At 52.5% G+C, this 57671-nt stretch carries 41 protein-coding genes (2 of these 41 cut by a window edge); 24 read left to right on the top strand and 17 right to left on the bottom strand.

What is annotated here, in order from left to right; genetic code table 11:
* Together ctaD and coxB are read right to left on the bottom strand one after the other, a co-directional pair.
* A protein-coding gene (ctaD, locus tag JOD20_RS02255) for a cytochrome c oxidase subunit I (RefSeq protein WP_204753717.1) crosses the window boundary here: on the bottom strand, positions 1 to 449 show its beginning. Its footprint begins 1399 nt before the window's first position; only the first 449 of its 1848 coding nucleotides appear in the window; it begins with the start codon at positions 447 to 449; its stop codon lies beyond the left edge, outside the window.
* Positions 450 to 458: 9 nt separating this feature from the next.
* Positions 459 to 1538, bottom strand: coding sequence for a cytochrome c oxidase subunit II (gene coxB / locus JOD20_RS02250; RefSeq protein ID WP_204753716.1), 1080 nt, complete (start codon positions 1536 to 1538; stop codon positions 459 to 461).
* Positions 1539 to 2379: 841 nt separating this feature from the next.
* On the opposite strand from coxB, the gene JOD20_RS02245 reads away from it, so the two are divergent.
* The 7 genes from JOD20_RS02245 (at position 2380) to gatB (ending at position 13261) form a co-directional block, all read left to right on the top strand.
* Positions 2380 to 6009, top strand: a complete 3630-nt coding sequence (locus JOD20_RS02245) for a WD40 domain-containing protein (RefSeq protein ID WP_204753715.1) — start codon at positions 2380 to 2382, stop codon at positions 6007 to 6009.
* Between the two features lie 275 nt (positions 6010 to 6284).
* Positions 6285 to 6521, top strand: a complete 237-nt coding sequence (locus JOD20_RS02240) for a hypothetical protein (protein WP_204753714.1) — start codon at positions 6285 to 6287, stop codon at positions 6519 to 6521.
* A 170-nt stretch (positions 6522 to 6691) separates the two neighbouring features.
* Complete coding sequence (locus tag JOD20_RS02235) at positions 6692 to 7237, top strand: helix-hairpin-helix domain-containing protein (RefSeq protein WP_204753713.1); 546 nt, start codon at positions 6692 to 6694, stop codon at positions 7235 to 7237.
* Positions 7238 to 7245: 8 nt separating this feature from the next.
* On the top strand, positions 7246 to 8571 hold the full coding sequence (locus JOD20_RS02230; RefSeq protein ID WP_204753712.1) for a DEAD/DEAH box helicase: 1326 nt from the start codon (positions 7246 to 7248) through the stop codon (positions 8569 to 8571).
* A 455-nt stretch (positions 8572 to 9026) separates the two neighbouring features.
* Positions 9027 to 10529 (top strand): DUF790 family protein, encoded by a 1503-nt coding sequence (locus JOD20_RS02225; protein WP_204753711.1) that lies wholly within the window; start codon positions 9027 to 9029, stop codon positions 10527 to 10529.
* Positions 10530 to 10770: 241 nt separating this feature from the next.
* Positions 10771 to 11742 (top strand): BtrH N-terminal domain-containing protein, encoded by a 972-nt coding sequence (locus JOD20_RS02220; protein WP_204753710.1) that lies wholly within the window; start codon positions 10771 to 10773, stop codon positions 11740 to 11742.
* 67 nt (positions 11743 to 11809) lie between these two features.
* Complete coding sequence (gene gatB / locus JOD20_RS02215) at positions 11810 to 13261, top strand: Asp-tRNA(Asn)/Glu-tRNA(Gln) amidotransferase subunit GatB (protein WP_204753709.1); 1452 nt, start codon at positions 11810 to 11812, stop codon at positions 13259 to 13261.
* A 71-nt stretch (positions 13262 to 13332) separates the two neighbouring features.
* Here the strand turns inward: gatB and pulA are convergent, their stop codons facing one another.
* Both pulA and JOD20_RS02205 read right to left on the bottom strand, forming a co-directional pair.
* Positions 13333 to 16008, bottom strand: coding sequence for a pullulanase-type alpha-1,6-glucosidase (gene pulA, locus JOD20_RS02210; RefSeq protein WP_204753708.1), 2676 nt, complete (start codon positions 16006 to 16008; stop codon positions 13333 to 13335).
* 73 nt (positions 16009 to 16081) lie between these two features.
* Positions 16082 to 16828 (bottom strand): response regulator transcription factor, encoded by a 747-nt coding sequence (locus tag JOD20_RS02205; RefSeq protein WP_054536699.1) that lies wholly within the window; start codon positions 16826 to 16828, stop codon positions 16082 to 16084.
* A 252-nt stretch (positions 16829 to 17080) separates the two neighbouring features.
* On the opposite strand from JOD20_RS02205, the gene JOD20_RS02200 reads away from it, so the two are divergent.
* On the top strand, positions 17081 to 18109 hold the full coding sequence (locus JOD20_RS02200; RefSeq protein ID WP_204753707.1) for an N-acetylmuramoyl-L-alanine amidase: 1029 nt from the start codon (positions 17081 to 17083) through the stop codon (positions 18107 to 18109).
* 210 nt (positions 18110 to 18319) lie between these two features.
* Here JOD20_RS02200 and JOD20_RS02195 read toward each other — a convergent pair whose 3' ends face one another.
* From JOD20_RS02195 to JOD20_RS02180, 4 genes are all read right to left on the bottom strand, one after another.
* Entirely contained in the window at positions 18320 to 18874 is a 555-nt protein-coding gene (locus JOD20_RS02195; protein WP_204753706.1) for a hypothetical protein, read from the bottom strand.
* A 56-nt stretch (positions 18875 to 18930) separates the two neighbouring features.
* A complete protein-coding gene (locus JOD20_RS02190; protein WP_204753705.1) occupies positions 18931 to 19572 on the bottom strand; it encodes a cyclase family protein in 642 nt (213 codons plus the stop codon).
* A 132-nt stretch (positions 19573 to 19704) separates the two neighbouring features.
* A complete protein-coding gene (gene carB, locus JOD20_RS02185; RefSeq protein ID WP_204753704.1) occupies positions 19705 to 22902 on the bottom strand; it encodes a carbamoyl-phosphate synthase large subunit in 3198 nt (1065 codons plus the stop codon).
* Positions 22903 to 23180: 278 nt separating this feature from the next.
* A complete protein-coding gene (locus JOD20_RS02180; protein ID WP_204753703.1) occupies positions 23181 to 24929 on the bottom strand; it encodes a golvesin C-terminal-like domain-containing protein in 1749 nt (582 codons plus the stop codon).
* 258 nt (positions 24930 to 25187) lie between these two features.
* Between JOD20_RS02180 and JOD20_RS02175 the strand changes: the two genes are divergently transcribed.
* From JOD20_RS02175 to JOD20_RS02140, 8 genes are all read left to right on the top strand, one after another.
* The gene (locus JOD20_RS02175) at positions 25188 to 25862 is read left to right on the top strand and encodes a VOC family protein (RefSeq protein ID WP_204753702.1); all 675 of its coding nucleotides are present in this window, start codon (positions 25188 to 25190) and stop codon (positions 25860 to 25862) included.
* A 311-nt stretch (positions 25863 to 26173) separates the two neighbouring features.
* On the top strand, positions 26174 to 29035 hold the full coding sequence (gene polA, locus JOD20_RS02170) for a DNA polymerase I (protein WP_204753701.1): 2862 nt from the start codon (positions 26174 to 26176) through the stop codon (positions 29033 to 29035).
* Between the two features lie 17 nt (positions 29036 to 29052).
* Positions 29053 to 31161: a response regulator gene (locus tag JOD20_RS02165; RefSeq protein ID WP_204753700.1), complete on the top strand. Its 2109-nt coding sequence runs from the start codon at positions 29053 to 29055 to the stop codon at positions 31159 to 31161.
* 102 nt (positions 31162 to 31263) lie between these two features.
* The gene (locus JOD20_RS02160; RefSeq protein ID WP_204753699.1) at positions 31264 to 32178 is read left to right on the top strand and encodes a hypothetical protein; all 915 of its coding nucleotides are present in this window, start codon (positions 31264 to 31266) and stop codon (positions 32176 to 32178) included.
* A gap of 22 nt (positions 32179 to 32200) precedes the next feature.
* Positions 32201 to 33103, top strand: coding sequence for a DUF4129 domain-containing protein (locus tag JOD20_RS02155; RefSeq protein WP_204753698.1), 903 nt, complete (start codon positions 32201 to 32203; stop codon positions 33101 to 33103).
* 1 nt (position 33104) lies between these two features.
* Positions 33105 to 34271: a DUF4350 domain-containing protein gene (locus JOD20_RS02150; protein WP_204753697.1), complete on the top strand. Its 1167-nt coding sequence runs from the start codon at positions 33105 to 33107 to the stop codon at positions 34269 to 34271.
* A 65-nt stretch (positions 34272 to 34336) separates the two neighbouring features.
* Positions 34337 to 35284: an AAA family ATPase gene (locus JOD20_RS02145; protein ID WP_054536688.1), complete on the top strand. Its 948-nt coding sequence runs from the start codon at positions 34337 to 34339 to the stop codon at positions 35282 to 35284.
* Positions 35284 to 36594 carry a DUF58 domain-containing protein gene (locus JOD20_RS02140; RefSeq protein ID WP_204753696.1) on the top strand — a complete coding sequence of 437 codons (1311 nt, stop codon included), beginning with the start codon at positions 35284 to 35286 and terminating at the stop codon, positions 36592 to 36594. The genes JOD20_RS02145 and JOD20_RS02140 overlap by 1 nt, the downstream gene beginning before the upstream one ends.
* A 251-nt stretch (positions 36595 to 36845) precedes the next feature.
* On the opposite strand, the gene JOD20_RS02135 is transcribed toward JOD20_RS02140, so the two are convergent.
* From JOD20_RS02135 to JOD20_RS02120, 4 genes are all read right to left on the bottom strand, one after another.
* Positions 36846 to 37739, bottom strand: coding sequence for a metallophosphoesterase (locus JOD20_RS02135; protein ID WP_204753695.1), 894 nt, complete (start codon positions 37737 to 37739; stop codon positions 36846 to 36848).
* Between the two features lie 101 nt (positions 37740 to 37840).
* Entirely contained in the window at positions 37841 to 39019 is a 1179-nt protein-coding gene (locus JOD20_RS02130; protein ID WP_204753694.1) for a class I SAM-dependent methyltransferase, read from the bottom strand.
* Complete coding sequence (locus JOD20_RS02125) at positions 39019 to 40011, bottom strand: YpdA family putative bacillithiol disulfide reductase (RefSeq protein WP_204753693.1); 993 nt, start codon at positions 40009 to 40011, stop codon at positions 39019 to 39021. Before JOD20_RS02125 ends, JOD20_RS02130 begins: the two co-directional genes overlap by 1 nt.
* 72 nt (positions 40012 to 40083) lie before the next feature.
* Positions 40084 to 41925, bottom strand: coding sequence for a hypothetical protein (locus JOD20_RS02120; RefSeq protein ID WP_204753692.1), 1842 nt, complete (start codon positions 41923 to 41925; stop codon positions 40084 to 40086).
* A gap of 245 nt (positions 41926 to 42170) precedes the next feature.
* Between JOD20_RS02120 and JOD20_RS02115 the strand changes: the two genes are divergently transcribed.
* The 5 genes from JOD20_RS02115 (at position 42171) to JOD20_RS02095 (ending at position 48259) form a co-directional block, all read left to right on the top strand.
* A complete protein-coding gene (locus JOD20_RS02115; RefSeq protein ID WP_204753691.1) occupies positions 42171 to 43310 on the top strand; it encodes a polysaccharide deacetylase family protein in 1140 nt (379 codons plus the stop codon).
* A 405-nt stretch (positions 43311 to 43715) separates the two neighbouring features.
* Positions 43716 to 44723, top strand: coding sequence for a HEAT repeat domain-containing protein (locus tag JOD20_RS02110; RefSeq protein ID WP_204753690.1), 1008 nt, complete (start codon positions 43716 to 43718; stop codon positions 44721 to 44723).
* Positions 44724 to 44906: 183 nt separating this feature from the next.
* Positions 44907 to 45644 (top strand): PIG-L deacetylase family protein, encoded by a 738-nt coding sequence (locus tag JOD20_RS02105; RefSeq protein ID WP_204753689.1) that lies wholly within the window; start codon positions 44907 to 44909, stop codon positions 45642 to 45644.
* Positions 45641 to 46705, top strand: a complete 1065-nt coding sequence (locus JOD20_RS02100) for a peptidoglycan bridge formation glycyltransferase FemA/FemB family protein (protein WP_204753688.1) — start codon at positions 45641 to 45643, stop codon at positions 46703 to 46705. The genes JOD20_RS02105 and JOD20_RS02100 overlap by 4 nt, the downstream gene beginning before the upstream one ends.
* A 9-nt stretch (positions 46706 to 46714) precedes the next feature.
* Positions 46715 to 48259 carry a UDP-N-acetylmuramoyl-L-alanyl-D-glutamate--2,6-diaminopimelate ligase gene (locus tag JOD20_RS02095; protein WP_204753687.1) on the top strand — a complete coding sequence of 515 codons (1545 nt, stop codon included), beginning with the start codon at positions 46715 to 46717 and terminating at the stop codon, positions 48257 to 48259.
* Here the strand turns inward: JOD20_RS02095 and JOD20_RS02090 are convergent.
* From JOD20_RS02090 to JOD20_RS02080, 3 genes are all read right to left on the bottom strand, one after another.
* On the bottom strand, positions 48244 to 48852 hold the full coding sequence (locus JOD20_RS02090; protein ID WP_204753686.1) for an FFLEELY motif protein: 609 nt from the start codon (positions 48850 to 48852) through the stop codon (positions 48244 to 48246). The genes JOD20_RS02095 and JOD20_RS02090 overlap by 16 nt on opposite strands.
* 401 nt (positions 48853 to 49253) lie before the next feature.
* Positions 49254 to 49940 carry a hypothetical protein gene (locus JOD20_RS02085; protein WP_204753685.1) on the bottom strand — a complete coding sequence of 229 codons (687 nt, stop codon included), beginning with the start codon at positions 49938 to 49940 and terminating at the stop codon, positions 49254 to 49256.
* A gap of 43 nt (positions 49941 to 49983) precedes the next feature.
* Positions 49984 to 50715 (bottom strand): YdgA family protein, encoded by a 732-nt coding sequence (locus JOD20_RS02080; RefSeq protein ID WP_204753684.1) that lies wholly within the window; start codon positions 50713 to 50715, stop codon positions 49984 to 49986.
* A gap of 203 nt (positions 50716 to 50918) precedes the next feature.
* Between JOD20_RS02080 and JOD20_RS26830 the strand changes: the two genes are divergently transcribed.
* From JOD20_RS26830 to JOD20_RS02070, 3 genes are all read left to right on the top strand, one after another.
* Positions 50919 to 51644 (top strand): DnaD domain-containing protein, encoded by a 726-nt coding sequence (locus tag JOD20_RS26830; RefSeq protein WP_338034167.1) that lies wholly within the window; start codon positions 50919 to 50921, stop codon positions 51642 to 51644.
* Positions 51619 to 52317, top strand: coding sequence for an ATP-binding protein (locus JOD20_RS02075; RefSeq protein WP_239583683.1), 699 nt, complete (start codon positions 51619 to 51621; stop codon positions 52315 to 52317). The genes JOD20_RS26830 and JOD20_RS02075 overlap by 26 nt, the downstream gene beginning before the upstream one ends.
* Positions 52318 to 52419: 102 nt before the next feature.
* Positions 52420 to 55701, top strand: a complete 3282-nt coding sequence (locus JOD20_RS02070) for a tetratricopeptide repeat protein (RefSeq protein ID WP_204753682.1) — start codon at positions 52420 to 52422, stop codon at positions 55699 to 55701.
* A gap of 335 nt (positions 55702 to 56036) precedes the next feature.
* On the opposite strand, the gene JOD20_RS02065 is transcribed toward JOD20_RS02070, so the two are convergent.
* Complete coding sequence (locus JOD20_RS02065; RefSeq protein WP_204753681.1) at positions 56037 to 56954, bottom strand: ADP-ribosylglycohydrolase family protein; 918 nt, start codon at positions 56952 to 56954, stop codon at positions 56037 to 56039.
* A 56-nt stretch (positions 56955 to 57010) separates the two neighbouring features.
* Positions 57011 to 57671, bottom strand: partial view of an esterase/lipase family protein gene (locus tag JOD20_RS02060; protein ID WP_204753680.1) — the 3' portion only. It continues 569 nt past the right edge of the window; only the last 661 of its 1230 coding nucleotides appear in the window; its start codon lies off the right edge, out of view; the stop codon is at positions 57011 to 57013.

Below are 57671 nucleotides of genomic sequence, written 5' to 3'. Positions count from 1 at the left end.
GAGGTCAATGGAGCATAGGCAAACCAGCCAGCATCGGGAGCGCCGCCACCGAAGACAAAACTGGAATACATGACGATCCCGCCGAACAGCAAGAGCCAATAGCTCATGGCGTTCATACGCGGGTAGGCCATATCGCCTGCGCCAATCATCAGCGGCACGAAATAGTTCATAAACCCAGCGTTAACTGGCATAATTGCCATAAACACCATGGTTGTGCCGTGCATCGTAAAGACTTGGTTATAGGCTTCTGGGGTCAGAATCGCATTTTGCGATGAACCAAGTTGCAAACGAATGAGCAATGCCTCAAGCCCGCCGATTACAAAGAACAAAAAGGCAGTCACTGCATACATGATGCCAATTTTTTTGTGGTCGACGGTGGTGATCCATTCCAACCAACCCCGCCGTTGTTTGGCTGGGGCATGGTGGAGGGTACTTACGTCAGTAGCCATGCGGCCCTCCTACTGCTGACCTTTAACACTGGTGCCTGGATTGAGGCTTTCCAGATAATCGACCAACTCATTAATTTCGGCTTCGGTCAGGGTATCGGCCTTGATGGCGGTGGTCATAATGTTGCCACGCTTGACTGCATCAGGGTCGTCTAACCATGCATAAAGATGTTCGCGGGTATTATCGACGGTGCCAGCGGCAATCGTCATCCGGCCACCAAAGTGGGTCAAATCGGGGCCGGTAATCCCAGCGGAGTTGGTGCCACGCACCGCGTGACAACCAATACAATTTTTGGTAAACGATTCAGGCAAGGTGGTATTAACCGCCACTTGGCTTTGCTCGGTTGACCATTTTTGGAAGTCGGCAGGGCTGGCCACAACGACCCGCATTTTCATGTAGGCATGTTGGCCGCCACAGTATTCGGCGCATTGGCCCCAGAATACGCCAGGCGCACCATCGGCCACATCATCGGCCTTGAACCACAAGCCGCTTTCGCGATTGGGCATCACGTCGCGCTTACCTGCAAGCCCAGGAATCCAGAAGTCGTGGATTACGTCAACTGAGGTCATTTTAACGTCGATATAGCTTCCTGAAGGAATCCATAACTCGTTAGCAGTGACCAACGGCTTACCGCTCGCATCCTTAATATCAGGATACTGGAATTCCCACCACCACTGATGGCCGATAACCTTGACATTCAAGGTATTACCGGCAGCTTCGTCTGGCATAAACTCGATTTTGCGAATCGTGTCGAAGGTAAAGACGAAAATAACAATCGCGATAATTGCTGGCACGATTGTCCAAGCAATTTCAACCTTCGTATTGCCATGAATCTGTGTGGGAACCTGCGAACTATCCTTTTGTCGATACTTGATGATCGAAACGATCAACCAGGTTTGTACGATCAAAAAGACCACAACGCCCAACCAAAACAACAATTCCGAGAGATTGTAAATTGCGCGGGTGCTCTCGCTTGCTGGGTTCAGGGTCGTTTGAGGGGTCTTTTGACCGCACGCTGCCAGCACAACGCTTCCAAGCAACAGGGTTGCCGTAGGGCGCAGCAGAGCCTTGGCAGGCGAACGATTGGGCATCCATGCCTCCTTGCTAAGACCGTGTTCTCCAAATCGTGGTTGGCACCGCGAACATCCGCCACCAAGCCGAACGATTGGCCTTTCCACTACTACTAAATCAGAGTCAACTCCACTCAAACCGCCCACGCGCAATCTCGTGGTGGCATGAACTTGGAGTTGGGGGAGTTACTGGTTCGCTATCACCCCAATTGTACACTGTTATCAAAAAGTCTCAAGTTGACATATGGATAGGTACAGGGCTGCGATTTGGTCGCTAACTGGGATAGTATCAAATCTTGCTAGCGCTGTCTAAATATTTTGCGCGCAATTTTTGGCCCAATCGTAGCCACTAGCCCACGAAGGCTATTTTTTAGCCACGAATTGCACGAATTCCACGAATTAAGTTCTAATAGCCCATAGCCTTATACTTTTTGACTTCATCCCTCATCCCTCATCCCTCATCCTTCATCCCTCATCCTTCATCCTTCATCCTTCATCCTTCATCCTTCATCCTTCATCCTCCCTTCCGTCCCTCCGCTGGAGGGAAACGCCGGGGGTTTTCATCCCCCAGCACCCCCTAATGTTTATCTGCTGGATTGTGTGTATGTTTCTATTTCCCCTTCGTGCTCTTCGTGTCCTTCGCGGTTCCTTACCCAACCCTTGTTCTACAAATACCGATTGTTTAGCCACCGGTGTTTTTGACTTTTGATTTCTGCTGCCTTAACCCGTTAAACTACGGTTAAAAATAGTACTTTGGCACTAGCGTACTAGCTCTTGAAGTTCTACGAGCTTGCATCTATCATTCAGGCATAATTCGTTACTACCGAGCTTGATATTTTTCCAGCGCAGAATGAGGTTTGTCATGACAAACGCTGTTTTATCGTTGCCTGTTTTTCATGCAACCGAAGGGCTGGGCGCATTTCTGGGCGATTTGCGTTCATGGGTTTTTCGCTCCAAAAATCGGGCTGCCCGCCATTTTGGGCTGGCACATACCACGATCATGCGCTATGAAAATGATCAAATACTGTGCCCACTAGGCTATATCGCCGCCCTCGCGCAACTGGTGATCGATCAGTTGGATTTACCGCCTTACCAGCGGGGCCTGGCTGAACAGCAGTTGTTGGCAACGATTCAGTTTGCCCTGAACGAGTATGCAATTGATTTCACGCCGCTGGCAACGTGGCAGGCCTTGCAACAGTTGGCAAGCGCCTATCTGGCCGAGGTGCAGCAGCAAAAGCAGGATCAAGCCAAAACTGGGCCGTTGATGGGGGTCTTGCACGATTGGGGCGATGCTCCCGATGTGCAAAATTTTGTTGGGCGCGAGGATGAAACTGCGACCTTGGTGAAGTGGCTGCAACTTGATCGCTGCCGCTTGGTGGCAATTATCGGGCTGGGCGGCATGGGCAAAACCAGCCTTGCCACACGGGTTGCCCAACAAGCCCAAGATGATTTTAAAGTGCTTGTTTGGCGTTCGTTGCAACAAGGCCAACAGGCAAATGATTTTCTGCTGGAATGCTTACATCGGATTATTCCCAGCCCCAATTCGGCATATCCGGCACAATTTGAGCAGCGTTTAAGTGTCTTGATTGATTATTTGCGTACCACCCGCTGCCTATTGATTCTCGATAATATTGAGGCCATTTTGCAGCCCAATTATCCCGCTGGGCGCTATCGCGAAGGCTACGAGCAATATGCCCAACTGTTTCAAGCCATCAGCGAGCGCGCCCACGAAAGCTGTTTGATTGTGACCAGCCGCGAAAAACCCTATGAGTTCAATCGGCTCGAAGGTGTGCACACCCGCTCAATGGTGCTCACTGGCTTGATCCGCGATGATGCCCAAATGTTGCTTGATAATCAGGAGCTGTATGGCACGCCGCAACTTTGGCAAGAACTGATTAAGCATTACACGGGCAATCCGTTGGCCTTAAAATTGGTTGCCCAAGTGATCAAAACGATGTTTTTTGGCCAAATTGCCGAGTTTTTGCAGCACGAAGAGCTAATTTTTGGCGATGTTCGTACAATCTTAGCCCAGCAGTTCGAGCGTTTATCCGACCAAGAACAGGAATTATTGTATTGGCTGGCAATCGAACGTCATACCGTCAAATTGGCCGAACTCAAGCACGATTTGGTGCGCTCAAAATATCAACATATGTTGCTCGAAACCCTTGAATCGTTGCTGCGCCGCTCGCTCGTCGAGCGCCACCAAGATGGCTTTATGCTGCACAACGTGGTGCTCGAATACACCACCGACCGCTTGATCGACCAGATTGCCCAAGAATTGCTTGATGGAACGCAGGGTTTGCTCTATCGCCATGCGCTGATTAAAGCCAATAGCCTCGATAGCATTCGCGAGCACCAAAGTCGGGCTATTTTGCGGCCCTTGCTGCACCGAATTTTTGTTGAGCTTGGCCAAGAGCGCTTGTTGACGACGCTGCGCCAACTGCTGCAAACGATGCAAGCCTTGAGCGCCTTGGAAATGGGCTATGCACCAGGCAATATTTTTAATTTATTGGTTGAACTCAAGGCCGATCTTAGCCAATTTGATTTTCGACATAAACCGTTGTGGCATGCCAATCTGCGCGGCCTCACGCCCAAACATCTCGATTTGAGCTATAGCGACCTTTCGCGCACGGTGTTTAGCGAGCAATTTGGCCCATTAATTGCCCTCGCCCGCGATCCGGCTGATCGGTTTTTGGCGGTCGCTACTGCCGATGATGAGTTAATCGTTTGGCATAGCTTGGAGCTGCGCAAGCTTTGGCACCTGCCAAGCAACCACGATGGCGTGCGCACGCTGAGTTTTAGCAGCGATGGCCGCTTTCTCATTAGCGCTGGCAACGACGGCATAATTCGCTTGTGGGAAGCGAGCCAAGGCCATAATCCGCGCATGTTTGTTGGCCACACCCAGCCAGTGATTGGCGTGGTGGTTGCACCGCAATCGCAACGGCTGATTAGCGCCAGCAGCGATGGTGAGTTGCGGGTGTGGGATCGACTGAGTGGCAAATGTTTGCAGACGATCAATGCGCATAGCGGCGGCATCAGCAGCATTCAATTGAGCGCCGATGGCCAACTTTTGGCAACCGCTGGGATTGATCGCCAAATCAAGCTCTGGCATGGGCAGCATTTGCGCTATCAAAGCACGTTAACGACTCATCACGAGCCAATTCAGCTGTTGGCATTCAGCCCTGATGCTACAATTTTAGCGGGCACTGGGCTTGATGGCGATGTGTATCTGTGGGATCTTCAGGATAATCAGTTAATCACCAGCCTCGCCAACGAAGATCGGGTCTTTGATTTGCAATTCAGCCCTGATGGAGCCAATTTGGCCACTGCTGGCATCGATCAATGTATTCGGGTTTGGCAGGTCCAAACCGTCCATCTGACCCATATGTTGTATGGGCATCAGCATTGGGTGCGGGCGTTGCGCTACAGTCGCGATGGTTCGCGGCTCTATTCGGTGAGCAGCGATCAAAGCCTGCGCATTTGGGAGCAAGCCAGCGGGCGCTTAATTCATACCCTGCAAGGCTATCGCGGCGGTGTTCGCAGCCTCGCATTAAGCCTAAATAACGATTTATTGTTTAGTTCCAGCGAAGCGCAAGCTGTTGCATTATGGCAACTAACTGAGCCATATTATCGGCTCAATTTACCACCAGAAACCAATAATGGGCGTGAATTGGCCTATCATCAAGCCAGCCACAGTTTGGCGTTGAGCAAAGAGCAGCTGATTCAAATTTGGGATTGTCAGCGCCTGCAATTGACCACAATTTTAACTGGCCATCACGGCTTAATTCGGGCGCTTAGTTTTCGGCCCGATGGCAGTATGCTCGCCAGTTGTAGCGAAGATCATACGGTGCATATTTGGTCGCTACCCTATGGCCACATTAGCCATGTTTTTGATTGCCACGATGATTTGGTAACAACCCTTGAGTGGAGCCACAATGGCAATTTGTTGGCAACCGGCAGCGCTGACCATACCATTCGCATTTGGGGCGTTAACGAACACAGTTGTGTGGGCTTATTGGCAGGCCATAGTGCCAGCATCATCGGCCTTAGTTTTAGCCCCGACCAACGCCAACTTGTCAGTGCGGCAGCCGATCAACAGGTACGCATTTGGGATCTCAGCACCGAGCAATATGAGATTATCGCCTTGCATAAACCAGGCTTGCTCAAAAAAGTCCAGTGGTCGGCGGATGGGCGCTGGATTGTGATTACAGCTGGTTCGTTGGCCTTGATTTGGGATTGGCAGAAGCGCCAAATAGTCCAGCGGTTTGAGCATCTGGCAGCCTTGGATAGTGCGTATCTGAGCGCCGATAGTCACATGTTAATCACTGGCGATCAGCAAGGCACGATTACCATTTGGGATTTAACCACAGGCAAATTGCGCAAACGGCTGCATGGCGACCACCCCTATCAAGGGCTTAGCATCAAGCAAGCAACTGGCCTCAATCCAGCAGAACAAGCGAGTTTGCTCAATCTAGGCGCAGTGATTAAGTAGTTGTGCCCTCACCCCCCAGCCTTTCAAGGGTAGGTTTTTAAAAAAGCGTGGTGGTCAAACATTCCCTCACCCCCCGGCCCCCTCTCCCACGAAAACGCGGGCGAGGGGGAGCCGACCTTGTTGCCCAACGAATTGTCCAAGAGGCACACCATGAAAAGCCTCTCGCCCGTAGGACGGGCGAGGGGTTAGGGTGAGGGGTTCTTACAACCAAGGCATGTTCTGGTACAATCGGCGACGTTGCAAAAAATGAATTTGATTCATGAAAGGAACGGTCGATGCCGAATTATCTCTATGATCTCGAAGCCCAAGAGCTAGTCAACGGCGATTGGGCTTTGCTGATTCATTGCGAGGCGGCGTATGCCCAGCTTGTGAACATTGCGACCCCAAACTTCACTATCGAACGGCGCTTTGATGCGACTGGCTACGCGGCGGTGACGATTCCGCGCCAGCTTTTTCATGGCATCAAGGCTTGCGATTTAGAGATTCAGATTCAGCCCAAAAGCCAGTTGTGACGGTTTTTGTCACATGTTCAGGCTATACTTGGCTTACGTTAACGACCTCTATGAATTGATCAGATCAACATAATAACGCTTGCGATTAAGCTTAAATGTAGTATAATTAGCACAGATGTTTCATCACAGACACAGTACGTTTGAACGAGTAGAAAGCTTTGGTGATAGCCATGAATAATCGCGCAATTGCCCAAATTCTGTTTAATATTGCCACGCTGCTGAAGCGCCAGAACGCCAATCCCTATCGAGTGCGGCGCTATGGCGAAATAGCGCGGGCAATCCTCCGTCTGCGGCATTCGCTCTCCGAACGCGCCTTAGCAGGCAAGCCGTTAGGTCTCAACAAACTTGGGGCCAGCCTCACCCGCAAGATCACGGTGCTTGCAGCTCAAGGCCAATTGGATTTCTACGAAGATCTGTGTGCCTTGCTGCCACCCAGCCAACAACGCTTGCTCAAAATTGCTGGCATTGGGCCAATTTTGGCCGAACGCATCAGCCAAGAACTGGGCGAGATTGAGCTTTCGGCCTTGTTGCGCGAAGCAGCCTACCAACGGCTGACCGCAATTTGGGGCGTAGGCCCGCAACGCGCCGACCTAATTGTTTCGAACATGTTTCCCGACGATCCACCACCACCAGCCAATGCGGCCCACAGCGCTCGAAGCAGCAACATCATCTATACCCAACCAACCTTATGGGAGTATGGGCAAAAAGCCGCCTAGGAGGATGCATGACCCGAACTGCCACCCAAGCCGAGCAGCCAGCCCAAGAAGAATGGCTGCTCGACGAGGCAAGTTTGCTTGATGCAAGCCTGCTTGACGAACCAGATGAGGATTTGCCAGAAGTTGATGCCAGTTTGCAGGGCGGATTCAAAGCCAAATTGCAATTTGCCCCGCGCCCCTATCAAACCGAGGCTGTCGCAGCTTGGACAGCCAACGAAGGGCGTGGGGTGATTGTGCTGCCAACCGGCGCTGGCAAAACGATCACCGCAATGTTGGCAATTGCCAAGTTAGGTCTGCGCACGCTGATCGTCGTGCCCACGATTGAATTGCTCTACCAATGGCGCGACACCGTGATCCAAACCTTGGCGCTCGATCCCAAATTTGTCGGCGTAGTTGGCGATGGCCAGCGCGAATGGCGGCCAATCACCGTCATCACCTATGCTTCGGCAGCCATGCCCGATGCGCCACTTGAGAATTTGGGCTTGCTAATTTGTGATGAAGTGCATCATTTGCCTTCACCTGCCTATAGCACAATTGCCTTGCGTAGCCGCACACCCTATCGCTTGGGTTTGACTGCAACGCCCGAACGTAGCGATGGCTCGCATTCAGCACTCGACCGCTTGGTTGGCAAGGTCGTCTATCGACGCGCACCCAACGATTTGGCCGAAGAAGGCCATATTGCCAAGTTCCGCGAAAAACGCATTTTGGTCGATCTAACCGCCGATGAATTGGTGCGCTATGAAACCTTGATGACTACATGGCGCTGGTTTTTGGCCAAGCATCGGCATAAATTGGCTAGCGGTGGTGATTTCTTTGGCGAGCTAATTCGGCGCTCTGGTAGCGATCCTCAAGCCCGCAATGCCTTACAAGCGCAGCATCAAGCGCGCATGATTGCGCTCAACGCCGAGAAAAAGCTTGAACATGTTGGCCAATTGCTCAGCCAACATCCCAACGATAAAGTCATTATCTTTTCTGAATACAACGCCTTGGTCAACACCATCAGTCGTCAGTTTGCCATCCCCAGCATTACCTATCGCACGGCAGCCGACGAACGCAAGGCAATTTTGGATGGCTTTCGGTCTGGACGCTATTCTAAGTTGGTCACGGGGCGGGTGCTGAACGAGGGCGTTGATGTGCCCGATGCCAACGTGGCAATTGTGGTCAGCGGTTCGGCCACTGCTCGCGAATATATTCAACGCTTGGGGCGGGTCTTGCGCAAAAAGCCTGATGAAGCCTTGCTCTACGAGTTGGTTACCCGCAATACAAGCGAAGTTCAAACCGCGCGCCGCCGCAAAAAAGCCGTGGCCGCGCATAATCAGCAGAGCAATAGTTAAGGATGAAGGATGAGGGATGAGGGATGAGGGATGAAGGCTCATGATAAGGGATTAGGATTTAACGCAGCGGCGCAGAGTAGCGAAGGATGAAGATGAGGGATGAGGGATGAAGCGTAAGGCTTTGGAAATAGAAACCTTCGTGTTCTTCGTGTTCTTCGCGGTTATAGCCCTTCGTGCTCTTCGTGTTCTTCGTGGATCAAATTCTTAATGCAGAGGGGCAGAGGAACCGATGGCTATGGGCTATAGGCTTTGGGCTAAGAGGAACAGAATCACAATAATCTGTGCAATCTGTGGCTAAAAACTTTATAGCTTTGGGCTATCGGAATATTCTTCGTGGAATTCGTGCAATTCGTGGCGAAAAAACGGCTCTTCGCGTCCTTCGCGGTTACAGCCCTTCGTGCTCTTCGTGTCCTTCGTGGATCAATTAGCTTAGTCTTTGCAGTATTGGAATACTTATGTCATTTACACCAGCCGATTTCAAATATACCAGCCGCAATGGCGAGCTTGGCCGCCAACTCTACCCGCACCAATTGCGTGATGATCGCTATTTGGCGGCGATTGAGTATGCGATTGGCTACTACGAGCAGATGCTTGGACGGGCACGGCGCGAATTTGAAGCCGCCACCTTGCTGGAGTTTTTCGGCGATCCCAAGTTGGCGCGCGGCTTGGTGGCATGTTTAAGCCAAACCTATCGTTGGCATCAGCCTCAAATCGCCGAAGTGCTCGATCAAGCTACGTATCAACAATTAGCTGAACGCGGCTTGCGCAATCCGGCTGATTTTCGGGCCTTGCTGTATGCTCACGCCAATCAAAGCACTGGCTTCATTTTGCCCAGCGAGCGTTGGCCCGCGGTCAACCAACTGGCTAACGAGGTCGGATTAACCGCCAGCCAATTTGAGCGCGTGCTCTACCTTGATGATGAGCAAGAAGCCTTGTTGGTGCGCAGCGCCGAACGCCCAGAGCCAAGCGCAATTGTGGCTTTATACAATTTTCATTCGCTCGAAACAGGCTTGCGCAATTGCCGCTCGCTGCAATTACGGCTTGATGGCGATATTAATGCCTTGGCAGTTTCGGCACATAATTTGGCGCAGCGCTATAATCTGCGCTATGAATTAAGCGAGCCAGAAGATTGCATGGCCACCTTTGTGCTGCTCACCTTGCATGGAGCCAAAGATGCGCTCGGCAATTGGACGCGCACTGGGCGGCGGATTGCGCGCTGTGCGTTGCGCTTACTGGCAGCCCATCCCAACACCGCCAGCGAAGGCTTGATTCAGGTGCATATGCAGGGCAAAAATAGCCTCGTTAAGCTTGCGAAGCGCGAATTAACCGTACTTGGTGGCACAGCTCGCTATCAACATGACACCAGCGGCGATAGCTGGGAAACCACGCTCGAACAACAATTTAGCCAAGCCTGGAGTCGCTTTGTGAGCAAAGGCCAAAATGCAGGCTGGCGGATTCGCCGCGATCCGGTGCCATTTAGCTTGGCTCATCGTTTATTAGTGCCCGATTTTATTGCCCAACGTGGCAGCGAGCGGATTCCAATCTTCGTGCCTGCCACCGAAGCCATGGCGGCGAGTTTGGCGCAACGCTTGGTTGGCCAGCCCAAAGTTTTGGTTGTGGTGGCAAAAAGCTATCAAAGCCTGTTACGCAATTGCCAAGTTGCCAAAGTGGTCTATCAAACTACGCCCGATATGCAGGCAGTTTTGGCTCAACTCGAACAGCTTGCCCCAGCCCAACAGCCAGCCGATCGCTGGAGCCGTTTGGCAGTACGCTTCGATCAAGCGGGCTTTGTGGCCGAAGCCGAGCTTTTGGCAATTTTGGAGTGTCGCAATGCGGTAGAAATTGGCTTAGCGCTGCGTGGTTGGCGCGAAGGCACAGCCCAGTATGTGCCAAATCTTGGCCTGTTTACGCCGCAAAAGTTGCGTGAATTGGGTAGTATGCTTGGCAAAGCCGCCTAAAAAATTAAGGTTTGAGCTACTTCTGCTTTCGTCAGTTAAGGCAGAAGTAGCTGCATAATCCACACGTAGAATCATGAATTATCGGCTTGGCTCACGAGTTTTCACCACCCTTCCGTCCTGCCTCAAGGCGGGAAACACAGGGGGTTTTCATCACCCTGTACCCCCTAATAACTATTTTGTGGATTATTATTAGCCAATACTTAAGACCCAAGCTCAATAGAATGTTAAGTGATGAGGATTTATGCTGGCAATCAAACCATTCATTGGCCAACATTGTGAAACAACCACCAATGGCACGTTGCTGTATCAGCAAGGGATTGAGCTTTCGGAGCCGCTGCTATTTGGGCTTGGCGAAGGGCTTGGTTTTATTTTTTGGCATATGAAATCAATGCCAATGCCCTTTATCGGCGGGCGAGTCAAGCCCGACCAACTCACCGATAACCTCGTTAAACATCTCAACCTAAGCATTGAGCGCCAAGAAACTAGCTCTCCAAGCAAAGCATGGGCAATCGTCCAAGGCTGGCTTGATCAAGGTCAAGCGGTTGGCTTGAAGCTCGATTGTTTTTACCTCGAATATTTCAGCAATCCAATTCATTTTGCTGGCCACTACGCCGCAATTTATGGCTACGATCAGCACAACGCCTACTTGGTCGATACCCAACAACAAGGCAGCAAGGTTCAAACATCGTTGCAAAGTTTGGCTCAAGCCCGCAATGCCAAAGGCTCGATGGCCTCGAAAAATCTGGCCTATACGCTCAAGCGCGGCGCTGAGTATGATTTGGCCCAAGCAGTGCGCCAAGCAATTCGCAATAATGCCCAAGCCTATCTCAACCCGCCAATTACCAACGTGAACTACAAAGGGATTCGCAAGGCCAGCGCTGCTTTGCAATCGTGGTTTGAGTCGTCGGCGAATGTTGAGTACGATTTTTGCACTACGGCAATGCTGATGGAACGCGCCGGCACTGGCGGCTCGCTCTTTCGCAAACTCTACCGCGATTTTCTGGCCGAGGCGGCAATGATGATCGACTCCGATCAATTACGTCAAGTTGAATCCAGCTTCGCAACGATTGCCGCAAACTGGACGGAAGTAGCTCAATTACTTGATCAAGCAGGCAAACAGCACGAGCTAAAGCCAATTCAAGCGGCAAGCACGCTGATGAACCAAATTGCCGAGCAGGAATATCAAGCAATGCAGCAACTCGCCAGCTTGTAACAGCTTGCATAATCAGCCATGATCGGGCACAATCAGCGGGAGATTGTGCTGTTGCCTCGGAGTTGCTATGAAATATACTGCCACGATTGGGCTGGAAGTTCATGCCCAAATTCTTACCAAATCGAAAATGTTCAGCGGTTGTAACGCGGCCTATGCCAGCGCTCCCGCCAATAGCTGTATCGATGAAGTCAGCATTGGCCTACCTGGCACCTTGCCAGTTGTCAATCAGGAAGCGATTCGCAAAGCTGCCTTGCTTGGTTTGGCGCTCAATTGCGAAATTCCTGAGTATTGCGAGTTTTCGCGCAAATCGTATACCTATCCCGATTTGCCCAAAGCATGGCAAATTACGATGTACGATAAGCCAATTTGTATCAACGGCGAGCTAGAAATTACTCTTGGCAATGGCGAAACCAAGCGCGTCGGCATCACGCGTGCCCACCTTGAAGAAGATACAGGGATGTTGCAACACGGCGATGAAACCCACTCGCTGGTTGATTACAATCGCTCAGGCGTGCCTTTGCTCGAAATTGTCAGCGAGCCAGATATGACCACGCCCGAAGAAGCCCGTTTGTATGCAATCAAATTGCGTCAAATTTTGGTCTTTTTGGGGGTCAACAGCGGCAACCTCGAAGAAGGCGCGTTGCGGGTCGATGCCAACGTTTCAATTCGCCCAGAAGGTCAAAAGGAATTGGGCACCAAGGTCGAGATCAAAAACATGAACTCGTTCCGCAACCTTGAGCGCGCCTTGGTCTATGAATTGGAACGCCAAGAGAAAATCGCCCGCGAAGGCGGCACGATTGTGCAAGAAACGCGTGGTTGGGACGATGCAGCAGGCATCACGCTTAGCCAACGCTCCAAAGAGCATGCCCACGACTATCGCTACTTTCCCGAGCCAGATTTGCCGCCGCTGGAGTTGAGCCGCGAATGGGTTGCTGAGCGCCGCGCTGAGTTGCCAGAATTGCCCGATGCCAAATTTGCCCGCTACATCAGCGAGTTTGGCTTGTCGAAGCAAGATGCAGCCTTGTTGAGCGGCGAACGCGAAACTGCCGATTATTTCGAAACCATCGTGGCCACTGCTGGCGCAAGCAATGCCAAGCCCGTCGCCAACTGGATTACTGGCGAGTTGTTCCGTTTGATCAAAGATGGCGAAGAAACCCTCGCCGAGGTTGCCAAACGCGTTACGCCAGCCAACCTCACCAGCTTGATTGAAGTTGTAGCCAAAGGCGAAATTGGCAGCACGGTTGCCAAACAAGTCTTTGAAGAAATGTACCGATCTGGCGAGGCTCCAACGGAAATCATCAACGCCAAGGGCTTACGCCAAATTAGCGATAGCAGCGTGTTGAGCCAAGCTGCCCGCGATGCGATTGCCGCCAATCCCAAGGTCGTTGCCGATTACAAGAGCGGCAAATTGCCAGCAATCAAGTTCTTGGTCGGCCAAGTGATGCGCGCAACCAAAGGCCAAGCCAATCCCCAAGTGGTCGAGGAAGCGCTCAAAACTGAGCTTGATGCGCTAAACTAAGGTTTGGTTAAATAAGCAACGGGCGGTGCACATGAGATTTGATCATGTGCGCCGCCCGTTTGTTTTTTCAATTAGCGTTGTTCAACCCAAACCACACAGCTAAACCCAGGCACACTAATGCTGCCATGGCTGCGGTCGAAGCTGGCTTGCTCCAGCACAGGGTCATAGCCATTGACCAACAGCGGGTGCAATTGCAAATCGTAATGGCCAAAACTGGCATCGCTGTAGCTCAACGGCTGGTGCGAGCCATTAAAGGCCACTACAATTCGACAGAATGGCGAATCGCTTGCTTCGCCAACCTCATCATCAAGCACCATCACCACCAAGCCAACCACTTGCTCCGGCCCAGTGTTGAGAAACCAGAGTTTTTGCTTGATCAGCTCAGCACTGCTTAGCCGAAATAGCTCCGAGCTACGCCGAATTTGCAGCATAGTTTGAAAATGGGCATAGCTAAACGCCATATCCGCGGGCGTTGGCTTGAGCGCAGGGTCGGCCAATAGTGGAGCGACGGTTGACCAATGTTCGTGGTTATCCGCCGAGGGCGGCAAGCCCGAACCCCAGGTATTTTGCTGGCCCGTCCAATCGATCCGGTTAAACCAATCGCTGGAGTTGTAGCTATTGCGATCCATCGATTTCGAGCGTAACAGCTCGTCGCCAGCGTGAAAAAACGGAATGCCTTGGGCCAAAGCAACCAAGCTCAAAGCCAAATTGTGCATGCGCACCCGCTCGGCCATCGGCGCTTCAATTGGCGCTTTGACTTGCACACCATCAAATAAGGTTTCGTTATCGTGCGCCGAAACATAGGCAATATGGTCATCTGGGCGCAACCCATAGGCCGCTGGCTTGCCATTAACATACAAATGGCCGCCAAGCGTTTGTTGACCATCACAACTGAGCATTGGATAATCGGCCAAATTGCCAGCCAAACTCAAGCGCACCACATCGCTGATGATCGCAACCTGATAATTGCGTTCGACCAAAGCCCGCTGTTCAAAGTGATTAGGCCGATCAAGCAGGCCGGTTGCAAAGCCTTGCACTTGGAAGCCAACAAATGGCCCGCCACCCCGCGCTGCATCGCGCAAACGATCGCTAAATGTGCCAATACCTGTGCCAGCCAGCGCTGGTTGGGTCGCGTTCTCGCCACGCGCGCCATCGGCAACCTCGCCAAAATTCCAGCCCTCGCCATACAAATAGATCGCTTTGCCATCAACGCCATGTTCAGCGAGGGTCAAGCCATCAAGCATTTCGCGAATTGCCAACATATTCCGTTTGAGATGATGGCCCATCAAATCGAAGCGAAAGCCATCGATTTTATACTCAACCGCCCATGTGCGCAGCGAATCGAGCATCAATTTTTCCATCATATGATGTTCGCTGGCGGTGTTGGCGCAGCAGGTGCTGTTGCAGACGTTGCCATCAGCATCCAAACGATGGTAATAGCCTGGCACAACCCGATCGAGCACGGCGCAGCTTGCTTGGCCGCTCGAATGGGTGTGATTGTAGACCACATCCATCACCACCCGTAGCCCAAGCTGATTCAATGCTTGCACCATTTCGCGAAACTCAAGAATTCTGGTTGCACCATCAGGATCGGTGCTATACGAGCCTTCGGGCGTGGTGTAATGGCGCGGGTCATAGCCCCAGTTGAAGCCATCACGGTCGCGAATGGGAAAAAGATAGGCTTGCTGCTCAGGCGAATCGGCGGGCAAACTGGCTAAATATTCAAAATCAATTCGCTTGCGATCTGGCCGATGCTCTTCAACCGTGGCAATATCGAACACTGGCAACAAATGCACATGGCTCAGCCCAGCCTTGGCCAGCCGCTGAAGATGCTGCATGCCATTCGATTCCAATTGAGTGAAGGCTTTGTAGGTGCCGCGTAATTCTGCTGGCACGCTGGGATCAGTAATCGAAAAATCGCGCACATGCAACTCGTAGAGCACAATATCGGTTGGCTTAGCAAGGTTTGGTTTGGCCAGTTTGCTCCAACCCTTGGGCTGCAAAGCCTTGCTCTGCAAATCGACAATCTGCGAGTGTTGGCTGTTGGTCGATAAGCTCAGAGAATAAGGATCGGTCACGCTGTTACGCTCGAATTGGCCAGTGCTAGGCACAAAAACATCAATTTCATACCGATAAAATTGATGTTTCCAAGCAGGCTTGCCAACGATGCTCCAAACCCCAGAGCCTTCATCAAACTGCATTGGGTGGCGCTGCGGTTCAGTGGTTTTGGCCGAATCTGCATATAACAACAGTTCTACATTGCGCGCGGTTGGTGCCCACAAGCGCAAAATTGGCTGTTTCTGGGCATCGAAGCTCACGCCAAGCTCGCCAGTGTAATGATACAAATCATCAAGCACCCCGGGAATTTGCAAGGCCGTTGCATCGATCAAGCTCTGATCGTCGCTGTGATAGGCTTGGACTGCGACTTGGCCGCGCAGGATTTTTGCAACCAAGCCATGGTGCTCATCAGCCAGCCGAAAGACCGGCAAGCCCTGCAAATGAGGAAATGCCGCCACCAAATCGGCATCTAAGCCTGGCAAATGGCGTTCGAGCGGCAAAACCTGACCATGCTGAATGCCTTTAGCAGTAAGTTCCAACGAACCATCAAGCGAATAATGTACCTCATAGCGAGCATTGGGGAGCGCATGAATATTCCATACAATCGTATCGCGACGCACCCAATACGCCCGCAGCCGATCAAGCTGCCCGACGCTGGGCTGCTCTTCAACAACAGATTGATCTAACATTTTAAACTATCCCCCATAAACTGGGAAAACTCGTATGTATAGCACATTATATGCAACAAATTGCTAAATCGGCTTAATCGTTCCAACGAGTTTGCCACTGGCCATCGGGCATAAATACCCGCCCACGGCCTTCTTCATCCCAAACGATCAACTGGCGCTCGTGAAAAATAATTGTTGCGCGGGTGCGGGCCACTTTTTCATCGGTGGTATTTTCGTTTAAGCCCCAAGCAGTATAAATTTGGCCGTTGATGCGGCTGACGGCCCGAGCATCGCGAAAACCCAAGCGATGAGCAATTTGATCGTTGGTGAAGCCATGGGCCACCAAGGTCATCACCTCGCGCTCAGCAGGCTCCAGCAAATCGAGCGCCGATTGTTCATCGAGGTGGCGAACCTCTTGCACACGGCTAGCAATATCGGGGTCGATAAAGGCGCGCCCTTGAAAAGCATCGCGCAGCAGCGGCGCAACCATGGCTGGTAGGAGATAGTTGCTTTTGCGCACATAGGCATAGTGGCTTAAAATCCCCGAGCGCTGGAAATCGCGATAATAAGCATCATCATCTTGGATCGAATAAAACACAACTGGGATCCGCGGGTGTTCGCGGCGAATAATGACTGCTGCTTGAATGCCATTTAATTCGCCAGCCAAGGCCACATCCATCAAAATCGCTTGCGGAATATGCTGGGCACACCATTCAATTGCGTCTTCGCCGCTGCCAGCCTCGCCAATCACGCTAATTTCTTTGGTAGCATGTAAACCAGCGACCATCGCCGCGCGCAAGCTCGGGTGATCTTCAACCACAAGGGTTTGGATTGTCTGCATCGGATAATCCTTAGCCAATTATCATCAAATATATGTCCAACCTTAATCTTTGTGTCAAGCAATTAAGTGCAAAGTCGTGTTAATCTTTTAATTATTGGGGCAAGGGGTCAGGTTTTAGGATTCACAGGCCAGAAGATAATCGCGTTAAGAACAATGCTAGTTACGCATAAATCTTCTTGCTAATTCCAGACCCCTTGCCCCTAGTCCCTGATCCCTGACCCCTTGCCCCCATCCCATACAAGGAACCACCCGATGAAACGCTGGTCTTTGATTATTGGCACCTTGTTCGTCGTTGGCTGTAGCGATGCTGCTATACTTGTTGAAGCGCCCAAACCTGCTGCGGTGCAGCAAATTGCGATTGCTACCACGGCCCCCACCCAGGTTGTGCCAACGGCTACGCCAGCGCCCAGCGCTACGCCAGCCCCGCCAACCCAAACCCCAGTGCCAGAACCACCACGGGTCGGGATTCAAGTGGGCCATTGGCAAACCGAAGATCTCCCCGAAGATCTGGCCAAATTCCGCACCTCAACTGGAGCGTTTGTTAATGGTATCTCCGAGGTTGAGGTCAATTTACCAGTTGCAGAAAAAGTCAAAGCCTTGCTCGAAGCAGAGGGGATTACAGTTGATCTACTACCTGCAACCGTGCCAGTTGCCTACAAAGCTGATGCCTTTATCACGATTCATGCAGATGGCTCGACCAGCAGCAGCAGTCGCGGGTTTAAGATGGCAACGCCATGGCGGGCCTCAGAAGCCAGTTTATTGTTGCTCGATAGCTTGATCGCTGAATATGCAGCGGGCACAGATATGCCCCAAGATTCAGCAATCACGGCCAATATGCGCGGTTACTATGCCTTCAGTTGGCGGCGACATCGCAACGCAATTGCCCCAACCACTCCCGCCGTTATCGTCGAAATGGGCTTTTTGACCAACCCAACCGATCGCGCGTTTATGCTCAACCAATCAGATGTGGTGGCCCAAAGCATTGCCAATGGCGTGTTGCGCTATCTTGCAGCCCACGACCGCAACGATCTTGAAGCCTTGAAAGTGATTGAGTATGCAATTCAGCGCCCAAAAACTGCCGACGTGACAGTCCATTCAGCGCCTGATAGCGGAGCACGGGTGTTGTATACGATGGAAGCAGATCAGCGCTTTATGCCCTTTCGCCAGCGCGATGGTTGGTACGAGGGCTTTGTACGCGGCAGTTCAAATGTTGTAGGCTGGGTGCAAGTCAGCGATATGCAAGGCACAAGCGACCAATTGCCGCCACCAACCGATCGCTAGCAACAATCCCTCACCCCCAACCCCCTCTCCCACGAAAACGCGGGCGAGGGGGAGCTGTTAATCGTCCCCTCACCCCCAACCCCCTCTCCCACGAAAACGCGGGCGAGGGGGAGCCGACCATGTTTCGCCAAGGAATTGCGGGAGAACCAGCGCGTTAAAGCCCCTCGCCCGTTGGACGGGAGAGGGGTTGGGGTGAGGGGATCTCTACATCTAGCTTGCTTGATTGGTGTCGGTCAAACAAAGCAACGTCCAGCGGCGCTGGCCATGATTGAAGGTGGCAAAGCTGCGATCCCATGGGTTGGCGTTGAACCAAGGTGCCCACGCGCCTTCAATCCGACAAACCGTGGTTGTGGTAATTTCGCCGCCGAGCATGGCCTCGACACAAACTTTGCTCATCGTCCGGGCATCGCCATCGCTAAATGGCGAGCTGGTGAAGGCTCCGCCGCTGACCAAGGCATGGGTCAACGCACCCTCATATTCGTAGCCACTATAAAAGGTCAGCGGCAGCGCGCTAGGAACATCGGTGGGCAATCCCAATTCGGGTAATTCGCGATTCAGCGTGGGATGGCTGAGAAACCGATAGATCTGGAGGCTAACATCGCTGGGGTTGCTGGCAAACACTGCATCATAGGCTGAAGCATCGCTTGGCCGCACACTGCGAAAAATCACGCCCCCATTCAGATACATACCACGCAAGGCTTGCAGAACAAGCGTAATCCGTGGATCGGTTACTGGTTCAACCACAAGATCAATGGTATGCACCATGGCAAAACTCCCGATATTGCCACAAACTGGCTGTAGCAAGCTTGATTTGTCAATGATTAGCGTGATTGAAGCACTGCCCGCGCCGGAGCGCCGTCGCTACCCAAAATTTTCAAAGGCAAACAAATCAGGTTGTATGGGCCTGGCTCGACATCAGTTAGGTTGATGCCCTCTAGGATACCAACCCGCCCACCAAGCAAAATGCAGTGCGTTGGATTGCCAGATTCAGCTTCGAATGGCTCGATTGAAAGATAATCAATCGCAATCAAGCGCAAATCGCGTTCAATCACCCAGCGCGCAGCACTGCTATCAAGCGCCCGAAATTCGCGGTGAAAACGCAATGGCTCCTCTTTCCAAAAAGCCGAATTGCTGGTTTTGAGCAACAAGCGGCTGCAATCGCTGGGCACATTGGCGGCGGCTAATTCCTCGCCAGTAATCGGGCCAGTGCCGGTTAATTCCACCACATAACAATCGCCAATAAAGCGATCAAGTTCCAAGCTTTCAACCGCCAAATCGTTGTTGATAAAGTGCAGCGGTGCATCGACGTGGGTTCCAATATGCACCCCTGTGTTGAGCCGCGTCACATTACAAATATCGCCTTTGTTCATATCGGCGGCGCGTTTTTGCTCAATCGGCGGGTCGCCTTCCCACACTGGCAAGGCTGGTGAAATTGGCACGCTAATATCGATCAAATTTGCCATGATTGGCTCCTTTAACAGCGAGGTATAGACAATACCTCTACGCTAACTAGTGTCTATTGTCTCACAAAATGCGACTAAAACAGCAGGCAGCCAGCAGGTTTTGACCCACTGGCTGCAAGCAGCATCCGAAACCTAATCTTGCAAGGCTCGCACGCCTAAGCCACCTTCGCGTAAGGCTTGAATCGCATCGGCGACCGCTGCTGCACTAGCCACGGTGGTGATCGAAATCACACCTTGGCGCAAGGCAGTTTGGCGAATCGCTTGTTCATCAAACAGTGAAGCGCGGCCTAGCGGCGTATTCACAATAATATCAACTTGGCCGTTGATAATATAGTCGGCGGCGTTGGGTCGGCCTTCGTTAACTTTATAAATGCTTTCAACCTTGAGGCCTTGTTCGCGCAGATATTGAGCCGTGCCAGCGGTTGCAATCACTTTGAAGCCAAGCTCGCTATATTGCTTGGCAACCGGAACTAACGCTGGTTTATCGTGGTCGTTGACGCTGACAAAAATCGCGCCGCTAGTTGGCAAGCTGCGGCCACAACCCGCTTGGGCCTTGGCAAACGCAGCCCCAAAACTATCGCCACTGCCCATGGCCTCGCCAGTTGAGCGCATTTCTGGGCCTAAAGCAATTGTTGCGCCAGGGAAGCGCCGCCACGGCAACACAACCTCTTTGACGTGGAAGCCGCGCAATTCGGGCGCACTGCTGATACCTTGTTGCTTGAGCGTCACGCCAGCCATCACTTTGGCAGCCAACGCGGCCCAAGCCACGCCGCTGGCTTTGGCAACATAGGGAATCGAGCGCGAAGCTCGTGGATTGACTTCGAGCACATAAATCTCGTCATTTTTGACCGCAAATTGCACGTTCATCAAGCCAACCACGCCCAAGGCGCGAGCCAGTTTATCGGTTGCACGTTTGAGTTGCTCAACAACTTCGGGCTTGATGCCGACGGTTGGCATCACACACGCCGAATCGCCAGAGTGGATGCCAGCGCGTTCGATTTGCTCCATCATGCCTGCAATCACCACCGTTTCGCCATCGGCAACGGCATCAACATCAAGCTCGGTCGCATCTTCAAGAAAGCGGTCGAGCAACACAGGATGTTCTGGCGAGGCCTCGGTGATATGGCGCAAATAATCGTCAAGCCCAGCTTGATCGTGGATAATCGCCATGCCTTGGCCGCCAAGCACATACGATGGCCGCACCATGGTTGGGTAGCCGATGCGCTCAGCGATCGCTCGCGCTTCATCCCACGAGGTTGCCGAGCCATAGGGCGTTGCTCGCAAGCCACATTCGGCTAGCACTTCACCAAATTGGCCGCGATCTTCGGCGCGATCAATGGCTGCTGGCGAGGTCCCCCACAATGGCACGCCTGCCGCTTCCAAGCCTTTGGCTAATTTGAGCGGCGTTTGGCCACCAAACTGCAACAGCACGCCCGATGGCTGCTCGACATCGACAATATTCAGCACATCTTCTAAGGTCAATGGCTCGAAATACAGCCGATCAGCGGTGTCATAGTCGGTTGAAACAGTTTCAGGGTTGCAGTTGACCATGATCGTTTCATAGCCAAGTTCGCGCAGCGCAAACACTGCGTGGCAACAGCAATAATCAAATTCAAGCCCTTGGCCGATGCGATTTGGCCCGCCACCCAAAATCATCACTTTGCGCCGATCGCTGGGGTTGGCTTCGCTCTCGGTTTCGTATGATGAATAAAGGTATGGCGTTTGCGCCGGAAATTCCGCCGCACAGGTATCAACATGATGATAGGTTGGTTTGATGCCATGGCCAAGCCGTTGTTGGCGCACTTCGGCGGCGTTCGCATTCAGCAAATAGGCCAATTGCGGGTCGCTATAGCCGTTGCGTTTGGCTTGCAGCAATAATTCGGCAGGAATCGTGGCCAAATCGTATTGGCGTAGTTCTTTTTCGAGCGCAATCAAACTGGCCAATTGATCAAGGAACCAATAATCGATTTTGGTCAATTCATGAATCTGATCAACCGTCCAGCCGAGGTCAAAGGCGGTGCGCATAGCAAAAATTCGTTGTGGCGTTGGCGTGATCAACAATTCGCGCAAGCGTTCTTGTGGCACAGGTTGGCTGCCATCAGCGCCCCAACCCATGCGACCATTTTCGAGCGAGCGCAAGGCTTTTTGCAAGGCTTCGGTAAAGGTGCGGCCCATCGCCATGGCTTCGCCAACCGATTTCATAGCGGTGCCAAGCACTGGCTGCGAGCCAGGAAATTTTTCGAAGTTCCAGCGCGGAATTTTGACCACCACATAATCGAGCGCTGGCTCGAATGAGGCTGGAGTTGATTTGGTGATGTCGTTGGGCAATTCGGGCAAGGTATAGCCAACCGCCAGCTTAGCGGCAATTTTGGCAATCGGAAAGCCCGTAGCTTTGGATGCGAGCGCCGATGAACGTGAAACCCGTGGATTCATCTCAATCACAATCACCCGCCCATCGTGGGGATTGATTGCGAATTGGACATTCGATCCGCCGGTTGCCACGCCCACAACTTCCATCACCGCCAAGCCCATATCGCGCAAGCGTTGGTATTCGCGGTCGGAGAGCGTCATGGCAGGTGCAACGGTAATTGAATCGCCAGTGTGCACACCCATCGGGTCGAAGTTTTCAATCGAACAAACGACAACCCCATTGCCAGCGCTGTCGCGCATCAACTCAAGCTCATATTCCTTCCAGCCCAGCAAACTTTCTTCGATCAGCAATTCGCCGATTGGCGAAAGTTTCAAGCCCTCTTCGACAATGCGCCGAAAATCTTCGGCATTGTAGGCGATGCCGCCGCCAGCACCACCGAGGGTAAACGAAGGCCGAATAATCGAGGGAAAGCCAGTTGCTTTGACCAATTCGAGCGCTTCTTCGAGTGAGCGCGCGATGCCAGAACGCGCCGATTGCAAGCCAATCCGATCCATAGCCTGCTTGAACAACTCGCGATCCTCGGCAGTGGCAATCGCATCGACATTTGCGCCGAGCATTTGCACATTGTATTGCTCCAACACGCCAGCGCGGTGCAAATCCATGGCCAAATTGAGCGCAGTTTGGCCGCCGACCGTTGGCAGTAAAGCATCGGGGCGTTCGCGGGCAATAATTTCGCTAACTGTTGGCACATCCAACGGCTCAATATAGGTACGATCAGCCAACGAAGGGTCAGTCATAATCGTGGCTGGGTTTGAATTGACTAAAATAATGCGGTAGCCCTCTTCGCGCAGGGCTTTGATTGCCTGAGTCCCGCTATAATCAAACTCACATGCTTGCCCGATCACGATTGGGCCTGCGCCAAGCACCAGAATCGAGTGAATGTCGCTGCGTTTTGGCATCGGTTTCTCCATAGTGGGGGATGTACGCCCGCAAGGCACGCCGTTGGCTTGCCGCGCCCCATCCTAGCCAAGTTCGTGTGTCGGGCTAGCATTATACGATGAAATCGCATGCGATAATTCAATTGGCCGTTGTGCCCTCACCCTCCAACCCCCTCGCCCACTGAACGCGGGCGAGGGGTGTATGATTGGAGAACCAAAAATCATTGATAAAACTAGAATACAAAAAGCCCCTCGCCCGCTCAGCGGGCGAGGGGTTGGGCTGAGGCGACACCAAACCTTTAAGGCTGTTGAATGACTAAGGCATCGAGCGAGGTAGCTTGCGCACTCGGTGGGAATTCGCCAGTATTGCCAGCCCAGTCACGTGCACGAGCACGGAAGCCGTAGGTGGTATTTTCTGCATCAGCGGCGTTCACATCGATAATAAAGGTATCTTGCAATTCGGTCGTGGTTACCAACCAATCAACCCATTCGCCGCCGTTGCGTTGCACTTGAACATCGAAACTGGCCACGCCTGTGCTATCGTCTTGGCCGTTCCAATGCACTTCATAGCGGCCTGCACCAAGATCTTTAACATCGATGATGGTGGCGTTGGGCGCGGTGTTGTCGGAGCGGGGCAACCAAGCTATCGCATCGTAACGCACGCTTAATCCCTCTTCGCCAGTCACATCGTCGAGCAAGATTTCGTTGCCACCCTTGAAGTAGTACACGCCCAACGAATACCATTTATTCTGATTGGCCTCTTGATCGACGCGCACTTTGGTATTGCTGCCGTCGTGGGCAATCACATAGGTGGCATTCTTGGTTGCTGGCTCACCACAAGCGGGAATATAGGCCATCACCTCGTAGAAACCAGGGTTGGTAATTGGTGCTTTCCAAACCCCAAGGTTATCAACTTGGCTTTGATTGGCGACGCTCTTGGTCCAGCGGTGGGCACCGTTAAATCCACAGCGGGCATCAAACCACACGCCTTGCATTTCGCGGAAGCTATTGTCGCGGTTATCGACCAACAGCGAGCCTGCTGGTGGCAAAGTTACCGGCAATGGCGTGGCGGTAACATTCGGGGTTGGCGTTGCCGCAGGGCTGCTAGCCCCAGGATCGTAGCCTTCCCACAAGAAGGTCACTTCGACCCAGGCATTATCAGGAATGCCCAAATCCCAGAAGGTGCCATCGGCAATGTCGATGCCGTTGGGCAAGTTCGGGCGGCGGCCACGTTCGTCACGCCCGCCATTGTAGCCATCGTAATAGGCTGCTTGAGCTTCGGGCAAGCCACGCGGCAAATCTTTCCACGATTGACGATTGGTTGACCAATAATCATCGCGGGTGTTCCACGGCCCCACATCCCACACTGGCACAACTTTGGAGCGGCCTTTGTAGGTTACCCGCACTTGGTATTCATAGCCGCGATACGATGAGAGCGAGCGCCACGAAGGCAAGGCTACAAACTGATCGTATGGGCGAATAATATGGCCGTTGGCGGTGCGATGGCCAACCAAGCCCTCGCGGGTCGCATAAATTCGATAGGTTGGCGCTTCTGATTCGGCCAGAATTGCCGCGCCACCCGACCATTCGGCAACCATGGTGACTGAGCGCGCACGTGGTGATTCACCATTGGCCAACAGCCACATGCGATATTGAATCACGCTGCTTGGGCGTTCGAGTGCCACCCGACCACCGCGTGGAGCCTCTTGCCACATTTGCCACGTACCACTGGGATTTTTGCCGCGCACATCAAAACGCACAGCGCCACCAGTGGTCAGCGTTGTATCGGTATCAATTACAACCGCAGCAACGACTTCTTCAAATTGATGCTCGGAAGAAAGATAGCTGCCTGCTTGAGGATAATCACCAACGAATGCAGGAGCGGGAGGAGCGTTGGGAGCGAGGGTGATAGTGCCACTGCCGACCAACCCATCAAAGCTGCCAGCCGTTAAATCATCAACCCAAACTTGCTCTGGACCAGCATTAATCGTCAATACTGGCATAATCAAGAGGGCAATGGCGACGGCGGCGAGCAAATAACGCCGCATAATCGACAACCTCCTACGAGTGTGCGTTCCGCCCACGAACCACAACAAGGCAATACACGGCCATCAACAACAGGGTTTCTCTGCGTTCATGGCAACAAACATCTCAACATGGAGATGGGGCTTGGAGGCCAATCATAGCGGCTCGATACCTTAAAGTCAATAATAATTTTCAGCTAATTATCAGCTAGTTCTCAGTTTGGCCTTACTTACCGCCACATATATGCTAAAAATAAGGCTTAAATAAAAGGAGTAATGCACATGATGCCTTTAGCAACGTGGATCGATCATTTGGTCATAACCGCGCCCACGCTCGCGGTTGGCGTGACCTATGTTGAGGATTTGCTCGGTGTGCCGCTGCAAGCTGGCGGCCAACATCAAGCTATGGCAACACATAATTGCTTGCTTAATCTTGGCAATTGCTACCTCGAAGTGATCGCGCCCGACCCAAGTTTGCCCGCACCCAAGCGCCCGCGTTGGTTTGAATTGGATGCGTTGCAAGCAAACAGTGCTCCGCGCTTGGCAGCCTGGGTGGCACGCACGATCCTCATTCAGCCCGCCAGCGAGTTGCTTCAGCACCAATTTGGCAGCGTCACGCCGATGAGTCGCGGCGATTTAACTTGGCAAATCACAATTCCCGCCGATGGTAGTTTGCCCTTTGCTGGCGTTGCACCGATGCTCATCCAATGGCCGCGCGATCAACATCCAATCCAACGCTTAACTGATCAAGGGTGTCGTTTGTTGAATTTTGAGCTACAGCACCCTCACGCACGCCAAATCGAAACTATGCTGAGCCAAATTGGCATGAAAGATCAGATTAAGTGGCAAACCGCAGTCACGCCACAGCTAAGCGCCACCATTGAAACCCCGAGCGGGATAAAGCAAATCAAAAGGCAGAAGTCAAAATATGAGCAGAACAGAGAACAAAGAGCATAGAACATAGGAGTTGAGGTTCAGGGGCTAGGGGTCGGGGATCAGGGACGAGGTGCTAGGCGATGGGCTATTTGGCGAGAAATTAATCTGAGCAAATCTGTGCCAATCTGTGGCTAAAACTTAGCCTTCGCGCTCTTCGCGTGCTTCGCGGTTTCCGTCCTTCGTGTCCTTCGTGTCCTTCGTGGATCAATTGCTTATCATGGCCTCGTTTCTATGTTAAAATGAACAAATGTTCGATTACGCTCGCCTAGGTATTGCAGCAAAATACTGCTACAATGCAGGGTGGATGTTGTGTTTCAGGAGGTTTGGATCATATGCAGCAGCGACCCACGCTCGTCTTGGTTGATGGCCATGCGCTGGCGTTTCGCGCCTTTTTTGCGCTCCGCGACACGGGCATGTCGGTTCGGGCAACTGGCGAACCAACCTACGCAGTCCAAGGCTTTTTATCAATTTTGCTCAACTTGTTACGCGAACGCCAACCAGAATACGTGGCGGTTTCGTTCGATATTGGGCGCACCTTCCGCGATGATATTTACCCAGACTATAAGGCTGGCCGCGCTGAAACACCCGCCGATTTTCACCCCCAACTTGAGCGCATCAAGCAAATTATCAATGCCCTGAATATTCCAATTTACACTGCCGAAAACTACGAGGCCGATGATGTCATTGGCACGTTATGTCGTCAAGCAGAAGCTCAGGGTGTCGATACCTTGATCATCACTGGCGATACCGACACGCTCCAATTGGTCAATGACTATACCAAGGTGCTGTTGGCCAATCCCTATGGCAAGGGCAATGTCTCGCTCTACGACGAAGCCCAAGTGCGCGAACGCTACAAAGGCTTGAATCCAAACCAACTTGCCGATTTGCGCGGCCTCAAAGGCGATACCTCCGACAACATTCCTGGGGTCAAGGGCATTGGCGAAGCTGGGGCAATTAGCATGCTCAACGAATGGGGCAGCGTCGAAAATATCTACGCCAACCTCGATAAAGTTGCCAATCGCTATCGCTCAAAACTCGATGGCCAGCACGAAGCCGCCCGCTTTAGCACTCACTTGGCCACGATCGTCACCGATGCCCCAGTGACCTTGGATCTCGAAGCAACTAAAGTGCACGATTACGATCGCGATACAGTGTTGGCCTTGTTCAGCCAACTCGAATTTCGCAAGTTGGTCGATAAATTGCCGCTTTCGAGCAATGTCAGTGCGGTGCAAGTCGTCGCCGTGCCGCAAACCACCAATCCCAGCCAATTAACCATGTTCGATGATGCAACGCCACCAAGCGCCGAGCCAATTGCTCAATCTGGCGATTACCAAGCGGTAACCACCAGCGAACAATTGGCCGAATTGGTAAGAATTTTAGCTGAGTCTGAACGTTTAATCTTCGACGTGGAAACCAATAGCCTGAATTTGTTCTCGCCAGTGCCTGCCAGCGTGGTTGGGATTGCCTTGACCCACACTGCTGGCTGTGGCTGGTACATTCCCTTGGCCCATCGCAGCGGCCAGCAATTGCCCGTCGCCGAAGTTGTCGCCGCCTTGAAACCATTGTTTAGCGACCCCAAAAAAGCTGTGGTGGCCCACAATGGCAAGTTCGATATGAGCGCGCTCAGCCTGATTGGGCTTGATGTGCCCCATTTGAGCTTTGATACCGCCATCGCCGCCGCCTTGTTGGGCAAACGTCAGAGCCTCAAGGATTTGGCCTTTGCTGAATTGCGCGACGCTGATGATCGCCCAATTGAGATGACCAGAATCGAAACCTTGATTGGCACTGGCAAAAAGCAAATTACGATGGATCAAGTGGCGATTGAACAAGTAACCCCCTATGCCAGCGCCGATGTTGATATGACTGCGCGTTTGTTGGCGCTGTTTATGCCGCAACTTGGGGCAATTCCAGCGGTACGTGAGGTTTTCGAGCAAATCGAAATGCCGCTTAGCCCAGTGCTGATGCGCATGGAAGCCTGTGGCATTGGGCTTGATCGAGCGCAACTTGTGCAACAAGGCCAAGTGTTGGGCCAAAGTTTGCGCGAAATCGAGCAGCACATTGCCGATTTTGTGGGCGAACCATTAAATATCAATTCGCGCTTTGATTTAAATGATCTGCTGTTTATTCGGCTCAAACTGCCAACCGCCAATCTCAAGCGCTTGGCTGGCACAACCCGCAGCGGCGGCGCGGTTTATTCGGTCAATGCCGAAACCTTGGAAGATTTGCAAAACCACGATCAAAGCGGCATTGTCGCCATGATTTTGCGCTATCGCCGTTTGTCGAAGCTCAAATCGACCTACGTTGATGCCTTGATTGAATTGATTAACCAAAAAACTGGCCGCGTGCATACCCAATATCGCCAAATTGGCGCAGAAACTGGACGGCTTAGCTCCGATTCGCCCAACTTGCAAAACATTCCGGTGCGCAGCGAAGAAGGCCGCGAAATTCGCCGCGCCTTTGTTGCCCGCCCAGGCCATGTGCTGATGACCGCCGACTACTCGCAGATTGAATTGCGGGTTTTGGCCCACATCACCGCCGACCCAGCCTTGGTTGAAGTTTTTCAAACTGGTCAGGACATTCACGCGGCAACGGCAGCGCGCTTGTTCGACATTCCGATGGATGAAGTCAGCAAAAACCAACGCCGAATTGCCAAAATGACAGTTTTCGGCATTATTTACGGGATTAGCAGCTTTGGTTTGGCTGCGCGCACAGCCCTTTCACGCGGCGAAGCCCAACAAATGATCAGCGGCTTGTTTGCCCAATATCCAGGCCTAAAAAGCTATATCGACCGCACCTTGGAGCGCGTCAAGGCGGTGGGTTATGTTGAAACCTTGTTTGGCCGCCGCCGCTACTTCCGCGAGTTGCAAGAGGGCGGCGTAACCGGGCCACGGCGCAGCGCCTTCGAGCGTGAAGCAACCAACGCAGGCATTCAAGGCACAGCCGCCGATTTGATCAAATTGGCAATGATTCGCTTAGAAAAAGTCTTGCTTGAAGGTGGCTATCAAGCCAAAATGTTGCTCCAAGTGCATGATGAATTGGTGTTGGAAGTGCCTGAGGCCGAGCGTGATGCAGTCGCTCAATTAGTTTGTGATACGATGACCCAAGTTTATCCCGATTTGGCCGTACCATTGGAAGTTAACGTCGAAACAGGGCTGAATTGGGACCAACTTCAGCGCTGGCACGCCCCAGCTTAGTAATGTAGGAACCCTGCATGACTGAAATGCACGAATTTAGTCAACAGCCATTAGTCTTGATCGTCGATGATCAATCTTCAAATCGGTCAATTGTGCGGCGCTATGTTGAAGCGGCGGGCTACCTCGCCGCTGAGGCTGAGCATGGCATGGCGGCGTTGGAGTTTGTGCGCCAAACGCCGCCCGATGCCATTTTGCTTGATATTTTTATGCCTGGCATTGATGGCATTGAAGTGCTGAAGACGATTCGTGCCCAACGTGACCATCATTATATTCCAGTGATCGTGGTGACGGCAGCAGCAGAGTTGGCGGTGCGCCAACAAGCCTATTTCGAGGGCGCAGACGATTTTCTGCTCAAGCCCGTTGATTCGGCAACCTTGCGAGCGCGTTTGCGGGCGGCAATTCGGCTCAAACATGTGCTTTCGCGGGTCGAGGCCGAGCGCGAACGTTTTGCCTTGATTGCCGATATTACCCGCGACATCACCCGCATCGAGTCGATTTCGGGCATGTTGGCCCATGTGGTCGAGGTGAGTAGCAAAGCCTTGCACGCCGACCATGGCAATCTATTTTTATTGCACGATGTTGCTGATGTAGAAATTCTGACCACCGATAATGGCGTTGCGCACAACCTTGAGCGGGTCAAGCGGGTGGTCAAAGAAGGTGCGGCGGGCTATGCCTTGCGCAGCCGCGAAACAGTGCGCATCGCTGATGTGCGCGATGATTCACGTTGGCTGGCGCTTGATCAATCGGCGGCCAGCGTGCGCTCGGCCTTGATTGTGCCAATTGGCGATGCAAGCGGGCCGTTGGGCGTTTTGGCGGTCTATCATAGCATCATTGACCATTTTAGCGCCGATGATCAAGTGTTGCTTGAACTGATAGCGCATCAAATTATTGGGCCGATTCGCCAAGCCCAAATGCGCGAACAACTAGCGCGCCAAACCCGTCAGTTGCAATTGGTCAATAATTTGGCCCAATCGTTGAGCGCCAATTTAGATCTCGATTCGCTCTATCGCAGCATCGAGCAAGAATTGCAGCAAATTATGGGGCCGGTTGCCATTGCTTGGTATTCGTATCGCAACGCGGTTATTGATTTGGCCTATACCTCGCAACGTGATGCCTTCTGTATGCCCAACGATCAGCCAAGCCTGCATGTGCTGACCGAACTTGGCACAATTACCAAAGTGTATGCATGCGTTTTAGGCGATGATACATTGGTGCCAATCACCCAACAATTGCTCGATTCTGGCTATCAAGGCTGTGCCGCAGTGCCGCTGCATCATCAGGCTCGCTTGTTGGGCGTGCTCATTATTGCAATCAAAGATCGCCACATTACCAACGAAGAAGTGGCCTTATTAGAAATGGCTCGCCCGCATTTTGCCGTAGCCTTGGCCAATGCCCAAACCGTCGCCGACCAAGCAGCACGCCAAACCGAGCAAGCAGAATTGGGTTACTTGCGCAATATGGCGCAGCTGGCAGGCCAAATGGCGCATCACTTCAACAATCTCTTGGCAGTGATTTTGGGCAATACCCAATTGGCCGAGCTTGATGCGGTTGATGAAGCCCAGCGCGAATTATTATCTGAAGTGGTCAAGCATGTGCGTGGCGGCAAAGATATGGTTCAGCGCATTCATCTGCTCAAAGGAGCCAGCCGCAGCAATCCCGCGCCGTTTCCGATTGATCTGAGCGAAGCGCTGCCAAGCCTGATCGATCAAGCCTTGCAAGTTCATCACTCGGTCGAGGATTTGCGGCTAGAAATTCAGCCCAACTTGTATGTTTTGTTGCAAGAACGCGACTTGCTGACCCTCTGCATTGAGTTGCTCAACAATGCCTTGGAATCTGGCTCAAGCCACGCAGGCATCGTGATTAAGGCCTATCAAACTGAGCATGCAACGGTGTTGGCCTTCCGTGATGCTGGCCAAGGGATTCCTGCTGATGCCTTTGGCGATATTTGGCAGCCCTTCTGGACGACCCACGGCCCGCAACGATTGGGCTTGGGCTTGCCAATTTGTGCAGCGGTAATGTGGCGCGCTTCCGGCTCGATCAGCCTGATTCCAAATGACCCTGAGCCTGGAGTCACGGCCCTGCTTCAGTTTCCCCTCTTGCCAAGCGAAGCCATGAATTTGACCTAACTTAGCATCATTTTGCTCTATCAGAACCTTGGGGGCTGCGGTATAATACATCCTAGCGGTAGCATTCTCGCCGCTCCCATGGTGTTTAAGCAGAGGGTTCTTGTGCAGCAGTCTCCATCATCAACTCCCACACCAATGCCATTATTTACGTTAATTCGCGGAGCACTCAACCTGCTTCGGCGCTATTCGAGCTTATTTATGGGCTTGGCCGCGCTCCAAGTCGTGCCCTTACTGATTGGAACGCTCTGGATGCAAGCCAACGGGGTAGAAGCTCGGGCTACATCACAGTTGAACGTCATTATGGGCGAAATGACGCGGCGGGTTGAAAATAACCAAATGGGCGATGGCACGTGGGTATTAGAGTATCCACGGGCTGATATTGCGCCCTATATTTGGGGTTTGTTAGGGGTTGGCTTTTTTTCAATTTTCATCATGCGCAACGTGGCGATGGCTGCGAGTGTGATTGCGGTTGGCGAACATTATCGCCAAGCCAAGCCTCGTTGGCTCAACGTCGTGTTAGGTAGTTTACGCCACTTGCCCTCGCTGTTTGCATGGGGCTGTCTGTGCGTTTTAGCGCTCTTTATCTTACTGTTTTTTGCCCTCGCTCAGCTGCCTGGCCTCGTTTTAGGCTTGGGCTTGCTGTGGTTTTTTGGGGTTCGCCTGAGCCTTGTGCCACAAATTATTGTGGCTGAGCGGATCAATGTGTTTCGCGCCATCCATCACTCGTGGGTTTTAACGCGGGGCGCGTTTGGCCGCATTAGCAATATTTGGATCACGTTGGTGGTGCTTTTAGGCGTTCTCGCCAGCTATGTAACCACAATTATCAGTGCGATTGCTATGGCGCTGTTCGGCGAAACCAGTGCGCTGGCGATTGCGCTGACCCAAGGCTTATCGACAGTTACTTCGATTATGACCTTACCGATGGCCTATATTGGCTTTACCTTGCTCTATTATGATCAAATCCGCTTGGCATATGCTGGTGTGCCGAGCAACCCAAGCCTGAATGTGCAACAATAAATAGCCTAATTGAGAGGTTGAGATGTATCGAATGTGGCGAATTTTAGCTTGTTTGTTGCTCGTGAGCGGGGTTTTGGCCCAGCCCTTGATTGCCCAAGCCCAAGCGCCTGAGGTTGTTAGCGTCAACGAATATACCCAATTGCTACGCGAAGCCTTTACCGCAGCCCAACGCACTGATGAAATTGGGCTGCGCGAGGCCAGCGACAAAATCGTTGCGCTGAAGCATATCCGCACGCGCAGCGAAGATTTGATTGAAGTTAATCATCAATGGCTCAAGGATGCTTTGGCGAGCACAACGCCAAATTTGCCAATTATCCGCGATCGCTTGGCAGCGATGCTCGAAGCCCTGACCGCTGGGCGCGAATCTGCTCCCCAAGACCTCGAAACCTTAAAGGTTATTTTGAATACCGACCCATTTGATAAACTCAAGCCCCAAGACGCACCAGCACCATCTAATTTCAATTTTCTGCGCTGGCTCTTTGGCGAAGGCCTAACCTCGTGCTTTACGGTCATTGCGGTGGTGTTTGTGCTGGGGCTAATTCTGTATATTGCCAGAACCGTGCAACGCAGTAATGTCAAGATTGCCCGCCGTAAAGACCCAGCTGAAGAGCAAAAATTAACCAGTGTCCAGGCCATTGAACGCGCCGATAAAGTCGCCGCCGAAGAAGCTAATTTTCGCGATGCAGTGCGCTATTTGTATCTTTCAACCTTGTTATGGCTGGAGGAACGCGGCATGTTGCGCTACGACCGTACCTTGACCAACCGCGAAGTTTTGGCAGCAGTGCCCAGCAACACGCCGTTGCATCAGCGCCTAGCCCCCGTGATTCAGACCTTCGATCGGGTCTGGTATGGGATTGCCGAGGTGGATCAAACAACCTTTGATCACTATCGCCAACAAGTGACAAGCCTGCGCGAGGTACGCTAAGATGAGTAGTAAAGTTAAAACCATTGCCATTGTTGTTGGCATTATCGCGCTGGTGCTTTTTTTGGTCAGCTCGCTCGATTTGCAAACCAATAATAGCGAAACTGGCTCGATTTACAATGAAAGTGCGCTTGGCGCGGCGGCCCTGCAACTCTGGTTCGGCAAAATTGGCTATCAAACCGAAATCTACGAATATCGCCGTTTTGATGACCTTGATCAAAAAATCAATGTCATGATCTCGTTGCCTTCGGAACGCTTCAATGGTTGGCAAGTTGATGAGATTGACGCAGTTTTGCGCTGGGTTGAAGAAACGGGCGCGACGTTGATTATCGTTGATACTAAACAAAATGGCATCTTCACACGCTTAGATTTGACAGTTAAACCCAATGAGGACCTGAATCCAGTTACAACCACCAAACCCAGCCACGGCTTGGTCAATCCTGATGTTACCAGCCTCGAAGAGTATCACACAATGACCTACTTTGAGCGAACCCGCCAAAATAGCCAAGTGATTATCGGCACGGAGCAGCAGCCAACCTTGCTCGGCATTAGCCGTGGCAGCGGCATGATTTACGCTTCGACTAATGTTGATATTTTTACCAACATTGGCTTGTTTCGTGAAAGCAATGCGCGCCTCATTTTGAATATGGTTAATCGAACACCAGCAGGTGGCACGATTGCCTTCGATGAAGTGCATCATGGCCGCGCTTTGCCACCAAAAGCTGCGCCAGTGCCCGCCAAACCCTACTCGCCATTAGTTGCAGCAATGCTGTATAGCGCGATTGTTGTTGGGCTGTGGGCGTTATTATCAGGCCGCCGCTTTGGCCAAATTGTGCCCAGCAAAATCGATTTGATGCAGCGCAATAGCAGCGAATATGTGCAATCGATGGCGAATCTGTTTCAACGGGGCCGCCAAGCTGAACATATGCAGGCTCACTATAAAACCTACCTCAAACGCCGAATTGCCAAGCCCTATGGAATTAATCCAAAGCTTGATGATCAACAATTTATCAACGAAGTTCAACGCTATTCCGATACAATTGATCGCAATCACCTTGCCCATTTACTCAACCATCTAAGCCAACCCAAACCAAGCGAAGCCAATATCTTGGCCTTGGTCAGCGATATTGATCGCTTTATTCAAACATGGGAACAACAAGGTCGGGTTTAAGCACGCTCTTTTTGCCTAGGCTACGGGCATCGTGCGGTGCTCGTGAGAACGATATTGGAGGATCAATGCTGGTTAAACAAGTTGCCGAATATATGCGCCAAGAGGCGACAAAAGTTATTGTTGGTCAAGAGGAAACCTGGACGCAGCTCGTGGTTGCTTTGCTGAGCGGCGGCCACGTTTTGCTCGAAGGTGTGCCTGGCACCGCCAAAACCTTGATGGCCAAAACCTTGGCCCATTTGGTGCAAGCCGAGTTTAAGCGGGTGCAATTTACCCCCGACTTGATGCCCTCGGATGTGATGGGCACCAGCGTCTACGAGATGCAAACCAGCCAGTTTCGCTTGCGCAAAGGCCCAATTTTTACCCAAATTTTGTTGGGCGACGAAATTAACCGCGCTCCTGCCAAAACCCAAGCTGCCCTGCTCGAAGCCATGGAAGAGCAGCAAGTTACGATCGATGGCGAAACGATGCCTTTGCCACAGCCATTTTTCGTGATTGCCACCCAAAACCCAATGGAATACGAAGGCACCTACCCGCTACCCGAAGCCCAACTCGACCGCTTTTTGTTCAAGGTGTTGGTTGGCTATAGCCCGCCAGAAGTTGAGTTCGAGGTGCTGCGCCGTTATAACCAAGGCTTTAATGCGCGTAATTTGAGCAACGTCAATTTGCAACAAACTGTCACGCCAGAAACGATTATGCGCTGTCGCGATGAAATTGGGCGCTTGCGGGTTGAAGATGGCGTGATCAACTATATCAATGCCATTGCCCAAGAATCACGCCGCTCGCCAGATTTGGTGCTGGGCGGCTCGCCACGCGCCTCGATTGCCTTGCTCTTGACTGCCAAAACCTATGCGGCAATGCAAGGCCGCGAGTATGTTGTGCCCGATGATGTCAAATTCTTGGCCCGCCCAGTCTATCGCCATCGGATTATTCTCAAACCAGAGGCAGAGATTGAAGGTTTAACCCCAGATACCGCCATGACCCGGATTTTGGGGCGTATTGAGGTTCCTCGCTGATGATTCCATCGCGCCGTTTATTAGGAATTCTGCTCGCAGGCCTAGTGCCGGTGGTCATCGGGGCCGAAAACCCCGATTTCCGCTGGACAATCTGGGTCTATGTGCTGTTGCTGATTGGCTTTGTGGCCGTCGATTGGTTTATCACGCCCAAGCCAACATTATTGGAAGTGGCGCGCATCAACGAACCAAAGCTTTCGATTGGCGAACAAAACCTGATTACACTGGCCGTGCATAATCAAAGCCAACGCACCCTCGATCTGCAAATTCGCGACGAATTCCCGGTGGAGTTTCCCAGCGATGCGCTGATTCTCAAAACCAAGATCGAGCCAGAGAGCGTACAAGAAGTCAGCTATCATGTGCGGCCATTGCGGCGCGGCGATTATCGCTTTGGCAATATCAACCTGCGCTACACCAGCACCCTTGGCACGTTTTTGCGCCAATCAAAAATCGCCTTCGACGAATTGGTTAAGGTCTACCCAAATGTGCTTGATGTGCGCAAATACGATATGCTGGCCCGCAAAGGCATGTTGTTTGAGCTTGGTTTGCGGACAGCGCGGGTCTTTGGCTCGGGCACTGAGTTTGAGCGCTTGCGCGAATACACGCCCGACGATGAGTTTCGCTCGATTAACTGGAAGGCCAGCGCTCGCCGCAACAAGCTAATTGCCGCCGAATACGAAACTGAGCGCTCGCAATATGTGGTTTCGGTCATTGATACAGGCCGCTTGATGCGCCCAACGATCAACGATATTGCCAAGCTGGATTATGCAATTAACGCCGCCTTGATGCTCGGCTATGTGGCGATGCTCAAGGGCGATCATATTGGCATGCTGTCGTTTGCCGACCATGTGGGGCGCTTTTTGCAGCCGCGACGGGGCAAGGCCCAGTTTTATCAAATGTTGGAGATGCTGTATAACTTGCCATCACAGCCAGTCGAGGCCGATTATGGCCGCGCTATCTCCTACTTGGGCTTGAAGAACAAGCGGCGTTCGCTGGTGGTGATTTTTACCGACCTCAGCACGATGGATACAGCTAAGCCTTTGATTCAGCATATGGCACGTTTGGCCAAAACCCACTTGGCATTGTGTGTGGTGATGAGCGACCCCAACTTAGTTGGCTACGTTGGTAAATCAACCCAAAATTCGACCGATGTCTATGAGCGAGCGGTGGCCGAAATGGTGCTCGATGAACGCCGCGTGGTGCTCGACACGCTGAACCAAGCTGGTGTACACACTATCGATGTGCCAGCGAATAAACTCACAGTTTCGGTGATTAATAAATATCTGGAGTTCAAAGGTCGGGGATTAATTTAACCGCCAATCACGGGGCTACTTTGCCCCGTGATGTTTATTATTTTAGATCAGAATCAGCACCAAAATAAACATGCTGATGATGCCTCCGAGGGCAATGCCGAGCGCGATGCCTGCTGCAATACTCATGACACGGCGTAGTGGTGTGGTTGTGGCTTTCACCTGCAATCCTCCTAATTGGTTATGCCCTATGGCCCTAGGATACCACAGTTTGGCCGCTGGCTTGCTCAAAATCGGCTGATACTCATCTGAGGTTAAGCACATGCTAAGCTGAGCATCACAATCTCTGGCCGACAGCCAAAGCGCACTTGCGGCCAGCTACAGCCCAAGCCCCACGAGGTAAATTGCACTAGCGAACCAAGATTATAGCGATGGTCGGGGTAGCGCATACCCAAATAGGGCAGCAGCAGCGCGCCTTTGACTGGCACCCGCACTTGGCCGCCATGGGCATGGCCAGAGAGCTGCAAATCGAAGCGATTGTAGCTGGCGGTGAAATCGGCGGTATCAGGCTCGTGCACCAAAATAATTGCCGCATCGTTGCTTGGCAACTCGCTTACCAAGCGATCAAGCACTGGCTTCATCGTGCTTGGGTCGTTGGGGCCAAGCGGGTTGGGCCAAAGATCATCGTGGCCCGCCAAGTGTAATTTACTACTGCCACGGTTGAGGCTGATCGCCCGATTGGTGAGATCGTGAATGCCAGTTGCGCGCAAGACTTGGCGCACCGTCTCGCCATTGCCATCGCTCCAATAATCGTGGTTGCCCAACACACCCACAACCCCGTCGGGCGCTTCGAGCATCGCCAAGCCAACCGCCAAATCCTCGGCATAGCGGCTCGCATCGTTGGTAATAAAATCGCCTGAGATCGCAATCAAATCTGGTTTTTGGGCGTTGACCATGCGCACCGTGGTCAGCCAATGCTCACGCGTCATTAGCACATCGTCAATGTGAATATCGCTCAAATGGGCAATTCGATAGCCATCGTAGGCGCTGGCCAAGCGCGGCAAAACGATCGTTTCTTCGTGGATGCTCAGCCATTCGGCTTCGACATTGAAGCCATAGGCTGCTGCGCCAAGCGTGCCAGCGGTTGTGACCAAGGTCGAATAGGCCATTATTTTCAGAAAACTGCGGCGTGAAAGTGCTGCTGCCATACAAACCTCCTACTTCTGTTTATTTCTACGACGTAGTTTATAGCGGTTTAAACAGCAAATGTAGCTGATATGCGGCTGATATGCAGCAGATAGCGTGCAACTCAGCGCAGTTTAACCAGCAGCACAATCGGCTGGCCTTGCAATTTGGTCAGCACTAAGGTTTGTTCATAGCGACCTTTCAAGCGCAGTTGCTTGCTCAGCTCCTCTGGCGTAATTGGCGAGCCACGCTTTTTCACCGTCACGCGCCCAATCTCGCGCTCCTGCAAGGCATGACGCAAAGCCTTAAGATTAAACGGCAGCCATTGCTCAATTTGCCAAACTCTGAGCAATGGCGATTGCACCAAGCTGTCGCTGGTGAGATAGGCAATGCTGGCATCAAATTGCGCTAAATGATGTTGCGCCGCCAGATCAGCCACCGCATGCGCCCGAATCACCGCCGGATCAGGCTCGTACAAATAGCCGCATGGCTCGCTCAGTGCCGCCGCTGCTTGCTCAGGATTGGCAATAATGCTGAATTCATTGCCAGCGCTGGTCAGCACCACGGCCTTGCGTTGACCGCCGTTTTGGCCAGCATGCCACCACAAACTCGCCTCGCGCAAATCGCCATCAAGCGAAATAAATTCGAGATCATAGCCAGCAGGCACGGCATCGTCGGGAATGCCAGGCGCAACCTTGGCTCCATGAATTGGCACTTGGCTGCGCCAACGCTCAAGCGTCGAAAGCGGCGGCTGATAGTGCTCAACATCCCAAATTCGTTTGCCATTGCTGCGCCGCGCCGGATCGATAAACAAGCCATCGTAGCCAGCAAATTCCAAGCTGGTAAAATCGGCCTCTTGGATGGCAATGTTATTGCTCAAGCCAAGCGTTTCAGCATTGGCCGCCAGCATTGCCAAGCGCAACGGATCACGATCAAGCGCCAAAACATGGCAACTTTGGGCCAGCGCCAAGGCATCGCCGCCAACCGAACAGCCCAAATCGGCCAAGCGCGAGCCAGCAGCAAAATGGCGTTGGCGATAGTTGGCCACCAGCCAAGGCGTGGCCTGCTCCAACGACTCACGGGTAAAATAGAGCTGGCTGGCTTGGGGAAATTTGGCTTGGGCTGCTCGCCGCAACAAGCTGGTTTCCAACGCCGCCGTGACCGCCTCTGCTGGATAGCGTTTGCGCAACTTGGTGGTATAGCGCAAAAAGTTTGCTTCGTTCAGCTCAGGATCGGCGCTCAACTCGGCCAGCAATTGTTGACCAGCAGCGCTCAACAACCAACGAAAACCTTCAATCTCCATTAGGCTTTGCCCGCCCAGCGTTGGCGCAAGGCCGCAATAATCGCAGGACCATGCTCGCGACCATTTTCGATGAAGATTTTGCTTGGATGGGAGCCTGCCGCCAAAACCCCAGCAATAAACAAATTCGGCACGTTGGTTTCAAATGTCGCTGGATCATGGCTTGGCACAGCATCGGCATCAACCTGCACTCCAGCCGATTCGAGCATGCTCGTATTCGGGCGATAGCCAATTAGGGCAAAAACCCAATCGTTGGGCTGTTCGTGCTGCGAGCCGTCGGCCTTGGTTATTTGAATGCTGGTTGGGCTAATCGCCGTCACATTGGCTTCCCAGAAGGGCTGAATCTTGCCTGTGTTGATCCATGCCTGCAAATCGGCAGCAATCCATGGCTTAATTCGTTGATCGAGGCTGGCAAATTGATGAATGATCGTCACGTTTGCGCCGTGATAATACAAATCGAGCGCAGCCTCGGCAGCAGAATTGCCTCCGCCAATCACTGCGACGTTTTGGCGATAGTAGGGGTGGCCTTCGCGATAATAATGCAGCACTTTGCTCAATTCAGCACCAGCAATATCCAACTGATTTGGCGTATCATATGAGCCACTGGCCACAATCACTGCTTGGCATTGATAGCTGGCGCTGGTTTGATCGTGGCGGGTGGTTTGCAGCTGAAACGTGCCATCTGCTAAACGCTCCAGCGCTTGAACTGGCTCGTAAACATGAATATTTAAGCCAAAATGCTCAACCACACCGCGATAATAGGCCAACGCTTCGGTGCGGGTTGGATGGGGATGAATGCTGCTCCATGGCACATTGCCAATGGTCAAATTGGGTGCTGTGCTAAAAAACGCTGTTTGCAGCGGATAATTGATAATCGTGTTGGTGATTGCGCCACGTTCGAGCACAAGATAGCTGAAGCCTGCTGCTTGGGCGGCAATGGCCGCGCTCAAGCCGCTTGGCCCAGCCCCAATAATAATCAGATCGTAGGTTTGCATACTGCTCCTCGCAAATAAAAAAACCGCAGAGAGCGCCACGCTTGAGCGCCCTCTGCGGTGCTAGACAATTGATTAACTCATCGAAGCCCACATCATCAGCGCGATCACCTGAATAATTGCTGGAATTGCCCCAATCCCTAATAATTTACCACCACTCCAGCCATATAGCCCTTCCCACAAACCAGAGGTCAGCAGGAATGACCAAATTGCTGCGCCAATCCAGAGCAAAATTGGCAACAATGGTACATTTAAGACCAATAGCAACAATGCACCCAACATGACGACAATACGGGGCAATTGGGCAGTTGGGTAGAGATAGAATGGGCGGGCCAAGTGGGCATCGCCATCCATATTGCGTTCACTGAAGCGGGCGACAGCGGCGGCAATCGGGTATTCCAACAAACAGAAACCAGCAAAAATCAAGACATTGATAATTGAGCCAACGGTTGGATAGTGCACGCCGTTGATATGGCGCTCGACTAAAAGCATTAATGTAGGAATTGCTGCCAGCCAAAGCATTGGCCGCCCAAGTGCAATCATCGTCTCAAACTTAATTTTGTCGCTATCTTCGCGGCGCAAAATATTGGAAACCATGCGATCGATCGCCTCGCTCGGTTTGAACATCAAGCGCAACAACCACGCTGGCGCGTCTTCGGTCAAGATACCTTCATCTTGCTCGTTCGGTCGTTGGCGGCGCGAAACTTCGAGCACAATTTGCTGCACCAAGGGATCGTAAACGCTCAAGGCTGAGGTTAATAAAACCCCGCGGGCATTCGAGCCATCGAACAGCAACGACGAAAGATGATGCATCAACTTCAAACTTTGGTTGGTGGTTTGGATCAGCACCACATGATTATCTTCCGAGAGGCTGGCGGTTTTGACGGCGATAATTTCTTCCCAGCGCACCAGCAGCCAGCGATTGAAATAGCGCACCATCAAGCCTTCTTGGCGCGATTCAATATCGGGCAGAATGTTACGCACCACCACCAACATGGGAATTAAGACGACCAGCAAGAGCACTGCGGCAACTGGCAGCCACCAAACACTTTGATCAAACGGCAAGGGAGCGCTGCTAAAAATACCGCCCAAGCCAAAGCTCAGGCCAATCCATTGGCGCAGCATATCGAGCACACGCAGCAGCCCAAGCACCGCCATAATTGCCGTGCCGCCAACCAGCAAGGTGCTAATGCGCTTGGGATAGGTAGCCATAATGCTGGCAACGCGGCCAGGTTGGGCGGTTAGCCCTGCTTGAGTGGCGTATTCCACATAGTCTTTATCGCTCTTGGAGCGGCGGCTGAAAAAGCCAGCTGGGCTGAGCAACAGCTGAAACAACGGCGAGGAAGCCTTTTCATCAAGCTTAACAACTGGTTGTTTGGTTTGGCGCGCCACCTGTTCAAGCTCGCTGGTGAGCATACGCACCAACGGCAGAAAATCGGAGATGCCCGAGGTAATCAGTACGCCACGGCGCAAGCTAAACCGATAGAGCAAGCTATAAAAGCGATGCCAACTGGTCAAGGCTTTATTGTTGGTTTGCAACAACAGCACAAAGCGTTCGCCTGAGAGATCCTCGGTAACCCGCAAGCCGCTCACTTGCTCCCAACCAACGGGCAACCAACCATTGCCCCATTCAATTAAAATACCACGGCTACTGGTGCGAATTGTGGGGAAGAAATTACGAACAAAGACAACCACGAGCAAGGCTAAGCCCAACCAGCCAAACGAGGGCGCAAGATCGAGCAAATCGCGGATGCGGGGGCGCGATTGACCAGTTTGGTTGAACCAGTTAACTAACGGTTCGTAAAACGTGTCACGGGCGATAAAGGCGGCGTTGATATTGCGGCTATCCCAGAGATACTGCAAAACGGCACGTCCCCAGCGCACCACAGCAACGACAATGAGGACAGTACAAAGCACCTCAAAAATCCATTTGAACCGACGAGGGTAACGGTGCACCTGTTCGGGTGTGGCGAAGGCCATGGGCAGTCCTCCAGTTAACAAACCGCGCCTTAGCGGAACTGTCTCAGGAATTTGTCAGCTTCTCACGCTTCTCTCGCGCTACGGTGGGTCGGCAAGATCGAGTATGATGATTAACATAGAATCGCGCACGATAATAGCACAAGATCGTGGTGCTGATCGCAAAGATAAGGAGTACTGTAGGCATGATTCGACGTTGGATTCGTGGACTGTGGGGTTTGACGGTTTGTGGAGTGTTGCTTAGCTGCGGTCAAGGTACTGCCACTGAAGCGCCCCAAACTCAAGCTCCAACAGCAACCACAACTGTTGCTGCTAGCCCAACCACTGCCGCCTCGCCAACGACGGCTGCTTCGCCAACGCCCGCCGCAACAGCAACCCCCGCTGCCTCGCCAACCCCTGCTGGCTTGAGCGATGCGGATCTCGCTAAATATGCGCCCAACGAGATTGGCTGGGTCTTGGTCTTAGAATATCACTTAATTGAATCGCCCGATGCAGAGTATAGCCGCTCGCCCGAGAAGCTGCGCGATGATTTAGAGTGGTTGTATGCCAATAATTTTTACCCAATGACCTTGCGTGATTTGGTTACAAATAATATCACTGTGCCCTTGGGCAAATCGCCAGTCGTGTTGACCTTCGATGATTCATCAGATGGTCAGTTCCGCTACCTCGAAGATGGCACAATCGACCCAACCTCGGCTATGGGCATTTTGCAGGCATTTGCTGCTGAACACCCAGATTTCCCAGCGATTGGCGTGTTCTTCCCATTGATCGATGTTGATGTCAAGGAACGAGTGTTGTTTGGTCAGCCAGAACTGGCAACCCAAAAGCTGCAAGAAATTGTGGCCTTGGGCGGCGAGGTTGGCACCCATACCTACACCCACCAACGCCTCGACGAAGCCGACGAAGAACAGATTCAATGGCAATTGGCGTTCTCAATCAAAGAACTTGAAGAGCGCATCGGCGATGGCTATAAAGTCACCAGCCTGAGCTATCCCTTGGGTATGTTTCCCGCCAATGAAGGCTTAGTGCGCGAAGGTGAATCGGAAGGCGAAAGCTACACCTTGAGCGCCGCCGTCGATGTGACCGGCGGAGCCAGCCCCTCGCCCTACTCGCAAACCTTCGATCCCTACCACATTCGGCGCACCCAAGCTGTCGATTCGCAATTGGAATATTGGTATCAGCTGTTTGAAGAACGGCCTGACCTTAAATTTATTTCCGATGGCGATCCCGACACGATTACCGTGCCCAGCGAAGAAACCCTTGGCGAAGAGCAACAAGGCCGCTTGCAGCCAGACCTCGAAGTTCGGCGCTACGAACGGAAGTAACGCGAGGGATCAGGGGCTAGGGGTCAGGATTCAGGGATCGGGGATGTAAGCCCTCACCCCCCAGCCCCCTCTCCCACGAAAACGCGGGCGAGGGGGAGCCGCCATTGTTCACCGCAATTCGCGCAAGAACCACGGTGTTAAAGCCCCTCGCCTGCTGGGCGGGAGAGGGGTTGGGGTGAGGGGATCTTAACAATCTAGCCCCCTCTCCCACTGAACGCGGGCGAGGGGGAGCACTTGTGGCTTACCACGTATTGCAGAAGAACCACAGTATTCAAAAGCCCCTCGCCTGCTGGGCGGGAGAGGGGTTGGGGTGAGGGGCTTTGCCAATCTACTACGATAACTTTAGCAAAAGTCGTTGATCTATCCGTGGTAGACTAAAACGCAATGCTATCACGAAGGTGAAATATGACCGAAGAACAAAATGAACGCGATATTGAAGCAGCAATCATCGAAATTGGCGACCATGATCGCCCAATCGTGCTGAGCGGACTCAAAGTTTTTAACGACCTTGACCAAGATGAAGCTGAAACTTTTGAATTTGAATGGACGCGCATCGAGCCAAGCCATCGCCGCAACTTGGCCCAAGCCATGCAAGAAGTCGCCGAGGCTAGCCTAGAGCTTGATTTTCGCGAAGTATTTAGCATTTTGCTCACCGACCAAGATCCAGCGATTCGAATTGCCGCCGTCAAAGGCATGGCTGAGGATACCCGCCGCTCCAGTTTGCGGCGTTTAAGCGAATTATTGGTTAACGACGCAGACGATGGCGTGCGCGCCAATGCAGCAATCACGCTTGGCGCATGGGCTTTGCGCGCCGGCGAAGGCAATCTCGATCAGCGCACCAGCAACGAGTTATCACAGCAACTTTGGGCTGCCTATGACGATCAGCAAACCTCGCCCTTAGTGCGTCAACGGCTCTTGGAAACTTTAGGCTATTTGGCCGATAGCGATCCCCGCGTCAATCAAGAAATTGGCACAGCCTACCAACGCTATGATGATGGTTGGCAAGCTGCCGCGCTGTGCGCCATGGGTCGCACTGGCTTAGATCAATGGCTGCCAACCATTACCAACAGCTTGCGTTCCAACGAGCCATTGTTGCGCTTCGAAGCAGTGCGGGCAGCAGGCGAGCTTGGCGATTTGGCCGAATCGATCGTTAATCACGTGGCTCGCGCTACCGCCGATGGCGACATCGAAGTTGCAACCACCGCTATGTGGGCGCTTGGCCAAATTGGTGGTACTGCCGCCCGCCGCTTTCTTGAACAACTGATCAAAGAAGTCGATGGCGTGCGTCGCGAAGCCGCCGTCGAAGCACTCAAAGAACTCCAATTCTTCGACGACCCCATGCAATCGTTGCCAATTGACGACGACGATGAGGACGAAGACGAGTATTGGTATGGTGAGGACGACGAGGAATAGCGCAAAGGATGAAGGATGAGGGATGAAGGGTGAAATTGGGATCGGTGGTTGGGCCAAGGCGTAAGCTTTTTAACGAAGAGCACGAAGCTTGGGCGAGCCTAATCCCCGACCCCTCAGTTAGTAACAAGGAGCCGAACATATCCATAAGGCAGCTATGCTCTATGCTCTATGTTCTCTGTGCTTATGTATCAACACATTTGTTTATCGCCACATTTCGATGATGCGGCGCTCTCGCTTGGCGGTGCGCTGGCTGGTTGGCATGCTGCTGGCGAGCGTTGTTTGATCGTTACAATTTGCAGTGCACCACCGAGCGGCGAACTCAACAGTTTTGCCGCCTATTTGCACCAGCGTTGGGGCGCGGACAGCGATCCCATTGCCATTCGGCGGGCCGAAGATCAAGCTGCCGCCGATCGGCTTGGAGCCGATTTGCTCTTGCTTGAGCAACACGATGCGATTTATCGCCACCCTGCCTACGATTCAGTCGAGGCGATTTTTGGCACGCCAATGCCCAACGATTTGCTGTGGGATAGCTTAACCAGCCAACTTCAAGCTCTCGCTAAGCAATATCCTGCTGCGCAGTGGTATGCACCTTTGGCGGTTGGTAATCACGTTGATCATCAAATTACCCATGGCGTGGCAGCAAAGGTCTTATCAAACCTGCGTTGGTATGAAGATTTGCCCTATTCTGCCCGCAACAATGCCCGCGAGCAACGCTTGGCCCAAATTCAACCAACGCTTGATCAAGTGCTTCAAATTGACCAAACTTTAGCCACCAAACTGGCTGCGGTTGCCGATTATGCCAGCCAAATGGTTGAGTTGTTTGGCACGGTCGCAGCGATGGAGCAAGAGCTAAGCGCTTATGCAGCCAGCGTGGCCGAACACGGGTTTGCTGAACGGTTATGGCGAGGAGGCCAAGCGTGAGTTTTGCGCTACGCGAGCTTGATGCGGCGCAGTGGTCGGCGGAGCTAGCAGCTCAGCCCACAGCCCATCTCTTACAACAAGCAGAATGGGGCCAGCTCAAAGCCCAATTTGGCTGGCAACCCCAACGCATCGCCATCTACAATCAGCATGGGTTTTGCGCCGGAGCACAAATTTTGTGGCGCTCGCAATATGGCTTGCGGGTGGCCTATGTGCCGCGTGGCCCAATTTGGTCAGCTGATCAAGCAGCCAATCGCTTGTTGGTGCAAAGTTTGGAGCGCTTGGCCCGCAAGCGTTGGGCCGCATTTTTGCGCTTAGAGCCAAATCTGCTTGATGCAGGAACGCCTGCAGAACTCCATTCTGAGCTGTTGTTGGCAGGCTACGAGCCAAGCAGCAGTATGCAACCCAGCGCCTCGATTCACCTTCAGCTTGAGCCAGAGTTAGCAGCCTTGCAAGCCCAAGCCAGCAAAGGCCATCGCGCCGATGTGCGCCGTGCCGAGCGCCAAGGCGTGACGATTCGAGTTGGCACAACCGAGGCCGATCTCGACCAGTTTTATGCAATTATGCAAGCTACCAGCCAACGCGCTAAGTTTGGCATTCATAGCCGCGAGTATTACGCGCAAGCGTGGCGTTTGTTTGGTGGCGATCAGCCCGATGGTGCAGCCCGCTTGTTGATTGCTGAACGCGAAGGTCGGGTGATTGGCAGCTTTTTGGTGTTTGCCCAAGGCGCTGAAGCCCAATATATGTATAGCGGCACCAACGAAGAAGGCCTGAAATTTGCCGCCAGCCATGCCTTGCAATGGGCAGCGATTACGTGGGCCAAGCAACGTGGCTGCACGCTCTACGATTTTTGGGGCATTCCCGAAGCATTCTTAGCCCTTGAAACTACGACCGACCCTGTTGAGCGCGAACGCTTAGAACAAGCGGCGCAAGCCACGGGCATGGCCGGGGTGTATCGCTTCAAAAAAGGCTGGGGCGGCCAACCAGTCCGCTATCTGCCAGCCTATGATCGTGTTTTCTTGCGTCCGGCGTATTGGCTTTGGCAGCGCCGCCGTTCTGAATAGGAATAATTGATGAAATCGTTGGCTGAACTTTTATTGCATGTTGCCCATCAAGCCGCCGGTGATCATAGCACAACCATTAGCAACGTGGCCTATGATTCGCGCAAGGTTACGCCAGGCGCGCTGTTTGTGGCGATCAATGGTGTACACGTCGATGGCCATCGCTATATTGCGGCGGCCTTGGAGCAAGGCGCGGTGGCGGTGGTCTATGATGATCCCAATCAAGCGCCACCAGCCAGCATTCCCTCGGCCCTGGTTGCCGATGCCAAAGTTGCGCTCTCGCCAATTGCCGCCGCCTTCTACGATTACCCCGCCAACCAATTAGAAGTGATTGGCATTACTGGCTCGAAGGGCAAAACTACGACTACCTTTTTAACGGCGGCAGCCTTGGAAGCCAGCGGCGAGTTGGTTGGCTTTATGAGCACCGTCGATTTTAAAATTGGCCCACGCCAATGGGCCAACAAAACCCGCCAATCAACCCCTGAGGCCTTGGAAATTCAGGCCATGCTGCGCGAAATGGTCACTGCTGGCTGTCGTTATGCAGTGGTGGAAAGCACTTCGCATGGCTTATCGCAGCGTTGGAATCGGCTTGGCGATTGTGCCTATGATGTGGCATTAATTACCAACGTGACCCACGAACACCTCGATTACCATGGCACGGTCGAGCAATATCGCGCCGATAAAGCCCAATTGTTCCATTTGCTGAGCACCAGCCCCAGCCAAAAAGCAATTCTTGGCCAAACCACAACCGTTGAAAAAGTGGCAATCGTCAATGCAGATGATCCCCACGCTGAGCAGTATCGGCTGGCAGCTGGCAACCAAGTGCGCCAACTGAGCTATGCAATTCATACTGAAGCCGATTTACGCGCAACCGAGATTGTTTCGACCAGCAAAGGCCTGCGCTTCACGGCCCAAACCCCCCAAGGCACGTTCAAGCTGAATTTGCAATTAGTCGGCACATTTTATGTCTACAATGTGCTGGCGGCGCTGAGCGTGTGTGTGGCTCGCGGGGTGGATTTGGCGGCAGCAATTCAGCGGCTCGAAGCGATTGCTGGCATCAACGGTCGGATGGAGCAAGTTGAGCTTGGCCAGCCATTTAGCGTGCTGGTCGATTATGCTCATAATCCCGATTCGTTTGAGCAAGTGATGAGCATGCTCCGCCCGTTGACCCAAGGCAATTTGATTGCGGTCTTTGGTTCGGCAGGCGAGCGTGATCGGGCCAAACGCCCGATTCAAGGCCAAATTGCCGCCAAATGGTGCGATCTGCTGTATCTGACCGATGAAGATCCCCGCGCCGAATATTCAATGCAGATTTTGCAGGAAATTGCGGCAGGAGCACAAGCTGAGGGCAAAATTATCGACCAAAACTGCTGGCTAATTCCTGATCGGCGCACAGCGATTGAGCAAGCGCTGGCTACAGCCAAAGCTGGCGATGTGGTGCTTTTGCTCGGTAAAGGTCACGAAGGCAATATCATTTACGCCAGCGGCGACATCGATTGGAACGAACATCACGAGGCAGAACGGGCCTTACAAGGCTTGGGCTATACCAAACGATAAATCCGTTTGAGCCGATCAAGCTCAGTATGGGTCACTTGGGTCAGAAAGGGCTTGAGATCGTGAACTGGTAGCAGGGCCTGATAACCACGGCGCAAGAAGCGATGCAATTCGCCCATGCCCATCAGTTTGGCAAAGGTTTTGGTATTGTTGAGCGCCGTGCCAAGCAGGCTAATCCGCGATAAGCGATGCACACGCCGCAGCGATTCGTTGATCAGCTCGATTTGGCGAACCCGTGGCTCAAAACTATTGACCCGATAATAGGCATCTTCGTATTGAGCTTCGCTAAATGGCAGGGCTACGCCATTGTGCTCAAGCCAATCGGCAACCTGCTGATCGAGCCGAACCGTGAGATTGAGCAAATCAAGCGTTACCTCAATATCTTCGATGCTCAAGCCCGGAGCCAAATGAATAAATTGGTGTAAACGGCGGGCTTGGGTATCGCGGGCATGAAAATCATATGGCCCATACATATCTTCAAGAAAAAACTGGGCTAGCCCATGGTATTGTGGCTCTGCGAGGAGATGTTTGTAATCGCGTTCTAAGCGTTTGGCCTGAAATATTTGGAGATAGTTGTAATACTTGGCTGATGGCATAAGGCGAAGCACCGTTGCTTGAATTCTGTCATAGCAACCATTGTAGCACGCCGTGTCATCGCATAGAAATAGGTTTTAACGCAGAGGCGCAGAGGAAATGAGGCTATGGGCTTTTGGCTAGCGGAGATTGTATATAGGTATAGTTTCCGTTCCCTCACCCCTCTCCCTCTCCCGCCCAGCGGGCGAGGGGCTTTAACGCCATGGTTCTTGCGCAATACGTCGGTAAAACAGCAGCTCGCCCGCGTCCAGTGAAGTGAGCGAGGGGATTCATGTGGTGGTTTTCGCATGATTCATGGTCAATCCATGCGTGCTCCCCCTCGCCCGCGTTCAGTGGGAGAGCGGGTTGGGGGCTGAGGGAACGGAAATGCTTGCCAATCCAATAGCCTATAGCCTTTTGATTTTTATCGACTGCGCCGCCAGCCAATCAAGGCCCCGATACCAGCCAAGACACCGATGCCAACCAGAACCCACGGCAAAACGCTTGCTTGTTCGGCTGTGGTTTCGGTAACTGGAAGCACGGCCTCTGGAGTTGCGGTTGGCATATTGATACTCGGCTGTACTTTTGGCTCGGCAGTTTGATCGACTGGCAGCACGGTGGCGGTGGGACCGCCTGCCAAACTATAATTCGTCAGGGTGCTGACCAAATCAGTTAATGGCTGCGTTTGCTCGCGGCTTTGCTCACGATAACGTACCTGATCTTGCTCTACTTTCAGCGCACCATTATCGTAAAAGTTACTCGTTTGCCATGTCGCTGAGGCGCTCAGTTGATTTGGGTTGAGAAATAAGATCCATGTGCTACCTTCAGCAAAGCGATTGCCCTCAGCAAGCTCTGGCTTACATCCAGCATCATAGCCGATTATATGGTTGAGCACGCTTAATGGTTCGCCCGTAACCGAACCTTTGATCGGCGTATCGACGGTGAAAAAGGCCTGATCACCGTCGATGTTGCTAACTGTCGCCACTACAATCAGATCAGCTTGTTGGGTTAAGCTATCAAGAGTTGGTTCAATCATCGAGCATGCGGCAACTGGCGTTGCAGGCCACAAAACGACGATCAACCCAAGCATACAGCCCCATATCCAACGCATCGTCGCCTCCTTTCAATCAAGTAGCTCTCAACGGATTGAATTATTATTGTGCGCTACGGCTACGTCGCCAGCCAATCAAGGCTCCGATTGCAGCAACGACGGCTACGCCAACCAGCAGCCATGGCAACCAACTTGGGGCGCTGCTGCTGGAATTGGTTGCAGCTGGAGCAGCATCAACTGGAGCCGCAGGGTTAGCATTGCTATTGGGCAATGGTTCGACCAAAGCTGGGTCTGGGGTTGGCATAATTGCTGGCTCGACCGCAGGCTTGCCAGGCACAGGATCGACAATTTGATTTGGCGTAAGCCCACTAAAATTGGTCAATGTTTCGACCATATCGGGCAATGGCAGTTGCTGGGGTGCGCCTTGCTCGGTATAAATTACTTGATCTTGTTCAACTTTCAATGCGCCATAATCGCCAAAACTGGCGGTTTGCCAGGTAATATCAGGGTCGAGCGTGGTTGGCACAAGGAACAAAACCCAACGGCTGCCTTCGACAAAGCGATTGCCATCGCCCAAATTTGGCTGACAATCAGGGCCGTTGTGAATTTGATGGTTGAGCACATCGAGATCATTTTGAGGCAAGCTGCCTTTGATTGGCGTTTCAACGCTAAAGGTTGCTTGGCTGCCTTCAACCTTGGTAACAGTTGCGACAACGACCAGTTCAGCTTGTTGGGTCACACTATCAATCGTTGGTTCCATCATTTTACAGGCGGCAACTGGCGAAACGTGCCAAAGCGCTACACAAACTGCCACAAGGCCTAAAATTCGGCGCATTAGGAAACTCCATCTTGCTAATAGAGAAGTAAGGATTAGATTAAAGGCATAACGCTTATTGGCCCTGAGAAGTTCCCAGCGTTCGCTTGGCGCTAGGCTGGATGTGAGTGAATTCCACCGTGGATAGTTGGTCGCAAGCGTTGCGGCATGTGGTATCATTGAGTGCAGACGAATCAGCGCAGTGCTACTTTTGGAGGCAACCCGTGGCGGCGTTTCATGGCTTCTCAACTGAGAATCTCGTGCCGCTACCGGCAGAATTCTTTAGCGATGTTCTACCCTCGATCAGCAATTTGGCTGAGCTTAAAGTAACCCTGCATATCTTTTGGTTGGTAAGCCAGCAGCGCGGGCGGGCCAAACGGGTTTCATGGGATGCGTTATGCAACGATCCTGTGTTAGCCCAGGCCTTACGTAGCGTTTCGCAATTGCGCCCAACCAGCGATGTTTTAGAAGAGGCCTTGGGTTTGGCCGTTGAACGCAGCACATTGCTGCACTTAATTAGCCCAGAGCCTGGCCGCGTGGTCAGTTGGTATTTGATCAATACCCAAGCCAACCGCCATTGGGTCGAGCGCCAAGCAGGCCAACGGGTGCTTGCCCCCGAAGCTAGCCCCGCCGCCCAACCAACCATTTTTGGCCTATACGAAAAAAATATTGGCCTGCTCACGCCATTGCTGATTGAGCAATTGCACGAGGCCAGCGCCAAATATCCCGCTGAATGGCTCGCAGAAGCCATCACCAAAGCGGTTGAAGCCAATGTGCGCAATTGGCGCTACATTCGGCGCATACTAGAACGGTGGGAAACCGATGGAAAAGAATCTACGTCGCATCGATCCGAGCAGCTTTTCGATCTCAGCAAATATACCACGGGCAAATATGCCGCCCTCTTCGGAAGAAGCGGCGACTCCGATGGAGGAGATTTGTCCGATTTGTAAGGGCGCTGGCTATTTCTGCATGGATGTGCCGATTAACGACCCGAACTTTGGCCATTTGATTACCTGCCAATGCAAACTTGCCGAAAAAGAAGGCCGCCAACGTGATAAACTATGGCAACAAAGTAATTTGCAGGCCTTTGAATCGAAAACCTTTACAACCTTCAACGCGCATATCGTTGGGGTTAACGAAGCCTTTGGACGCGCCAAGGCGTTTGCTCAAGCACCAAAAGGGTGGTTGCTTTTAGTTGGTGGGTATGGCTGTGGCAAAACCCATCTTGCAGCCGCCATCGCCAACGAAGCAGTACGCCGCGAGTATCAGACGATCTTTATGGTCGTGCCCGATTTGCTCGATTATCTGCGCTCGACCTTTGGCCCAAGCTCCGAAGTAGCCTACGATGAGCGTTTTGAGAAAATTCGCAATATTCAGCTCTTGGTACTTGATGATTTAGGCGCAGAAAGTTCAACTGCTTGGGCGCGCGAAAAATTGTTCCAAATTATCAATCACCGTTATAATAATCACTTACCAACGGTTTTTACAACAAATGTCGATTTAGATAAGCTTGATCCACGGATTGCCTCGCGTTTATTAGATATCGAACTCTGTAGACAAACCGTAATCCAAGCGAAAGACTATCGACAAACAACACGTAACAATAACATTCGATACAAGTAAGATCGCCAACGGGCCGAGTGCGCAGCATTAATCCAGGCAACTGGTTGCAATATTGCCACTTATCCAACGAAGTTCTTCATCCTTGTGTCTGTGGGGGTTCGGATGGCAGGGAACCAAGCAATTTTTGACCGTGCGTTAGAACAATATCAGCTTGCATCACGTGCTGGCGATTGGAACAAGGCCTTAACTGAAGCCGCTCGCGCCATGACCGAATTTCCAACTCACGAGCAGGCACGGATGGCTGTCGCCACAGCCTTGTTTCATACCAATAAGTTGCCGCAATCGTTGCAATTATGGCAGGAATTGCTCAAACGCAATCCTGATAATCCAATTTTCAGCGAATATATCGCCAAGATTTATCGTGCTCAAGGCGACACCGATCAAGCGATTGATCTGTTTATGCAGTTGGCCGAGCGCTTGATCGCTCAAAAATTGCCGCTCAAGGCCGTCCGCGCCTACCGCGATATTTTGGAGATTCACCCCAGCCACGAAGAGGCACGGGTGCGCTTGGCCATGGTGCTGGCTGAATCAGGCGATAAGCCTGGCGCAATTCGCGAATATTTGCATTTGGGCCAGCAATTTTACGATGTTGAGCAATACGATGCCGCCGATGAAGCTGCGGTCGAAGCACTCAACGTCGACCCTGCCAGCCTCTCGGCCCAAGAATTCAAGAAGAAAGTCGATCTGGCTCGCCAAGCCTTAATTACGGCGGCAACCGGCGATCAATTGCCCGACCAAGGCCGCTTACAAACCAAAGAGCAAATCGAACGCGCGGTCAACGAGGCCATTGAATATCAAAATAATGGCTTGTTGGAGCAAGCAGCCCAAATGTATGAACGGGTGGTCGACGTGCTGCCCGAACGCGCCGACATGCAATATAGCTTGGGCTTAATCTACGATGAGCTTGAGCGCCACCAAGATGCCTTGCGCGTGCTCGACATTGCCAGCAACAACGATGAATATGCGCTCTCGGCCCACTTCGCGATTGGTACAATCTACCAAAAAATTGGCCAAATGGAACGCGCTGCCCAAGAGTTTGAGCAAGCGATTCGCTACGTCGATTTGCAATCGATTGGCAAAGAAGAAGCCAGCGATTTGATCGATATGTACGAAGCGACCTCGGCAATTTATCTTGAGCTTGGCGACGTAGCGCGGGCCGCCTCGTTGTATTCAACCTTGGCGGGCTTTTTGCAGGGCAAGCGTTGGGGCACAGAACAAGCAGCCCAATACAATGCCAAAGCCAAAGAATTGACCGACCGCAGCATGATGTCGAAATTGCGCATGCTTGGCACGGGCATTTTGAACGCGCCACCGCCAGAAGAGGCTGTGCCCGAACCACAGACCGAAACCTGGGGCAAGATGCCGTCGATCACCGATTTCCTCAGCCCCAAAAACCGCGTCGAAGCCAGCCCAATCGATGATATGGCCAGCCTTGAGGCCTTGATTAATAACAATACCAACCATCTAGCTCACTCGCCGCAAAGCTTGCTGACCGACATCGACCCGCTTGATGTGCTGGCTGCCAATTTGCCACCAGCCAGCGAAGTGCATTTTGCGCCGCTCACCCCAATCGATACCGAAGGCCGCAGCGAGCGCATTCAGCGCTTGGTCGAGGCCAGCGAATCGTTTACCGAGCAAAATTTCTTGTATGCTGCGCTCGATGCCTGCCACGAAATTATTCGCTACGATCTTGAATTTTATGCGATTCACTTGCGCATGGCCGAAATTCTCGAACGTTTGGGGCGCATGGATCAAGCTTTATCAAAGCTCAATTTGTTGATCGAAACCTACAAAGCCCGCGGCGAAACTCACAAGGCAATTGGGGTTTATCACAAATTAATTGATCTTTCTGCTGATAGCACGATTATTCGGGCTGAATTGGCTGAAGTGCTGCGCAAACAAGGCCGCAACGACGAAGCTGCCGAACAATTGGCCTACGTTGCCAACCAACAATTCCGCCAAGGCCAAACGGTCAAGGCGCTTGAGCAGTTTCGCAAGTTGCTTGAATGGGCACCTGATAACGTCAATTTGCGCGCTCAATATGGCCAAGTGCTGCTCAAGCTCGAACGCTGGGAAGCAGCCTTGGAAGAGTTCCGACGTGTCATTGTGCAAAAGCCCGATGATTTGGTGGTCATGGCCCAAGCCAATATTGCCTTGGCGATGATGGGCGAGTTTCCCGATGCAATTTGGGATTCGGTGGCGAGCTTGATGCAAAAGTTGGCCAACCATCCGCAGCAATTGAACGATGTGCAAGCAGAATATCGCTCGGTCACCTTGATTACCGATCGGGCAATTATTCAGTTTCTCTTGGGCTTAATTCAACAATCAACCAAGCAACATCAATCGGCAATGCACTCGTTCAATCAGGCGCTCGAATTGCTAGAAATTGATGCCGATCCCTTGGTTCCGCCAGTCTTGGTCTATCAAGCAATTGCCGATAGCTATATCGCCGAAGGCAACGCTGCTGGCTCGATTGAGCAGTTGCGCAAAATCGAGGCGATTCTAATTACTGGCACGGTGCCAGCGCTGAGCACCAAGCATGCCTTTGCCCAGCCCTTCAACGAGGGCGAGTTGCAACGCCGCTTGGCCGAAGCCTACGCCGCCAACGAGAACTTCGAAGGCGCAATTCAGGCCTTGCAACGGGTCAAGCAATTGTTGCCCTACGATCGCCAAGCCTACACCAAATTGGCCGACATCTACTTCCGCCAAGGGCGCTTGCCTGAGGCTTTGACCCAACTTGACGAGTTGGCAAGCTACTACGAAAGCCAAAGCCAGCTTGATCGTGCTTTGGAGATTTTGGCAACAGGCTTGCAGCTCGCACCCAAGAATATCCCAATCAAATCGCGTCATGCTCAAATGTTGATGCGGCGGGGCTATCTTGACGAGGGCTTGGCAGGCTTGGATGAACTGGCCGAACTGCAACGCAAGCAAGGCTTGGTCAAGGATGCAGTCGCCAGCATTCAGCAAGTAGCCGATGTCTATTGGACTTTGGGCAAGGTTGATAAGGCAGCCGAAATGTACAACAGAATTGTGCAGATTGCGCCTAACGACACCGAAGCCCGCCAACACTTGGTTAGCTTTAACATTCTCTCGTTGCGCACCAAAGATGCGGTAGTGCAATTGCGCGAAATTGCACGGCTCTCGATTCAGCAACGTAATTACGAAGAAGCAATCGCTTCATTTCACCAAGTGATTGCGCTCGACCAAAAAGATGCAGATGCCTACGAGCAGTTGGCCGATGTGCTGATGCGCGTCCAAGAGTATGGTCAAGCAGTGCGAACCTACAAACAATTGGCCAAATTGTTGCCCGATGACGAACGGGTTGAAGCGTTGCAAAGCGCCGCCCAACGGATGCTCGATCAGCAACAAGTTGCCAAGGGGTAAGATGCCCTCACCCCAACCCCTCTCCCGCCCAGCAGGAGAGGGGCTTTTTGTTGCTTGGTTTTGCCGTAGTTTCGGCAACAACCAAGTGGCGATTTTCCCTCACCCGCGGCCAATGCGCAAGACAATCCCCTCACCCCAACCTCTCTCCCGCCCAGCAGGAGAGGGGCTTTCATGCCGTGGTTCTTGCACAATTCGTCGGTAAAAACGGATACTCCCCCTCGCCCGCGTCTAGTGGGGGAGGGGGCTGGGGGGTGAGGGAACGCTCCACCGCCGACCAATCGCTCAAAACCTACACTTAAAGCGTTGAACGGACGAGGGGCTTTTGGTTGGTGGCTTTAGTGGCTCAAACGGTAGAGGCGCTCAGCAAATTCGACAATTAGGTCGTGGCTCACAATCGGTTTGCGCCATTCGGCGGGAATGCCAGCCTCGCCATAGTAGGCTCCGGCAATTTGGCCATAAATTGCGGCAGTGGTATCTGCATCGTGGCCAAGATTGGCCGCCATCAAACAGCCCTCGCGAAACGAATCGCTATGGGCAAAGGCCCACAAAGCAGCCTCAAGCGACCGCACGACATAGCCAGTGCCCTGAATTTCTGGTGGTTGGCGTTGCCAAAACGAGCCAGCGGCAATCTCGGCAATATCTGCTTGCAATGGTTGTTGCTGCCAATAATTGGCAATTGGGCTATAGTGCGGGGCCAGCAACGTCGCCTTATCAACGCCATTCAGCGCGCCAATTAATAAGCCTGCGAAATAGCGACATGCATCAAGCGCCGCCAACGCGCCATGAGTTGTTCGCGAGCTATCGACCGCCATCTGCATGGCCTGCTCTGGCTGGCTTGCGTAGGCCAAAACCACCGGAGCCAAACGCATCAACGAGCCATTGCCAGCAGTCGCAGGGTCGGTCGAGCCGCTATAGGGTTCGCCAGTGCGTTGAAAGCTACTGAGGGCATTGCCAACCGTAATCCCACAATCAAAACACGAGCCAGTGCTGCTCATATAGCCATAATCACGCCAACGGCAATAGCGCTGCATCTGATCAACAGCATCGAAGCCTTGGCGTTCGATCAAGCTGGCAGCAAGGCATAAGGCCATCGATGTATCGTCTGTCCACGCCCCAAGCGGCAAATTAAACGGTCCGCCGCCAACCATATCGGTCAAGAGCTTAAACGAGCCTGGTGGGCTAAATTCTACCGTCGTTCCAACTGCGTCGCCAACCGCCAACCCCAACAAACAGCCACGATAACGCTCAAGCATAGCTACCTCATCAACGTTGATGGATTCAATTGTAGTGCTACAACGGCTTCTGTCTATCAGTTCTCGATTGCAATCTTAGCAGCATTCATGCCAGATTCAAGCGGCTGCAACCAAGCCAAAAGTTGCTGATAGGCAGCTTGGTTGGCTAAAATGCCCAAATGATGGGTGCTATAGACAATTGCCTGGCGATCAGCAGGAATCTGCAAATCCAGATCTGGCTGATGCGCAGCCTGACCCAACGCACTAGCAACCGCCACCAAGCCATCGCCACGCAAGCTCGAATGCGCGGCTTTTTTGGCCGATCGCGTCGCCGCCAAGGCATAACAGGCAACATGCGCGGGCAACGCCACCCGATCAGGGCGTTGGCCAGGTTTTTCAAAACGATCAACGGCTGGCTGCTCGTGATCGACAAGCTTGCCATAGCGCAAATCGGTAATGCCTGCGCTGCGCAACCGAGCAATCTGGCCAAATAAAGCGCTATAGCGATTGCGCTCAAGCAGGTAGTGCAACCAAGCGCCATAGCGTTCTACCGCAGAACCATGGTGCGGCGTGGCCAGAAAAATCAGTTTGCTCAGCTTCTGAGGCCAGGTATGCCCCAGTTGCTGAGCATAGTAACAAGCGCTGCGCGCAACCAAACCGCCCATGCTATAGCCCAAGATCACAACTTCGGCAACGGGTACAGGCCAATTGGCAAGCAGTTGTTCAAGCAATTGGCTT

This window comes from Herpetosiphon giganteus, assembly GCF_016907925.1.
Classification (GTDB): Bacteria; Chloroflexota; Chloroflexia; order Chloroflexales; family Herpetosiphonaceae; genus Herpetosiphon; species Herpetosiphon giganteus.
Note: the sequence above shows the minus strand (reverse complement) of the source record. Positions and strands in the feature narration are given on the sequence as shown.

Coding starts and splice junctions, on each gene's coding strand:
- JOD20_RS02175 (WP_204753702.1), top strand. CDS start 25,188: ATGATGCCTTTAGCAACGTGGATCGATCATTTGGTCATAACCGCGCCC.
- gatB (WP_204753709.1), top strand. CDS start 11,810: ATGAAATATACTGCCACGATTGGGCTGGAAGTTCATGCCCAAATTCTT.
- JOD20_RS02080 (WP_204753684.1), bottom strand. CDS start 50,715: ATGCGCCGAATTTTAGGCCTTGTGGCAGTTTGTGTAGCGCTTTGGCAC.
- JOD20_RS02110 (WP_204753690.1), top strand. CDS start 43,716: ATGACCGAAGAACAAAATGAACGCGATATTGAAGCAGCAATCATCGAA.
- JOD20_RS02195 (WP_204753706.1), bottom strand. CDS start 18,874: ATGGTGCATACCATTGATCTTGTGGTTGAACCAGTAACCGATCCACGG.
- JOD20_RS02075 (WP_239583683.1), top strand. CDS start 51,619: ATGGAGGAGATTTGTCCGATTTGTAAGGGCGCTGGCTATTTCTGCATG.
- JOD20_RS02095 (WP_204753687.1), top strand. CDS start 46,715: ATGAAATCGTTGGCTGAACTTTTATTGCATGTTGCCCATCAAGCCGCC.
- JOD20_RS02085 (WP_204753685.1), bottom strand. CDS start 49,940: ATGCGTTGGATATGGGGCTGTATGCTTGGGTTGATCGTCGTTTTGTGG.
- JOD20_RS02220 (WP_204753710.1), top strand. CDS start 10,771: ATGCTGGCAATCAAACCATTCATTGGCCAACATTGTGAAACAACCACC.
- carB (WP_204753704.1), bottom strand. CDS start 22,902: ATGCCAAAACGCAGCGACATTCACTCGATTCTGGTGCTTGGCGCAGGC.
- JOD20_RS02070 (WP_204753682.1), top strand. CDS start 52,420: ATGGCAGGGAACCAAGCAATTTTTGACCGTGCGTTAGAACAATATCAG.
- JOD20_RS02145 (WP_054536688.1), top strand. CDS start 34,337: ATGCTGGTTAAACAAGTTGCCGAATATATGCGCCAAGAGGCGACAAAA.
- JOD20_RS02190 (WP_204753705.1), bottom strand. CDS start 19,572: ATGGCAAATTTGATCGATATTAGCGTGCCAATTTCACCAGCCTTGCCA.
- JOD20_RS02235 (WP_204753713.1), top strand. CDS start 6,692: ATGAATAATCGCGCAATTGCCCAAATTCTGTTTAATATTGCCACGCTG.
- JOD20_RS02105 (WP_204753689.1), top strand. CDS start 44,907: ATGTATCAACACATTTGTTTATCGCCACATTTCGATGATGCGGCGCTC.
- coxB (WP_204753716.1), bottom strand. CDS start 1,538: ATGCCCAATCGTTCGCCTGCCAAGGCTCTGCTGCGCCCTACGGCAACC.
- JOD20_RS02150 (WP_204753697.1), top strand. CDS start 33,105: ATGAGTAGTAAAGTTAAAACCATTGCCATTGTTGTTGGCATTATCGCG.
- polA (WP_204753701.1), top strand. CDS start 26,174: ATGCAGCAGCGACCCACGCTCGTCTTGGTTGATGGCCATGCGCTGGCG.
- JOD20_RS02230 (WP_204753712.1), top strand. CDS start 7,246: ATGACCCGAACTGCCACCCAAGCCGAGCAGCCAGCCCAAGAAGAATGG.
- JOD20_RS02240 (WP_204753714.1), top strand. CDS start 6,285: ATGCCGAATTATCTCTATGATCTCGAAGCCCAAGAGCTAGTCAACGGC.
- JOD20_RS02125 (WP_204753693.1), bottom strand. CDS start 40,011: ATGCAAACCTACGATCTGATTATTATTGGGGCTGGGCCAAGCGGCTTG.
- JOD20_RS02090 (WP_204753686.1), bottom strand. CDS start 48,852: ATGCCATCAGCCAAGTATTACAACTATCTCCAAATATTTCAGGCCAAA.
- JOD20_RS02130 (WP_204753694.1), bottom strand. CDS start 39,019: ATGGAGATTGAAGGTTTTCGTTGGTTGTTGAGCGCTGCTGGTCAACAA.
- JOD20_RS02065 (WP_204753681.1), bottom strand. CDS start 56,954: ATGCTTGAGCGTTATCGTGGCTGTTTGTTGGGGTTGGCGGTTGGCGAC.
- JOD20_RS02200 (WP_204753707.1), top strand. CDS start 17,081: ATGAAACGCTGGTCTTTGATTATTGGCACCTTGTTCGTCGTTGGCTGT.
- JOD20_RS02115 (WP_204753691.1), top strand. CDS start 42,171: ATGATTCGACGTTGGATTCGTGGACTGTGGGGTTTGACGGTTTGTGGA.
- JOD20_RS02135 (WP_204753695.1), bottom strand. CDS start 37,739: ATGGCAGCAGCACTTTCACGCCGCAGTTTTCTGAAAATAATGGCCTAT.
- JOD20_RS02165 (WP_204753700.1), top strand. CDS start 29,053: ATGACTGAAATGCACGAATTTAGTCAACAGCCATTAGTCTTGATCGTC.
- JOD20_RS02180 (WP_204753703.1), bottom strand. CDS start 24,929: ATGCGGCGTTATTTGCTCGCCGCCGTCGCCATTGCCCTCTTGATTATG.
- JOD20_RS02155 (WP_204753698.1), top strand. CDS start 32,201: ATGTATCGAATGTGGCGAATTTTAGCTTGTTTGTTGCTCGTGAGCGGG.
- pulA (WP_204753708.1), bottom strand. CDS start 16,008: ATGTTAGATCAATCTGTTGTTGAAGAGCAGCCCAGCGTCGGGCAGCTT.
- JOD20_RS02205 (WP_054536699.1), bottom strand. CDS start 16,828: ATGCAGACAATCCAAACCCTTGTGGTTGAAGATCACCCGAGCTTGCGC.
- JOD20_RS02140 (WP_204753696.1), top strand. CDS start 35,284: ATGATTCCATCGCGCCGTTTATTAGGAATTCTGCTCGCAGGCCTAGTG.
- JOD20_RS02245 (WP_204753715.1), top strand. CDS start 2,380: ATGACAAACGCTGTTTTATCGTTGCCTGTTTTTCATGCAACCGAAGGG.
- JOD20_RS02225 (WP_204753711.1), top strand. CDS start 9,027: ATGTCATTTACACCAGCCGATTTCAAATATACCAGCCGCAATGGCGAG.